Genomic DNA, 57671 nt, shown 5'->3' on the forward strand with positions numbered 1-57671 from the left:
CCGGTGACCGGATCGCCAGTCGTCTTGGCCACGGGCACCGGTTCGCCCGTAATCATGCTTTCATCGACGCGCGCGCTGCCGTCGGTCACTTCGCCGTCCACGGCAATCCGCTCGCCTGGGCGCACGACAAGGATATCGCCCGTGCGGATACGTTCGATGGCAACATCTTGTGGCTCCCCATCCACCAACACTCGCGCGGTGCGCGCCTGCAGGCCCAACAATTTCTGGATCGCCGCCCCGGTGCGGCCCTTGGCCCGTGCTTCCATCCAGCGGCCAAGAAGGATCAACACCACAATCACGGCAGCCGCTTCGAAATAGACGGCCCGCGAGGCTTCGGGCAGCAGATCCGGGGCAAACAGCGCCACCAACGAATAGAGATAGGCCGCCGAGGTGCCGACCGCGACAAGGCTGTTCATATCCGGCGCCCCTTTGAATAAGGCCGGAAAGCCCTTGGTGTAGAAGGCGCGACCCGGCCAGGCCAAAACAACCGTGGTCAGCACGAACTGAATCAGCCAGCTTGTCTGATGCCCGATGGTGCGCCCGATCAGGTCATGCGCCCCCGGCACCACATGCGCGCCCATTTCCAGCAAAAAGACCGGCATGGCAAAGGCGGCGGCCAGCGCGGTTTTTCGCGCCATCGCCCTGGCCTCGATGTCTTTGCGGGCGCTGCGATCCTCGGCAACGGTCTCTTCTGCCGGTTCCGCCGGATAGCCCGCCTCCTCGGCCGCCTTCAGCAGATCGGCCAGCGCCACGACACCTTCGGCGTAGCTGACGGTCGCGGTTTCCGAGGCGAGGTTGACGTTGACATCCAGGACGCCCGGCACCGCCGCCAACGCCTTGTCCACCCGCCCTACACAAGAGGCGCAGGACATTGAGGCCACATTCAGACGCACACTTTCGGTCCGCGCAGGATAGCCCACCTCGTCGAGCGCCAACATGATGTCGGATAACCGCTCAGGTGCATCGACCGTCGCCTGCACGGTCTCGCTGGCGAGATTCACATGGACGTCATTAACACCCGGAAGCGCTGACAGGGTTCGCTCGACCCGTCCGACGCAGGAGGCGCAGGTCATGTTTTGCACGGAAAGCCGAAGGGTTTGAGAGGTTGACATGGACGACTCCTGAGTATGTTTAACCCATAGATAGGGGTTCCACTTACTGGAAGGTCAATAGGGTTGCGGGTATTTCCTCGGCCCTTGACCTTCCCACGGTGGAAGACCTCACTTAAAGGAACATTCAGAGGAGACAGACATGACCAGATTGAGCATTCCGGATATGAACTGCGGGCACTGCACCGCTGCCATCGAAAAGGCAATCAAGACAATCGACCCAACCGCCAGGGTTTCCTGTGACCTTAGGGCGCATATTGTGGAGGTGGAGAGCTTCTTGAGCGAGCGAGCCGTTTCCGAAGCAATTCGCGATGCCGGATATGACGTAAAGGCACCGGCCGCGACCTGATACGGAAATTGGCGCCGATGAGTTCGGCGCCATTTCATCACGTGACTGAGGCGCGAGATCAGTCGCTTTCCCGTGTCTTGTCGACCAGAGCCTCAAGTTGCTCCTGCTCGACAAAGCCGGGCACGAGGTCTTCGCCAATCACGAAAGATGGCGTTCCGTTGAAGCCAAGCGCTTGTGTCAGACGCATTGACACGTCGATATGCTCCTGCACCTCGGGTGCTTCCATATCGACACGAAGCTGCTCGACATCAAGCCCGATTTCCTCGGCCAAGCGCATGACTGACGCTTCTTCGGCGCGTTCTTTCATGCCCATCAACGCCCAGTGAAGCTCATCGTATTTGCCCTGCTCTCTTGCGGCCAGTGCGGCTTTGGCTGCAAATACCGAACCATCGCTGAGAATGGGCCATTCACGATAGACGAGCCGGACATTCGGGTCGGCGTCGAGCAGTCCTTGAACTTCGGACATGGCCCGCTTGCAGTAAGGGCAGTTGTAGTCGAAGAACTCCACGACGGTTACATCGCCCTCGGGATTTCCCAGAATTGGCGCGTTCGGATCATGCTCGAGCAACTGGCGCTGGTTTTTAAGAACGTCCGCTGCCGTCTCAGCCTGGGAGGCCGCCTGCGCCTGTTCGAGCAACTGGACTGCTTCCATGATGATCTGAGGGTTTTCACGGATCGCTTCCAGCGCCAGCTCTTTGATCCGCGCATCGCTCAACTCCTGTGCGAAGCTGGCGATCGGCGCAATGGCCAAGCCAAGCGCCAAGGCGGTGCTTTTCGTTCGGTGCATTCTCAATTTCCTTGTCTCTGGCGATCGGCGGCGCTGCGCCCAGCCTGCAACTCGCGCTGCCGGTCTGGCCATGTTGATTTGATATAGGCGAGTATGTTCCAGATCTGATCGTCGGTCAGTTGATCGCCGAAGCCGGGCATGCCGCTTTCAAAATCGACGCCCTGTGCGGCAAGGGCGGCCTTGCCGCCAAGCTTGGTGTAATCGAAGAGCACGCTGTCTGGATGATGCCATGTATGGCCCGTCTCGTCATGCGGTGGAGCGGGCAACACGCCATCCGGTCCGGGTGAACGCCAATCGGGTTGACCCTCGAGGTTCGCGCCGTGGCAGGAGGCACAGTAGTCCTGATAGTATTGCTCGCCCTGCGCCAGATCAACACTCGCAGAAAGATCATTCGTTTGCGCAACAGCTTGCGTCATCAACCATGCGCCAGCCGCGATTAAGCACATGAGTCCGGCAGAAAGGATCAAGTATTTCCGCATCATGTCACCTCAAGCCAGGTCATCATACCGGAAGCAGCGTGGCTCAACATATGACAGTGGAAAAGCCATTTTCCCGGATTGTCTGCGGTGAAGGCGATGGTTCGAGTCTCGCCGCCGAACATTAGCAGGGTGTCACGGAGGTGACCAAGGCCCGCGTCCTTGGTCACCTCGCGGAAATGCATTCCGTGCAGGTGCATTGCATGGGGAAATGAGGTGTCATTGTAGATATCCAGCTTAATTGTCTCACCCTTTGAAACGCTCACGAGCGGTACATCGGTCATCCCTATCGTTCCGTTGAAGGACCAGAACTGGTTCGCCTCGATCAGTTGGCGGAAGCTCTTGCGTTCGCCGTTCAGAATGGCCGCATCCAGCGTACCCATTGCGCCGCCCTGCATGTTAAGGCGCGCCGTCACGGCCTTTTTGGTGCCGGACACATCCATTCCCGGGTTCGAAGGCAAGGGACGCGGTGGTTCACGGCGCGCCGATGCCGCGCGGCCCGACACTGGAAACGCCACCTGGGAGGCACCCTCTTGGTCTTCGATGCGCACGAGGTGGGCGGTTTTGCCAGACTCAGCTGTCACATCGACGATCAGATCGGCACGCTGGCCTGGTCCGAGGATCAGAGCGTCGGTCAAGGGCTTTGGTTGGGTTAGCGGCATGCCGTCCAACGCCATCGTCCAGCCTTCCATACCGGAAAGCGCCAGAACGAATATTCGGGCATTTGCCGCATTGATGAGCCGCAGGCGCAGACGTTCGTGCTGTTTCACGTCCAGCGTCAGGTCGTGGCGTCCGTTGGTGGCGATGAAGTTGCCACGCCGTCCCGCATGGCTACGATCATGACGGGAATCAAAATCGGGATCGATCTGCGCCGTTTCGGGATTGAGAAGCCAATCGTCAAGGATCAATACCTCCTCGCGGTCGATATCCTGTGCTTCGGCCTCTTCCACAATTATCGCCCCGTATAGCCCTCGCGCGACCTGTTCGGCCGACCGATTGTGTGCGTGGTACCAATAGGTGCCAGCATCAGGTACCACGAAATCATAGTCAAAGCCTTGTCCTGGTTCGACGGCTGGTTGTGTCAGACCGGCGACCCCGTCCATCACATTATCGATGCGGACCCCATGCCAATGGATTGAACTCGCTTGAGGCAGTTCATTCAGGAACGTTTTCTGAATCCGCGCTCCTTGTGCCAGCCGCAGTTCGGGCCCTGGCATCTCGCCGTTATACCCCCATATTTTCGTCTCCGGGAATGACCGTGGAGCCAGCTGGACGGTTGCGGGCCGCGCCGTGAGTTGGCTAAATCGTGGCGTTGCAGCTCGTCCCAAAGTCGGTACAGTCGCGGCCGCGATCATCGCCGCACCCTGCCCAAGAAATTTTCGCCGTGTTGCCATTTTTCTGCATGTCCTTGTAGTAGTCGGGGCGGCGAGCCGCCCCGCCGTGTTAATCAATGTTTTTATAGTTTCTTGGCGTGCCGGCCAACGTCCTGCCTCCAGGCACATCGCTGTCGAGAAGATAAATCGCCATCGCTTTCAGATCCGCCTCCGAGAGAAACCGCGTACCGTTCTGGACGACCTCACCCATGCTGCCGCCGAAGATATCTCCTGACGGGGTAACCCCACTTTGCAGAGCGAAGGACAGATTGGAGACTGTCCACCCGCGTTCTAGCAGATCATCGGACAGGATCGACGGGGCTTTATTTCCACCTGGCAGATCGTCGTTGCCTGCAAAAACGGCATCGGGCATGCGCCCGCCTACAAGGTTTCGGCCAGTGTGACAGGCACCGCAATGGGCGGCACCACGCACCAGTTCACGACCCCGGTTCCAATCGTCACTCTTCCCCCTCACGGGTTCGGTTTGCGGATCGCCAATGAACGCCGCGCGCCAGAGCTTTAACCCCCAGCGCTGGTTGAACGGAAAACCAACGTCGTGCGGTGGCGCGGCGGCTGCCACCGGTGCGACCGTCTGGAACGCCGCCCACATATCGGCGATGTCCTGATCGGAAAAATCCGCGTAGAACGGATATGTGAACGCGGGGAAAAATGGCTCACCTTCGGGCGAAACCCCTTGCCTGACGGCCATCGCAAATTCCGACACGCTCCAGTTTCCGACGCCATTCTCAGGATCGGTGGTTATATTCGGGGGATAAAAGACGCCAAACGGGGTTTCGAGCGGCGCGCCTCCGGCCAGCGGAGCCCCCCCACCCTCGAAATTCGTGTGACAGGCGATGCATCCGCTCGCGCGCGCCAGATAGGCGCCGCGTTGGACATCACCGGTCAACTCGATCTCGGCGGGCGGATGGCCGATCGGCCAGGCCACCAGTGCCGCGACGGCCGCCGTGCCCACAAGGGCAAAGACGGCAGTACCTGCAAGAACCCGCCTCATCTCACTTCGCCTCGGCGCGGAAGCGGCTGTGGCAGGACGAACAGGTGTTGCTGACCATTGCGAAAACCGCAACGACCGGCATTTCAGCCAGTTCTTCACGACTCATGGCGTTATCGGCCTTCATGCCACCGCCGCCCATCATCGTGTCAGCTCCCATCATGTCGGTTTCACCCATCATGGCGCCCGCACTCGGCATCGCGCCCGGTTGAGTTGCGGTTGAGTTGTCAGCGGCAAGGGCCAAGCCCTCGGAGTATGTGTGCAATTCTTCCGCAAGCCTCGCGAAGCTCTCCCAATCCTGCCAGATCGCATCTTTGGCGACCGAAGGCATGCCGCCGCTGCCTTCCGGGAACAGGCGGGTCATGGTGTCGCCAGCATGCTTGCCGATGGTTTCTGCGGCGTGTCGCACCGTGTCGGCATCATAGGCGGTTTCGCCGCTCATCATGGGCGCGACCTGCTTCACGGCTTTGCCCATCGCCGACATCGCGTCCATGCGCTCCTTCACGATACCGGTCGCGCCGCCATGGGCAAGTGCCGCCGATGCCACGCCGACAAGCACGGCTGAAGTAAAAATCTCTGTATATCTCATGTCGTGATCCTTCAAATCCTGATTTCGAGGTGTCTCCGATCAGGTAAGGGATCGCGGCGGCGGCGGTTCGTAGGTGGGTCCGATGCCATCACGCGTTGTAGGGAGAAGCCGAAACCTGTTGGTCACCGTACGTCCGAGTTGGTTTGTATGCATTGGATCCACCTCGATCGCGGCAAGCGCACAATCAGTTCCAGGATGGCAATGCCCGAACACCTCTTGGGTAACCGAGTGATTTTTGCCATGACCCTCATCAACTACTGCGTGGGTTTCGGTTGTCGCAGCGGGGGTGGAAGAATGCGCCTCAGCACCTTGAGGGGCCAAGCCGAATGCGAAGAGCGCGCATAAAAGAATCGCGCGCATCAAGGCGAAAGGCCCGACTATGACTTTTTCGTCGCTCAAAAGATGCCGTTCTCCTTCTGGAGTTCACGAATGTAACGCGCGATCATTTTGACGTCTCCGTCGGTCAGACCCTCAACCGCAGGCATGTTGCCGAAACGCCAGTGATGCGCCCGCACACCGTTCTTCGCTGCAAGAATAAACGCCATGTCGGAATGATGGCTGGGTTCATAGATCTTGTGGACAAGCGGCGGTGCGACGCCATTTTGACCCGCGGCATTCGCTGCGTGACACTCTATACATTTCGCTTCGAACGCCCGTTTCCCCATTTGTGCTTCTGCCGACAGTTCCGCGGGAAGCGCCACATCCACGATCGCAGCACCCTCGACCAGGTTGCTGGTATCGGGTGGAACCATCGAATGACTCGCGCCCTGCGGCGCAGGTTGCATTGCGTTCCAAAAGATCGCCCCCCCACCAACGAGGAAGAAGGCAATTATCGCCATCAATGTCTTGTTCATACTGCTTTTTCCTCTGCAACCTGATGACGCGATTAAATGAGTTTGACCTGTGTTCCAACGGGCGTTCTGTTGAACACCTCGACGATATGCTCGTTATAAAGGCCTATGCAGCCGTTCGATGATTTACGACCGATCTTGCGCGTATCGTTGGTGCCGTGAATGCGATAATACTGCCAGCTCAGATGCATCGCGCGGATGCCCAGCGGGTTGTCCGGCCCCGGCGACACATAACGCGGCAAGCTGGGGTCGCGTTCAATCATCGCTGGGGTCGGCGCCCAGTCGGGGGCGTTATCCTTAAAAACGATCTCGGTATAGCCACGGCGTGTCAGTTCGTCCGACATTGGTACCGATGTCGGGTAGATGCGCATCTCACCATCGGCGGTCCAGTGCTGAAGAACCTTTGTGATCGTATCTGACAGCAAGATGCCTTTGCCGAGAGTGTCGAAATGATCCTGCCAATCGTGCAACCGAAAAGAGGAAATGTTGCGCGTCGCTGGTGCAGCTTGCTGAGCCCAAAGCACGGATGGAGCCGCTAATGAAGCCATGCCACTGGCACTCGTCATTAGAAATCGACGTCGATCGAAGGTCTTTTCAGTCTGCCTCATATTGGCCTGCTCTCATATCTGAAATGTGGCTATTTAAGTAGGATAAACCACCTTCCAGCACGGGAAGGTCAAGCGAGAGCGCTCTGACAAAACAGTGATTTTTGTATCCTTTTGTAACATTGACCTTCCGGTGCAGGAAGCCTTTAGCCCATCACCTGTATTGAAGAGGTAATGAAATGAATGAACGCGAAACTCTTCCTGAGCAATCGAGCGAAATGCGGCTGATGAAATACGCCATGTGGACCTGCTGCGCAGTGATGCTAATTCCCGTTGCGGCTTTCGCAGTCGCAGGTAGGCATTCAAGTGATCTGTCCTTCGGACTCTCCGCATTCGCGCCCGTTCTTGTTTGTGTCGGCGCTCATGTGATCGCTCATCGGATGATGGGGATAGCATGCCATGGGGCAGCTGGCGAAAAGGGCAGGCAGACCGGCAATGGGCGGATCCAGACGGATCAAAGTGTAGCCGTCGAATAGATGGTGGCGAGGTTAAGTATCTTTCGCTGGTTTTTACTGCTCCTGATCACACTCTTGCTCGGCGCGTGTGCTCAGACAATAAGCCAATGCAATCCCAGCGGTGATACCCAAATCACCTCAAAGCGCCAAGTGGCCGACCTCCCCGAAGGTTGTATGGTAAAGCGGGTTACCGACAGTGGGTTGGCGGTGCTTGAGTGCCAAGAAGGCAGGAGGGGATTCGCCGTTGATCTGGAGTGAAGGAGAAAGTGACAAGATATGATTGAGAAGCGGCGACATACTCTGGGGGTTCTCGCGGCTCTTGTGGCTGCCTATGTTGGTTTCAGGTATTTTCCAGATATTCGTCCGACCGAGCTTAACTTCGACGAAGTTCACAATCCACTGGGATTTCGTAGGCTATCTGTTGGGGAAAGTTCGGGTGGATTCGATCCATTCTTCGGATTGATTGCTCCGAACACCGATATTTTAGCGGAAGCTGAGGCGCGTGTCAGGGCAGATATTTGCGGCGCGTTGTACGGCGATTTTCTGTCTGAAACACAACTCGTTCCGGCCGCGTCCTTTTCGGATTATTACTGCCCTTTCTGTCGTGTCCAGACAAAAACCCTTGCCGCACTCGACGCGCGTACCGACAGCAACTTACACGTCAATTGGCATGAATTGCCGCTTCTCGGGCAGCCTTCGGATATTGCGGCAAAGGCTGCTCTGGCGGCGAAGCGCCAGGGCGCCTATGTCGCCTTTCATGAGCGGCTTATGAAATCCCCCTTTGTGGCGACGCCGGAATACTTACAAGCTTTGGCACAGGACATCGGTATCGATCACAGGCGTCTGGTTGCCGACATGCAGGGCGCCGCAGTTGTCAGAGAATTGGAGAACAGTGCGGCTCTGGCGAAGGTTTTCGGATTCATTGGCACGCCCGCGCTGGTGATTGGTCGAACGGTTATCCAAGGCCAGGTCGATGAGGCTACTATCCTGCGTATTGCAGAGATGGAGATCGAGGAAAATTGGACGTCCCAATGTTAGAATACGTGTTGGAAAAATTCTTCCGGGTTTTCGCTTCAAGGCTGATCTTGCTGATCTGCGCCAGCGCGGGACTGGCTAACGTTTCGAATGCGGCCGAGTCCGAGAGTTTTTCCAACACGGCCGTCCAGGCGCGTCTGATCGTTGCCGAGAACGGTGTTGGCCCGAACGCGATGTCACTGTCAGCCGGGCTTCATTTGAATCTGGGCGAGGGCTGGAAAGCCTATTGGCGGTCGCCCGGCGAGGTCGGCACTCCCCCATCGATCGACTGGACCGGGTCGGAGAATGTAGCGGAGGTCAATTTGTTGTGGCCCGCGCCGCAACGGTTCACCGCTTTCGGGATCGAGAATTTCGGATATCACGATGACGTGGTGCTTCCGCTGCGCATCACATTGGCCGAGCCTGGCGCGCCAGTACATTTGAATGCCAATGTCACGCTCTTGACCTGTTCGATTGTTTGCGTCCCGCAGGAGTTCACGCTAACGCTCGCATTGCCACGAGCCAGCGGCGTTGACGCCGCTGCGGCCGCGCTCATTTCTTCCTATGTGAAAAAGGTTCCGGACGACGGCGCTGAGAGTGGTATCTCGATTCAGTCGGCCTATTTCGATCCCGATATGACGGCGCTGACTTTGGCCGCGCGAAGCGAGCAACCGTTTGACAGCCCGGATGTCTTTCCTGAACTGGGCGCGGGAACGGCATTTGGCAAGCCCGATATCCGCTTGGGCGAAGGTAGTCATCTGCTCTGGGCCCGTCTGCCCGTTTTGAATGTGGAGACGGACTTGCCCGATTTATGGCTCACAGTGACAGATGGCGAGCGCTCGGCCAGCTTGTTCGCGGAGTTGACCGATGAAGCGCCGAAGCCACCCTTCACGCTTGATCGCGTGCTGCCGGGCGTGGCAGAACTGGCTTGGGTTGCCGCAATCGCCTTCCTTGGCGGGCTTATTTTGAATGTCATGCCGTGCGTGCTGCCGGTACTCTCTATCAAACTTTCATCGACTATGAAGATGCGAGATCAAGGCAGGGGTCGCATCCGCATGGGGTTTGCGGTCTCCGCGCTCGGCGTATTAGCGTTCATGTGGACGCTTGCGGCTTTGACGATCGCGGCGCGCGGTCTTGGGATGACTGTGGGCTGGGGCCTGCAATTCCAGAACCCCTTATTTCTGGCGGTGATGTTCCTAATACTCGCAGTGTTTTCTGCCAACCTTTTCGGGGCGTTTGAAATCTCCGTCCCGTCGTCGTTGCAGACGCGACTCGCGCGCGCTGGTCGCGGAAAAGGCTATACTGGCGACTTTGCCACGGGCGCATTTGCAGCCGTCCTCGCGACGCCATGTTCGGCGCCCTTCCTCGGCACCGCCGTGGCTTTTGCTTTGGCCGGGGGGGCACTCGACATCACGGTGATATTCACCGCTCTGGGCTTGGGTCTGGCCTTTCCCTATCTTCTTGTTGCCGCGTTTCCAGCGGCGATCTCGCACCTGCCGAAGCCGGGCCGCTGGATGCTGTGGCTAAAGATTCTGCTCGGGCTGGCATTGGTGGGAACGGCCGGCTGGCTGTTCTGGGTGCTCATCGGTGTTGGCGGGGTTCGCTCGGCTCTTGCGGTTCTGGCACTCAGTGCGATCCTGGTCACGATCCTTTCCTTCAATCGGCTGTCTACGGGCATCCGCTTGTCTGGAGCTGCAGTCATGGCTGCTCTGGCCATTGTCTCGGCGGGATATCTGTCCGAGGCCAGCACACCGAACGTCACCTTGGCGACAGAATGGACCGCATTCGACCGTGGAGAGATTGCAAAGCTCGTGTCGCGAGGAGAAGTCGTCTTCGTCGATGTGACCGCCGATTGGTGCCTCACCTGCAAGGCCAACAAAGCGCTTGTGCTCGACCGTGAGCCGGTCCTAAGCGCCATCCGCACGTCGGGTGTGACGGCAATGCAGGCCGATTGGACCCGTCCTGACGACTCAATCTCACGCTATTTGGAAAGCTTCGACCGCTACGGTATCCCGTTCAACGCGGTCTATGGGCCGGGCGCGCCGGAGGGGATCGTCTTGCCTGAGCTTTTGTCGTCCGAGGCTGTGCTCTCCGCGTTCGAGAAAGCGGCGGAGAGATCAGTCGCTTCGGGCGATTAAGATGTGGTTGTTCTGCCTATGCTGGATAGGAATTGTTAAATGTCTCAGGAGGGATGTTCAATGAGTGCAGAAAAAGAAACCCATATCGGCGGGCACGGATTACACATGCCGACAAGTGGTCGGGGCATGGTCATCTCGGCCTGGCTGACTGGCGTTTACTTCATCGTGGAACTGGGTATCGGACTGTGGACCGGATCGATCGCGGTCCTGTCGGATGCATTCCACACGTTTTCCGCAGTGGGCGGAATCCTCGTAGCCCTAGGCGCGGCCCGACTGTCCCGCCGGCCTGCCGATGCGGATTTCAGCTTTGGCTGGTACAGATCTGAGATTCTCGGCGCCCTGGTCAATGGCGGGTTTCTGGCCGGCATGGCGCTGGTCGTGATTTACATGGCGGCGATGCGCCTGAATGCACCGATCGATTTACCGACAGGGCCGATGTTGCTTGCCGCGGCCGGGGGCCTTGTGACAGAGTTCATTTCGCTTGGCCTCATCTGGAAACAGAGCCAGAGCGACATGAACGTGCGCGGCGCGCTCTGGCATATCATCCAGACCTTCGTGGGCAGCCTGCTAATCATCGTCACGGCGTTGGTGATCCGCTTTACCGGTTTCCTGATGATCGACCCGCTTTTGGGAATGGCATTCGGCTTCGTGTTGCTCTGGGCCAGCTGGGGCATCCTGCGAGATGCGGCGCGGCTGTTGATGGAGGCAACGCCGAGCGAGATCGATTTGGAGTCGGTGATCGCGGATCTGGAAACGCTCGACGGGGTGCGCGATGTGCATCACGTCCACGCATGGACATTGACCAGCGGGCGCAACGTGTTTTCGGCCCATCTCCGCGTCGGTGACGGCGCGGATCCCCAGGCGGTGCAACGACGGGCACATCGCGTGCTGCGCGAAGATCACGACTTCTTCTTCGTAACGCTCCAGACCGAAACCGAGTGTCTCGACGAGCGCGGCGCCGAAATGATCGATATTACCTCGGACCGTCAGGCCGGCAATGGCTGACGGTTCGCTCCGCCTGTGGTTGGCACGCAAGCTGATCCGACGCCTCGTCGCCCGGGCGGCGCGGCGCGGTCTTGTCATACGCGGCCTGCGCGACACGGAGGGGCGCGAGACCCGCTGGCTGGCGCCGGAAATCGAGGCATTCGTAGTGGCGATGACCACGGAGGCAGACCACCTGCGCTCCCATGCAGGGCAGGCAAAGCTTCCGACTTTCGGTAGCCAGATGATGGTGGAAATGGCGATTTGGACGATGGCTGCCGACCGCAGCCTGCGCGCTTGCGCCATCGCGCCCGATTCCGCACGGCAGGTGGTTGCTGATCTCGGCTGGGACATCTACCGGCGGATGCTGGCGTTCAGCGCACTGCCCGTGCGCCTGCTCACCCGCGATTCCGGTCGCCGGCTGCGCTGGACCATCCGCGCGCTGCTGGTGTTCCCCTTCACACCCTCCGGCGCGCCAGGCTATGCCGTTCTGGTCAGCCGCGACGGCGACGACCTGTTGACCCATTTCACCCATTGCCCGCCGCAGAGCTTTGTGCGCCGCATGGCCCGGGCGGAGGACGACCCCGACTCCTTGGAAGCGTTCCGGCAGAGCTGGTGCCGCTACGACTGGCCCGGTGCCGACGTCATCGCAGGGGATGGTCGACGGGGCCACTATTTCCGCAAGCGTACTCTGTCCAATGGCGACCCGGTCTGCGACATGTGCTGGATCGCACACGCGGGCCGCAGCGCAGAATGCGGCCAGGAGAAACACGACGAGCCAGCGACGTCCTGAGAACGTGAACGAAAGAGGATCAGGATCGCCCCATGCGCACCATCCTGCTGCTTCTCACTACACTGACCAGACCTACGACGCGCAATGATCCGCATCGCGCAGTGCATCCCTGTCAATTCGTCCGAATCCCGCCAGCAAGGTTTCGCATCCTCGGTTGCGTGCCGAAGCGCGGCGCGCCGTCAGCTGCGAAGTTCTGTTAGTGCCTGCCTGATCCGCTGCACTCGCGGGTCGCCGGATGGCAGGCTTTCGGTCAACCTCTCGGCCGCCGCATAGGCCGCACGCGCCTTCTCCATCTCGCCCAGCACTCGATAGGCGTTGCCAAGCCGCATCCAGCCGTCCAGATCATTAGGTTCGTCCTGCAACCGCTCGGCCAGCCGCGTGACCATCGAGCGGACGAAGGTGCTCCTGTCTTGCTCGCTCATATCTGCCGACGCAGCCAAGTCGGCTGCGGTAGGGCCAGGCGTGTCTCTGTTAACCGTCGGAGCGAATGTTGCCAGGCTAACGAGGTCGCGGCCAAGTGTCTCTCCGATGCGGTTGGCCTGGGCGATGAACGCTTCCATCCAGGGGGCAGGGCCAGTGGCCGTGCCCAGACGGCCAGTCAGCAGATCGTGGGCCGCCTCGCTGTCGCCGGCCTGGTTGAGCGCAATGGCCTCGTAATAGGTGGCTGCCGGATTGGATGGGTCCATGTCGCGTGCCGCTGCGATGGCTTTGCGGGCAGCGGGTGTCACGATCCCATCATCTACAGCGATCATCGCCTCGGCGTATTGCGAAAGAATGGCCGAGGTTGCATCGGGGCGCTCGGTCACGTTCTCCATGGCGGAAACCGCATCCCTGTAGCGGCCCATGCGCATATAGGTTTGACCGAGCAACATCCAACCTTCGGTCGGGCCGCCGCCCGGATCGCTTTGCAAGCGGGCCAACAAACGCTCAGTCAACCCGGTGATTTCAACCTGTTGGTTTTGCTCCGCCTCACGCTCGGCGAACGCCAGGCTCGGCAGGTCGGGCGATCCCAGTTGCATGTAGAGTGCGCCTGCCGCCAAAGGTACCATCAAGGCAGTCGCCCAGACGACGATGCCTGAAGAGCGAGCAGATCTGGCTGGTTCCGCGTGCTGGCTCTTCCGTTCCAGCGACAGTATGCGCCGTTTGATCTCGATTAGGGCAGCGCGGGCTTCCTCCTTCGTGATCAGGCCGCGCTCCGCATCGGCGCGCACCTCATGCAACTGATCGGACAGGATGGAAACGGACCCTTCGGTGCGGCCGGAGATGTCCGAGCGGAGCGATCGCAGGGGGAGCAGCAGGCAAATTGCTGCAAGCAGCGCCAGGGACGCAAAGATAATCCATAGCATTACGATTCATTCCTTCCAGTCTGTGCCAGCAGTTTGGAAACCCGGCGCTCCTCTTCGTCGCTCAGGTCTGCATTCGCCATTCGCCGACCGGATCTGGCAAGGACCGCGACCGCGCCGCCGGAGCCGATCAGAAAGAGAATGAGGGGCGTCAACCAAAGAACGTAGGTTTCCGGTTTGAAGGGCGGTTTCAGCAGAACATAGTCGCCATAGCGGGCTTGGATATAGCCCAACACTTGCTGATCGGTGTCGCCAGCCATTAGCCTCTCGCGAACCAGCAGCCGCAGGTCACGCGCAACGCCTGCGTTGGAACTGTCGATGTCCTGATTCTGGCAGACCACGCAGCGCAGATCTTTCGAAATCGCGCGCGCACGCACCTCCAGGACCGGGTTGGCCAGCATTTCGTCGGGTTCGACGGCATGTGAGGCAAGCGGCAAGGCGATCAAGATCAGAGCCGTGAGGACAACGATTCGGATCATGTTCCCGCACCATTTATGGCGCGTGCCTGCGTGAGCGCGGTCGCAAACTTTTCTTCCGCGTCAGGACCTACGACCGGACCGACATAGCGGTAGAGAACTGTGCCATCGCCCGAAACGATGAAGGTTTCGGGGACGCCGGAAATACCCCATTCAATTCCGGCGCGGCCGTTTAGATCGGACCCGATCCGTTCGTAGGGATTGCCCAGATCTTCGAGCCAAGCGCGCGCGTCCTCGGGCTTGTCCTTGTAGTTGATCCCCATGAGCCGCACGCCGTCGCGTTCGACCATCTGCGTCAGGACAGCATGTTCGGCACGGCAGGGGACGCACCAAGAGGCGAAGACGTTGACCACAACCGGCGCGGGATTGTCCGTCAAGTATGCCTGTGACAGACCCGGTACGCCGACGCCGTCCAAGGCGTCTAAATCGAATTCCGGCACGGGTTGAGATATTAGGACCGACGGGATCGCGTTTGGATCTCGTTCGGGATTGAGGCCCCACAGGAAGAAGGCGCCCAAGACAAGGGCAATCAGGATCGGCGTGGCTGCGAGAAATCGTTTCATGGTTTTACTCCGCCGGCGTTGCTTGTGGTTTGAGTGTGGCGGAACGACGCGGTGCGCCAACGCGCAGGCGCCGATCCGATAGCGACAAGCCGCCGCCCAGCACCAGTAGCGCCGATCCGATCCAGATGAAGTTGACCAGCGGCTCGTAAAGAATGCGCAAAGTCCAAGCGCCCGATTGCGCCGCACCTTCCGCTGCTGGTTCGGCCAGCGAGGCGTAGAGATCGCCCGCCAGCGTCGAGCGGATGGCCGATTCGGTGGTCGTGCTCTGAGCCACCGGGTAGGAACGGCGCTCAGGATAGAGAATCGTGATAAATGCACCGTCGCGCATGACGACCAGCGTGCCCCGGTCGGCGGTATAGTTCGGACCTTGCAGTTGTTCGACACCGTCAAAGCGCACGTCGAACCCTGCAATCGCAATCTCGGCACCAGGCTGGACGAATACGATTTCCTCGGATTTCCAGGCGCTGGACCCGACGAAGCCAAAGACCGCGACGGCAAGGCCTGCATGTGCCAGCGTCATGCCGTGGGCTGCACGAGGCAGGTTGCGCGCCCTTCGAAAGGCCTGCGCGAACGGCACATCGAATAGCCTGATCCGGGTCGCCCATTCGCGCAGTGTCGCCAGAAGGAGCCAGGTGGCAATCGCGATTGAAAGATAGGCCAGAGCGGGCCCACCCTCGGTCAGGTACCAGACCGCAAGCGCGGCCAGCCCTGATAACAGAGCGACAAAACGGAGGCGTTGGAATACCCCCTTCAGGTCGGCACGCTTCCACGACAGGAACGGACCAACGGCCATAATCATCAATAGAGGCAGCATGATCGGTATGAAGGACGCATTGAAGAATGGGGGGCCGACAGAAATTTTCTGATCGGCCAACGCCTCAGTAAACAACGGATAGAGTGTACCGACCAGCACCGTTCCTGTGGCGACTACCAGCAGCAGGTTGTTGATCAGTAGGCCGCCCTCGCGGCTGATCGGTGCGAAGAGACCGCCGCCTTCCATCGACGGGGCGCGCCAGGCATATAGCGTAAGAGAGCCGCCGATAGAGAGACCCAGCAAGCCGAGGATATAGAGTCCGCGTTCGGGGTCGACCGCGAACGCGTGAACCGAGGTCAATAGGCCGGAGCGAACAATGAATGTGCCCAGCAGAGACAGTGAGAATGTCAGGATTGCCAGCAGGATCGTCCAGCTTTTGAAAGCATCGCGCTTTTCGGTGACGATTGCCGAATGCAACAGCGCAGTGCCCAGAAGCCATGGCATGAAGCTGACGTTCTCAACCGGATCCCAGAACCACCACCCACCCCAACCAAGCTCGTAATATGCCCACCAAGATCCCAGCGCGATGCCCGCTGTCAGGCTCATCCAGGCTGCCAGCGTCCACGGTCTCACCCAGCGGGCCCAAGCCGCGTCCACACGGCCCTCAATCAGCGCAGCGACTGCGAAGGAGAACACGATCGAGAACCCGACATAACCGAAGTAAAGGAGCGGTGGATGCATCGCCAACCCGACATCCTGAAGCAGTGGATTGAGGTCGTTGCCATCCGGTGGTGGCGGAAACACACGCTCGAACGGATTGGAGGTCAGCAGCAGGAAAGATAGGAAACCAGTGCTGATCCAAGCCTGCACCGACAGGGTGCGCGCCTTCAGTGCATCGGGAATGTTGGTCCCGAGCAGGGCGACACCTGCCCCGAAGGCAGCAAGTATCAGCACCCAGAGCAGTAGAGAACCTTCATGGCTCCCCCAAGTACCTGCGATCTTGAACAACATCGGCTTGAGGGAATGCGAATTCTCGACGACATTCCTGACGGTGAAATCGCTGACTGTGAACGATCGCATGAGGGCGGCGAAAGCGATGCCGATGAACACAAGTTGGGCGAGCGCCGATGCCCGCGCACTTCGCATCCAAACGAGATCACCACGGGAGGCGCCGAGGATGGGCAGGACGCTCTGCACCAATGCAATCGCCAGCGCCAGTGCCAGTGCGAATTGTCCAATTTCAGGTATCATATGGATACTCCGGTAAGTTGCTCGTTGTCTCGGTCATGCGGCATTCCCGACCTGGAAGGTCAAGCTCGGCTGCAGACCCCGCCTTCACATTGCCGTTAGTGGAGTCATCTCTGTATGCCGGGTTCCAGCTTTGCCAGCCGACGCTCGAATTCGTCGTCGTCGATTTCGCCGCGGGCAAATCGTTCACGTAGGAGATCGATTGCTTTCTGCCTATTGTCAGAGACTTGGTGGTTGGAAAACCCGCGAACCGCGAGCACGATCAAGCCGATGATAAGCGCCCAGAAAATCAACATTATCAGGCCACCGAAAATTCCGTGGTCGCCACCCCACATCATGTGGCCGAATCCCTCATAGGTATCGGCCACTCCCGGTGCCGCGACGAAAATGAGAGGTCCTGCGGCAATGATTGGGTTGTGAAATTTCATGTCATTGTCCTTTTGTTTTCCAAGGATTGCGATTCCAGCGGGAGCGTCACGGTCGCGACGAGGCCGTCTTCCACTCGGTTTGCGAGGCTGACGTCGCCGCCATGTGCCCGGATGATGGTCCGGGCGATAGACAGCCCAAGCCCGGTTCCTCCAGTCTCTCTCGAACGAGATTTCTCAAGCCTGAAATAGGGCTCGAAGACCTGTTCGAGGTCAGCATTCGGTATGCCGGGTCCATTGTCGCCAATTAAGATGAAGGCGTGATCGTCCTCACGTCCAAAGCTGACATCGACCTTTCCGCCATAGCGTTCCGCATTGTCTATGACGTTTCGAAGCGCGCGCCTGACCGATTGCGGCCGCAGTCGCAGGCGAATGGTCTCGCCTTCCTGCAATGCAAAGCTTTCCAGCATATCGGCGCGAAGCTGTTTGAGAAATGCGCCCAGCTCGACCGTTTCGTAGTCTTCTGAGCCCGCGATCCCTCGCGCGAAGGAAAGAGTCGATTCCACCATCTCTTGCATCTCTTCGATCGAGGCAATGAGGCTGTCGCGCGTCTCCCGCTCGTCGACCATCTCCGAGCGGACGCGGAGTGCCGTGAGAGGTGACCGAAGGTCATGTCCGAGCGCAGCGAGAAGCCGGGTCCGGTCGGCGAGGAAACGGGTCAACCTGTCCTGCATTCTGTTGAACGCCCGTGTTAGTTCGCGCACCTCTGCGGGTCCCATCAATGGCAGCGGCCTGACATTTTCGCCACGCCCGAGCCTGTCAGCGGCACCAGACACTCGCAGAAGCGGACCGGTCAGACGGCTCAGAAGAAACCAGAAAGCGGTAACAAGAATGATGGCAGCCGTGATGCCAAAGCTCACCAAAGACATCCAAGGCCATTGTAGCGGCGGGCGCTCGAACCTTGTGCCGACATTGAGCCACTGTCCGCCCGTCAGGGCAATAGATAGCTGCATTTCGATTGCCGACAGGTCGCCCCGCATCATCGCAAGGTGCATTTCGGCCATCTCGGGAGCCAGATGCGGCATCGGCAGGATCTCGTGGTCGACCTCGTGCAATTCCACGCGTATCTCGCGGTCGTCGGGGGGGCCAAGAAGACGGCGGACCCTTGCCTCGACTGCACCGCTGTCCGCGTGGGTCTCGTGATCGACGGCAGGCGCTTCCGACACCTCGAAGCGCACCAGTGGTGAATTGGCCGCCCGCAGAATAGCTGGTTCCAGCGTAGCAGGCGCTTCCTCGATCAACCGTGTCACATTCGCAGCCCGCCCGGCCGCTTCGAACCCGAGCGCGGCGCGAACTGCGAGACTCCGCTCGTCCACGAACAACCAGAGACTGACCACTTGGGCTGTCACGAGTGCAGCGATGATCAACAGAACCAGTTGGCCGCGCAGGCTGTCAAAGAGACGCGTCATCAGCCCAACTCCGTCACATCGGTTGCCAGGCAGTATCCACCACCGCGTACGGTCGTGATTAAGCGAGGACGGGATGGATCAGCCTCGATTTTTCGGCGCAGGCGGCTGATCTGATTGTCGATCGTCCGATCAAGGGGGGAAGCCGCGCGCCCGGCGGTGAGATCGAGAAGCTGATCACGGTTCAGAACGAGACGCGGCCGTTCGAGCAAAACGACCAGAAGCTTGAGATCCGAGCCTGTAAGATCCACACGCGCGCCGTTCTCATCGGTCAACAAGCGGCTGTCGGTATCCAAGGTCCACTGTGCGAAGGCGATGCGTCGTCCTGATAACTTACCAGCATAGGTCTCGGGCAGCGACGAACGCCGCAGGATGGCCTTTATCCGCGCAAGCAGTTCTCTGGGATTGAACGGTTTGGAAAGGTAATCGTCCGCTCCGATTTCCAGCCCGACGATGCGATCCGTCTCTTCGCCGAGTGCCGTCAACATCAGGATCGGCACGTCGCCTGTGGATGACAGGCGGCGGCAGACCGATAACCCGTCTTCGCCGGGCATCATGACGTCCAGGACGATGAGATCGAACTGTCCTTTTGCCAGCTTGGCGTCCATCTCGACAGCATCTCGTGCAGATGTCGCGCGCAGGCCGTTCTTCTCCAGGTACCGCGTAACGGAATCGCGGATTTCGCGATGATCGTCCACGACAAGGATATGAGGCTGTTCGTTCATGTTTCTCCTTTTAGCGATTGCCGCCTGGGTTTCCCGATGAGAATTGTCACGAAATGTAACAAGGGTGGCGTTTGCTACGAGGTGTTACAAAACCGTTGTTTCTCGGCATTCCACCACGACTTATCGCTACCATATGAAGTCCATCGAAACCAAAGCACGAGGAAATCACAATGACCCGCAGAATCTTGCTCACAGCGGCTGTCTTGGCTGCAACTGCAATCGGAAGTACCGCAATCGCAGAATCCAATCACGGACACGGCGGACAACCCGGCTCGAACGACCGCGCCGACATGATGATGATAGACGGCTCTGGAATGATGGGCAGTATGGGAGACATGTCCAACATGATGGGCATGATGCAGCGTATGCACGGCCAGATGATGGGCATGATGCAGCGTATGCACGGCCAGATGATGGGCGGCGGCATGATGGGCGGAATGCACCCGATGGTGGGTGGCATGATGCAGATGTTCGACGCCGACGGTGACGGCACGGTGACGCCCGAGGAAATGCGCGCCGGACTACAGGCCAAGCTCACCGAATATGACAGCGACGGCGACGGCGCCTTGTCTATCGAAGAATTCGAGATGCTGCACAGCGCGATGCTCCGTGAGATGATGGTGGATCGGTTCCAGCACTTGGACGCCGATGGCGACGGCGCCGTTACAGCTGAAGAAATGATGGCTCCGGCAGACAAGTTGGAGCGCATGCAGCAAATGCGCGAAGGAATGGGGCAGATGCAGCCTGGTGATGGCCAAAGCATGGGCAATGGCGACATGATGAACGACAACTGAGCAATCTTTTGGGCGTCGGCCCACGGGCCAGTGCCCATATTTGGTGCTGAACCATGGTGGTGGATCGATGCAGAATTTGACCAGCTTCAACGGAGGTAAATCTGATGAGTCTTAGAATTATTACCGATTGGCTGTTTTTCGCAACGACTGCGATCATGTTGGGACATCCTGCACCGAAAAAGCAGCTGCGAAAGTGACCCCAAGGAGAAAGAAATGACTTATACTTACGACCGCTCGCTTACAGGCGTCAGCATTGACGACGCGGAAATGCGCGTTCGAGACGCCTTGGCCGAAAGAGGCTTCGGCGTCCTCACCGAAATTGACGTCAAAACGACGATGAAGGAGAAGATTGACGTGGATATGAATGGCTATCGTATCCTTGGCGCTTGCAATCCGCAGATGGCCCACAAAGCGATCGGGATAGAACCGCGCGTCGGCGCGATGCTGCCCTGCAACGTTATCCTGCGCGAAGTAAGCGGCAGCACAGAGATCAGCGCCATCGACCCAGTGGCGTCAATGCAGGCTATCGACAACGACCAACTCCACAGTGTTGCGGGAGAGGTCCGCGAGATGCTGCGCGAAGCTGTCGACGCGGCCTGATTGGCAGCTACATAACCTTCCCATCGCCGGAGCGCGAATGCGTCAGGGTACTGGTTTCGAACGTCAATAGTTGGGAGACAAGGCGGTATGGTAGCCGACAGTATCCAAGAAACAGAGACATGTAGCTGTGCCGGACCATTCAGCGTCGGCATCGACCTGTTGGGGGTAACCCTTATGTTTGCGCTCCATGTTCTGTGAAGCTCGAATAAGCCGGTTTCTTTCCCGGCGAACCGCACGAATGGTGGCCGGCGCGCTGCTGGTCCTCAGCATTCCCGCCTTGGCCTTAGGGCCGCTCGCCAACGTCATAGAAAGCTTCGATGGCGAGAGAGTCTCCAGCTGGGTCGAGGCCGCGGGGATATGGGGGCCGGTCCTTATCGTCTCCCTCATGACAATCGCGATCGTCGCGACACCCATTCCAAGCGCGCCGATCGCATTGGCAGCCGGGGCCGCTTATGGGCATGCCCTGGGGACCGTTTACATCGTTGTCGGGGCCGAACTCGGGGCACTTATCGCCTTCGCCCTGGCCAGGTTCCTTGGGCGCGATGCGCTTGTTGGATGGCTCGGTCGCAAGGTGGATGCGGGCTGGCTCGGCTCTCAGAACGCGTTGACCTTCACCGTTTTCGCCAGCCGGTTGATGCCTTTCATTTCATTCGACATTGTCAGTTACGCTGCCGGGTTGAGCCGTCTTCACTTCTGGCGTTTCGCCGTCGCTACGCTTGTGGGGATCATTCCGGCCAGTTTCGTGCTTGCCCATTTCGGAGGCGAGGCGACCAGTGGAAACCTGGTCCGGGCAACCTGGGCAGTGCTTGGCCTCGGGCTTGTGACCGGGTTGCCACTCCTCTGGATGGCCATGCGGAGACGGTCTGAAAAGGGTGCTCCCGACCACGGTTGAAACTGGCTTGACATTCCAGCTGCTGGAGGCCGCAAGCTGAAACGCGACATAGAAAGGTTGGCAGAACATGGAGCACGATCATCATCACACGGCGCCCGACATTCCGGCGGGGACCGAGACAGCAAAGGACCCGGTCTGTGGGATGATGGTCGCGGTCAAACCCGACGGGCGTCACGCGGAGTTCCAAAGCAAGGCCTTCCAGTTTTGCTCTGAGAGCTGCCAAACGAAGTTCGAGGCGGATCCGTGGTTCTATGCCTCGGGGCGCGCCGCCGGGCAAAAGAGGGCGGCCCCTGCGGACGCCCAGTTTACCTGCCCGATGCACCCGGAAATCGTCCGCGATGAACCCGGAGACTGCCCGATCTGTGGCATGGCACTGGAACCGATGCTGCCCTCGGACGAACCGAGCGAGGAGTTGACCGACTTCACTCGCCGGATGTGGATCTCGTCGGTGGCGGCGGTGCCGCTGATTATTCTGGCGATGGGTGAAATGGTCGCTTTGCCGGTGCGCGACTGGATCGGACACCAGACGGCCAGCTACCTGGAATTCGTGTTGGCAACGCCCATCGTCCTCTGGGCGGCATGGCCCTTCTTCAAGCGCGGCTGGGAGTCGGTGTTGAACCGCGCACCCAACATGTGGACCCTGATCAGCCTCGGCGTCGGGGCGGCCTATCTCTATTCGCTGGTCGCCACATTCCTGCCCGGCGTGTTTCCGGAACAATACCGGACGGGCGATGCGGTCGGCAACTATTTCGAAGCGGCGGTGGTGATCGTGACGCTGGTCTTTGTCGGACAGGTGTTGGAGTTGCGCGCCCGCGAGCGCACCGGCGATGCCATCCGGGCGTTGCTGGATCTCGCGCCCAAGATCGCCCGGCGTATCCTGCCCGACGGCACGGAATATGATGCGCCCTTGGAAAATATAATGGAGGGGGACAGGTTGCGGGTGCGCCCCGGTGACGCGGTGCCGGTGGACGGGGTGGTGATTGACGGCCGCTCCAGTTTGGACGAGAGCATGCTGACCGGCGAGTCGATGCCAGTAGAAAAGGGCCCGGGTGATGCGGTGACCGGGGCCACGATCAACCATAACGGCAGCCTCGTGATCGAAGCGGGCAAGGTCGGGGCCGATACTGTGCTGGCGCAGATTGTGGCGATGGTCTCAAACGCTCGCCGTTCGCGCGCCCCGATTCAGGGGATGGCCGACAGGGTCTCGGCAATCTTCGTCCCAACCGTGGTGGCCGTCGCTATTTTCGCGTTCGTCGTTTGGCTGATCTTTGGCCCGGAACCCGCGCTGGTCTTCGCCATCGCCTCGGCGGTGTCGGTGCTGATCATCGCTTGCCCCTGCGCGCTTGGCTTGGCAACACCGATTTCGATCACCACGGCGGCGGGGCGCGGTGCGCAGGCGGGCGTATTGATCAAAGACGCAGAGGCGCTGGAAAGGATGGCGGCGGTCGATACGCTGATCGTCGACAAGACCGGCACGCTGACTATGGGCAAGCCAAAGTTGACCGATACAGTTGTGTTGGCCGACCTGCCTGAAATTGACCTGTTGTCGCTTGCCGCAGCGCTTGAGCGTGGCTCAGAACACCCGCTCGCCGAAGCGATTGTCGAGGGGGCGGAGGCACAAAACGCGACCCGACATGAAGCGACCGATTTCGAGGCGGTCACCGGCAAAGGTGTGCGCGGCAAGGTCAAAGGGCGCTCAGTCGCGCTTGGCAATGCCGCGATGATGCTGAAAATGGGGCTGGACACGGCAAAGGCGGAAACCCAGGCGGACGCTTTGCGCAGCCTAGGTAAGACGGCCATGTTTATCGCTGTCGACGGCGCGCTTGTGGGCATCGTTGCGGTTGCCGACCCGATCAAGGATTCGACCGCGGAGGCGATCGATGAACTTCACGCTCAGGGGCTGCGCATCATCATGGCGACCGGCGACAACGAGCGCACGGCGCAGGCGGTGGCAAGCGAGCTGGGTATCGACGAGGTGCGCGCGGGAGTGTTGCCTGAAGCCAAGAAGGACCTGATTGACCAGTTGGGCCGCGACGGCCACAAGATCGCCATGGCGGGCGACGGGGTGAATGACGCTCCTGCCCTCGCCGCGGCCGATGTCGGGATCGCCATGGGCACCGGGGCTGATGTGGCGATGGAAAGTGCCGGCATCACCCTGTTGGGCGGCGACCTGATGGGCATCGTGCGGGCGCGCAAACTGGCGCGCGCCACGCTGCGCAACATCAAGCAAAACCTGTTCTTCGCTTTCGCCTACAACGCGCTTGGCGTGCCGATTGCCGCCGGGTTGCTCTATCCTGTTACCGGTTTACTGCTCTCACCAATGATTGCGGCAGCAGCGATGAGCCTGTCTTCGGTTTCGGTCATTAGCAATGCCCTGCGATTGCGTCGGGTTGATCTATAGGCAGTTTCAATAGGAGATGCGTATGGTGCCCTTCCACATTCCCGGCATGAGTTACAGAGACTGCAAGTCAGCGTCCGAAAAAATTATCAAAGCCCTCGACTGCCAGGGCGCGGATCGATCTCTATACGAAAGCGCGTCAGATCGCCCTGGACACGCGGGTTGAACAGAAAAATGCTCAGGCAGCGCTGGCCACAGTTGGCGGCCCTCAACAACAGTCTGACGCCGCGTCCAAACGCGATCCGACTTGGTGCGTCCGAGTTGAAACGGTGGATGAAACCGGTAAGTCAACGGAAGTCCATGTGTTCAGGCTTTCCAATGATGTTACCATGGTCAGCACCGCCGAAGATGCCCTTAGTCTTGATTGTTGCAACCGGTTTACCATCCTTTGTTGAGGGCTCGAACTCTGCCGCTGTCATGGCTCTCTCGCCCAGCCTAATCAACGCTGTACCTCGGCGTACCCGGAGCGGCGTCGCCATTGGCTTCGATTTCGCTGATGTAGTGCTTCATCTCGGCAATCTCACCGCGCTGAGCCTCGATAATTGCATCCGCGAGAGCACGCACACGCGGATCAGAAATATCAGCCCGCTCACTGGTCAGGATGGCAATGGAATGGTGCGGAATCATCGCGCGCATCCAGGCGAGGTCTTCCACGGTCTCCTGGCTACGCACGAGCCATAGTGAGACGCCAAAGGCGACGATGGCCCCGATGAAGATTGCGATATTGAGGTTACGATTGGAGTACATCCCCAACATGAAAGAAAGCATGATAACTGCCATCGCCGCACCCATGTAAAGGGCCATCCACATCCGGGTTTGCGAGAAAAAGACGTGATCGAGCGCGTAAGTATTGAGATACATTAACGCAAACATCACGACTGTTGATGTGGCGATCATAGCTGAAAAAAGGCCGTATCCCATTCCGCGCTCTCCATTCTGCTTCTGATGATCCATGACATCCTCCTACTGTTGCTTGCAATTGAGTCGATAGCCACTGCACTTACATAACGAGCCAGATGGTATTTCGTTCCGCCGACTGTATTCTCGGCAGGCAAAAGCGAAATAATGTGCCGAACCTGCGATCAGCACCTCGCGTTGCATCCCGACTATCGCCTTTCGTCAATCCTGTCATGGAGGTCGCGAATGTCCGGCGACCAAGGGATTTGATGCAACTGACGATGGCGAGGATAGCTTCGTCCGTCAGGGCTGCCCCAAGACCAACGTTGGTAGTGTCTGACGCTCTCAGAGGCTGCACCGGGCACTCGGTTTCAATTTGGCCACCGCAACAGATTTTGGCAGAAAAATGCAGCTGTCAAATTTTCGAGTTTTTCAATAAAAGTACATCAAGCAGACTTTGCATAGTCGTTAGATGGCCTAAGCTGAAGTTTAGGTAGAGCTCAGGGGATTGTTCCTTCGCAATACCGGTTGTCAATAGAAATCTAGTGACGAACGCATCCAAGACCTTTGGCAACCTCGCCTTGACCTACCATCCCTGCAAAATGAGTGTATCGACCCGTCATCGCACGTACTTGGCCCGCAATGACCGACTCATGAACATCCGCCTTACGAGCGTAAGACTGTACCTTCGCTTTGGAAATATTCCCTGCTACTCTACTTAGCTCGTCGTGAATATCGTCTGGCACCAAAGCACTTCGGGCCAATGTGTTTGCTTCGTCTTCCATAATTGGATCGTTACCGAATGCTCCGGTTGAACCCTCTGTCTCGTCAATGATTATACCTTCGTCGGACAAGTGCCGCTCTACGTGCGCACATTCATGCAGCAGGGTGAACCAGAAGTTGTCGAGCCTGTGGTGGCGTAGGCTAACAGCGATTGCAGGTTTGCCACTTGGAAGGCTGAAACATGCGCCGTCGATATGCGTCTTCTTCAAGCAAGGGACATAAACGGCGGTGATGCCCGCTTCGTCGAGCTTGCGAAATGCACGCTTTGGTCCATCGGAATACAGGCTCAGCTTGGCGATCTCTCGTCTAAAGCAATGCCCCACGCCATCTGTAATGAAATCATTCTCGCTCTCGCAGTTTATTGCCTCACCCATGGCTTTCATGAGCCAGGCGTTCACAGAATAAGGATTGGGCTCTTTGTTCTCAGCGCCACGGAAGCGAACTCCCGCAAACTGCGGGGTAGAAACTCGTGCCGCCGACATTAGGTTTCGAATGCAAACTTCGATCTCATCAGCTTTCGGCTTAACGCTCCCAAGCCATCCTAGATTGAACATTTCCGTGATTGGAAAAGACTTCCAGTCTACGTTAGGGCAGGGCTCAGGCAGCGTTGCTTCGGCTTTGCCCAGAAGCACATCTGTTGGAATTCTTAGCTTCTCATGGAGTGCTCGCATCATGTCTAGTGACGGTTTGCGTTTTCCATTTAGCACTTCCGAGACACGCGACTTCGGGAAGTCGATAACGGTGGCAAGTTGAGTGCGGTTGATACCGAGTTGATCAATGCGAAACTCAATCGCTTCTACCGGTGTCGGAAGCTGAACCGGGAAATGCTCGCTCTCGTATTTCTCGACCAAGATTGCCAGCACTTCGAGGTTGCGAACGTCTTCTTCAGGAAGCTCATCCTGCAACATCAGCGCATCAATCTGCTCCATGGCCCATGCATGGTCAGTTACGGTCTTGATTGGTCTGATATCTAGCTTTTCCATGTGACTGTTCCTACGTCGACTTCATCGTATTCATTATGGGTTCCGATGAACTCGATCTTGATGACTCCAGCTTGGTAGTTGATCCGAACTACTAGTCTGAAATGGTTCCCCTTGATTTTGAAGATCGTTACCCCGTTTCCTTTCCCGACCGGTCTTGCATTAGGGTACTGAGCCTTTAGTTCGCCTGGGTTCTTCCACTTTGCCGCAACCGCTTCTTGGTACCATGCCCGGAGTGCGCCCGCAGTTTCGTTCCCTCGCTTGTGCGTTTTGATGAAGTGTTCGATCCTTTGTATAGATATAACCTTCATCTCTTAGTTACCCATTTGGTTATCATTATCAGATTACCGCTTTGGTAACTCTTCACTAGATAGCGGCTAAAACTTACATTGGCAATCGGAATTTAGTCACTTCTCCTTGAGGAGCCGATACCCAGTTCACCCGCCAACGTCGCCATATTGGGTAAGTAACACTGACTGTGGGTTGGTTTGCATTACGAGTTTGCAACTGCAGCGAACGACTGCTTCAACGGGTCGCATCGCAGCAGCAGATCGGCTGGTCAATGACCGCAAAGGGCCGTCCTTTGCGTGGCCGCAATGCACTCATGCCTAATCGCGTGTTTCTATTTGTAAAACTCTTTTGCTCCTGGATGATCCATAAGTTGCACAGGCCGATAAGGCTTCATTTCTCCCACATGAGATACTTTTGTGGCACCCAATCTCTCAAGCACGGAAGGATGCAGCGGAAAACCCGGGTGGATTTCTCGAGGCTTCGATGGCCAACGACGTTTGAAAGGTCCGTAGCTGAACATAAATTTTTCTTCATGCTGCATGGCCAAAGCGTCCGGGTACACGAACAGCATATCATCGTTGATTCGGATATCCGGCACGCATTCCTTGAGCTCTTCGAGCATCCACTGGAGCGCAATATCGCTCAATCGTGACTCGGGCTCGGGGTAGCTGCCCCCGACATCGCTGTGACATCCTGCAAACCAGAGTTGCATTAGCCACGGTGGGTTGCGGCCCTCGGTCTTCTTGGCCTCGGCAGGCATAGCCCATTTCACACGGGGGAAGCTCTTGCGGTTCTCGTCGATGGCCAACGCGTGGCGCGCATGGCCGACGTCAGAATCGAGCCACTTGTCGTAATTCTCGAGGTTCCAGACAGCCCGGTGGCCAAACTTCCAGATCTTCGGCCAGTCCCAGATGTTGGTGATCCGGAGAGGGTTGCTCTCGTCTGGAGAGAAATACTTCCACTGCGACCAGCGCAGCTTTCCATACCAGTACATGATCAGACCAAAGAGCAGTACGAGAGGTGCCCAGAAAATCCAGCTAACGGAGTTCCAGATCATTAAAGCGATGAGGCCCACAAGAACCGCAAGAATTGACCAAGCGACAACCGTTACTTGAGCGTTCCCAAGTGCGGCGACTGTGTCAAAGACGCCGATGAATGTTGGTTGCACGTTGCCCTGCACGTCCTCTTCCGCGTCAGGCACGTAGCTCTCGTATTTTTGGCGGAAGCGCCGTCCGAGTTCTTCGCGACGTTCGTAATGGGGCTGCAATCCTCGCGGACGACCGTTGCCGTGGTTGTACACGAAATTCACGGCATCGCTGGCGATCTTGCGGAGACGTGGTCCAAACTTGGGCACGTCTGTGCCATCCGGCATTCGTGTCGGGACACCGCAGAGGTTCATCACGTTAGCTACGGCTCGGACAGTGTATGCACCGCGGGAAAATCCAATGAGGATGATGCGATCGCCAGACTCATAGTTGGCGATGATGTTCTCGTAGCAGTCGATGACATTTTCATCGATACCGGTCCCGACCGCTGCGGAGAGAATGTTCCTTATGCGCTTGAGTGTGAAGCCTCCGACTTCCCCCGCACCCAGACCCGGGTCGTAATAGCAGACTTGGTTGGCGGGACTGATTGGGGAGGAAGGTCCAGGCCGCATCGCGCGGAACATCTTGTAGACGTTTGAGAGGCGTTGGTCTGGGCGCAGTCCACCAACTTGGCCAGTCCCGTCTGAAAAGATAATGATGTTCTTTGACATGCTCAGTCGCCTCGCGTTTATAGTTTGTTCCTGTATCGTTGAGCGGGCAAGTGGCGTCAACCAAACTCCAAATGTCACGCCTTTTCGGACGCTTAGCGGATCAAGCGCGGCCATGACGCCGATAAGGATAGTCGCTTCCCTATCATCGATACTAACTCACATGGACCTGTTGTCAGCGTCCGTTTTCGGGAAGCTGCATCATAGATACAGTATGGTCGCTGAAAGTCGGTAAAGAGCCGTCCGGGCGGCCCAGAACTCCCTCTTGTTACAGACGTCATCTGCCTGAAACCGCCGACGGAAGTCACTGGGAGAACCAGTGGGCGCTCCGGCTTGAGAGAGTAGGCGAATAATATCCACATCGTGCTGGATGTTCCGAGCGGCTATGCCGACATCTCTGAACTTTACCCTCGCGATGGGATCCTGTCGGGCCGGAGGGCTTAATTGTTGACACATCGAAGATTTTGCCGGTTTGTGTCTGGAGCATTCCAGATCCGGCATGCCGACATTGATCTCTGCATCACACTGAGAAGCCAGCCTCCGCACGGTGCATCAGATTTACCACAGCATCTGCGCCAGCTGAACTTCTGCAAGCAAGCTCCAAGGGTGCTCGGCCACCAAGAAACGGGTGGCTGCGCGATAAGAAGGCCGCAGCCGCATTCTCATCTCCGTCGTAACTGCGACAAACTAAATCCCAGACCCTACCGACCTCATAAAGGCGATCGCTCATCTCACGCGATAACGGCTTGCGCGCTTTGTACGCGCGTTTGAATGTAGCTTCAGGGATGATATGCCCGACGACATTGATCGTCGGTCCTAAGGCGGCTTCCATAGCGATGGCTGCCTGTGCTTCAAGGCCCTCAGCGATCTTGTCCGCGAGCGCGACATCGTCCATTTTGGCGGCATTCTTGAGACCGAGAAGAGCCGCGATACGGCCAGACTGGGTAGCAGATGATGTGACGTGGGTCATAGTGCCGCCTTTTCTATTTGATCAATATCTACGCGTCACTTGGTACGCTATCAAATTTGATTCACCTTCCAGCAAGATCCCCTCCTCAGCTACTCGACGCATTATAGGGTGCTTTGTGTTGTCAACAATGCCTGCTTCCGGATGCTACCCAGCGGTGCTTTGTTAGACGATCAATGACCGGAATGGGCCGTTGGTGCCATCCGTACGATTTTTCGCAAATGACTATACTTGCGAATAACGCAGGGAAAAGATGCGTCCGGCCTTGCCTTACAGGGCATCGCCATATCCCAAGATGCGCGAAAAAAGTGAGGGCTTCACTATTCGCAAATAATCTTTTAAAAACAGTTATTTAATGAGTTGACACGCATCTTGCTCCGCTGTCAGGTAACGGCAAAGCTCTGCCGACCGATCGAGGGAAATTAACGTGGATCACACAATACCGTACGAGAGCGGCCGGATCGCAATCCTGGCGGATTTTCATATCGACAGCTATGAACGGGCTGGTGAAAATGTCGTGACTGCGAGCGGGCTTGAACGTCTCTTCGACGGCTCACTCGATGCGCTTCTCATTGCTGGAGATTTGACAAACGGGCCGCCGACACGGTGGATCAGAGGCCTCTCCTATCTGACACACCATATTGCGCCAGAGCGCATCTACGTCATTCCGGGAAACCATGATTATTATGGCGCGGCATTGACCGACGAACATCTTCTCGCCGAACACGCACGGTCGATTGGAGCGCATTTCGTTCAGCAGGCGGAGTTGCGCCATGGCGATACACGGCTCCTGTGCTGCACACTCTGGACCGATTTCGATCTGGTCGGGGACGCGGAGAAAGCCATGGGTGTCGCTGGTCGTATCATGCGGGATTACTCACAGATTTGGAAGGAGATCCCTGTTAAACCGCTGGCCACCGGGGACGGGATTGGTTGGCAGCCGTCGGTCAGTGAAATAGAACCCGAAGATATTCTGGCACTTCACCGTGACCATCGAGATTGGCTTGAGCGCGGGTTGATGACACCTCATCCTGCCGGCGATGCTGGCCGCACTGTTGTTGTGACCCATCACGGACCGCATTTGTCCGTCGCCGGACCGATCGACGATCTCACGCCAGCTTTTCACTCTGACATGACGGACCTGATCGAAAGGTTTGAACCCGACGCTTGGTTCTTCGGTCACTCCCACAGAAGGTTGCGCGCAATAGTCGGCAAGACGGATGTGCGCAACGTGAGCGTCGGTTACGCGCGCGAGTTTCACCGGTCGGAAAGCGATTATCTAATCGACGCATGCGTGTGGGAGAGCTGAGTTGGACCCGAATGCTTATGACCTCATTCTTCTGGAAACTCTGAAGCAAGCAGACCCCGTTATTTCTGTGGCTTCGGGCGGTGATTCTTATGTGGTGACGGGTTCGATTCCGCTTGAGGTTCTTAAGGCATTCGAGGCCCTGACCCCATCGGTACGATACGTTAAGGTGGGTCCAGCGCGGTGTGTTCCAATAGGTGATTGGTTGTCTTGCAGGGAGCGGTTGATTTCGAAGTTGATGAGACGCATGACAAGTCGTTCATTTGAACTCGGTATCAGTGGCCCCACATCTGATGATCTAAAAAATGCGCCGACTATATCACCCTGGATAGCAATCCGTGATCCTGAATATGGTGGGGCGATACTTGTGGGAATGCAGACCGGTCACCCTACCTTGAGAGGACCTTTGATAAGTACTTCGCGGCTTTGCGGGATCGATGCCAGCAGAACATGGGCGCGAACAGTGTCGCGGTGGTACCGGCTGAACGACCCAGCGACGGCGGACAATCTGACCGAACGATTGGGCCGGAAAGCGGCGGGGTTGAGAGCCCGCGCGCTGGAATTCTCGGAGCTTCAAGCCCTCATTGCGGAAGACTTGGTCCGCGAGGGGCTCAAGGATGTCTGAAAGCGCCGCAGCTTTCCGGGGGCTGTTTGAATTCTACAATCAGTTCCGGCCGCTATATTGTATGTGGAGACCATTATGACAACGCATCGCAGCAGACCGCGCGCTATTTGCATTGATCTTGTCAGATCACTTTTGACTGAACACCAGGCCCTGCCTGAAAACGTTCGGATTGCACGAGAACTCAACGCCAATCTAGGATTTCATATTTCGCGAAGGGGGGCCGAAATCTGGCAGGCCGCACACGACGCGGGTTTGCCTATCGTGGTCCTAACCGAGCTTCCAAAGGCTCAAGTAAGATCTGCAATCGACGCCTTACCCTCTGATGCCGATCTGGTCATCGTATCGGAAGCTACCGAAACGCGTGGTGGCAGGTCCGTCCTGCTCGAAAGCGCGGCAAGGGGCTTTGGCATGAAGGCGAACGACATTCTGTACATAGGTGATGCGGAAGGCTGCGACATTGAAGCCCCAGCCTCATTTGGGATGCGCGTCTGTTTTGGCGATGACGCAGTGCAACAGGTGCAATCGCTTGATAACCGACGGCGCGGCACTCTGGCTTCTGGCAGACATGGAGACGACGCTGAGCTTGCACATACGGTCCTTTTGCCGCTCGATCTGAACATCTATGACATGGGGGACACCGAGCTTTTCAGGAAGCGGTGTCACTTCGTCTTCGATACAGTCTTGATTATAGAAGGTCTTGTCGCGACCTCAGGTTTTGGCCTTAAAGCCATAGAAAAAAATGTCGCAGGTCACGCCGTGATTGTCTTCGGCGCGGCTGGCATTGGTGAAGCGTCTGATGTCAGCGAGATCGTGCATGAAAGACTGCACCGCATTAAGTATGGGGGAGGCGAAAAACTCATCCTTGTTCACACTGAAAACCCCAAAGCGGTCGATCGACTTAACATCGCAGGGATCGCGGAAGACCTTGGTTATGACGTCGAATTAAGGACTTGGAAAACTCTGATGTCGCAGTTCGATCAGAATCCCATATTGGACGTTTGAAACGCGCTGACGGCAAATTGCCAAGCCGCTCACCAGCATCTCAGTAACGAATGGCGCAGCGCTGATTTTGCCCAATGTCGCCACGCAAACCCAACCTGAACAGATTGGAGAGCCATGCCTGATGACCCGCAGCCCTATGCTTCTTATAGCTTGCCATGGCGAGGCCTGCCCAGCGACCTGCCAGAAGAGATGGAAGTATTCGCGATCGGTGACGTCCACGGGCAGGCTGACCTGCTTGTACAAGTGTTGGACGAGATCAAAATCACGCCAAGACAGGCGCGCACGCGGCATCTGGTCTTTCTCGGAGACCTGATTGATCGCGGACCTGAATCGGTCCGCGCCGTTGATATAGCGATGGGGGCAAGCCAGTTCGCCAGTGCGGACGAATTGCACGTCCTGCCCGGCAACCATGATCTGTCTCTGATCTTCGCGCTGTCTTCACCCAGACTGCTCTCTCGCTGGGTCTCAGATGGTGGTGGTAGCGTCTTGGCTGAGATCGGTATGTCAGAAAGCAAGCACTCCTCGGGCGAGATCACCGAAGAACTCAAGCGGGTGTTGCATCCTGAATATCTGCATAGGATGGCCGAAGGACCAACCCATAAGTACCTCGGAGAAATACTCTTTGTTCATGCCGGCGTTCATCCTTACGGTGATATCGCCGAGTTTCTGGCGCAGGATCGGTTCTTTGTCGCGATCGAGGACCACTGGGCGACAATGCGTTACCCTTTTCTGTCACATCGGGAGGGTTGGGATTTGCGAGATCCAAACCCAAAACGGCGTTACCATAAACCGACCGTTATCGTTCATGGTCACACGCCCGCTCTTCGGCGCGATATTGTCACGCCCGACGATCTGAAGGTTTGCGACGGAATCGAAGACTATCGCACCATCGCGCTCGATATCGGTGCCGCATATCGGCCGCAATTGGCCTTTGCACACTTCCGGTCTCAACACGGCGCGGCCCAAGTTCAGATTTCTGCGGTTAAGAAATTCTTAGTCTGAAACAAGTCACCGGACGATAAAGTCAAAGTGCATCTTTGTTGTCCTGACGAGCCGGTTAGATATTGCACGACGAGATATCGCTCAAAGGCCGCAACGATGCGCGCCGCAAAGGGGATGCGCGTCTTGGGAGGCGTCGGACTCGACTAAATTCTTTCACTGGTGACCCGGGGCGGGTCGGCTCACAAACGATCAAGCTGCAAGAAGCGTAGAGCTTCCCCATTATCCGCTGGCCATCCCGATGCACCAAACTGTCTGCACGCGATAGTCCCCGATCTGCAGGTTACGCGAAACAACCTACGCGCGCCGAGAGAAACACGCTCCTCGTTTAATGGTGCCTTGTCGCCGCCCTCGCCCCTCTCCGTTCCTCGAAACATTCGCTGCGAATGATGGATCGTGTGAGACCGATCAGAATAGCTTTCTGTTCAACACAAACAAAGAAGGCGACCTGGTCGGTCGCCCATGACTCTAAATGTTGTGTGCGCTTCGGTCACGAGACCAACCTATTGATCCGGGCGGTGGTTCGCGGGATCCTTACCCCGATTTCGAGACAACTTTGCCCCGATTTACAGGGGTCTTAGTGGGTCCAGGGACCGCGGCGGTTGGTTGCGAAATTATCGCCATATCCACCGGGTCGGATATTCGGTTTGCGTTTGTGTGGGTCCTGCACAGTCGCCATGATCCCATGTTCTTTCGCATAGGCCAGCGCCGCGTCCTTGCTGTCGAACTTCAGCCGAACCTGACTTTGTGTGTCCGACGACCCTGTCCACCCCATCAAAGGATCGATATCGCGCGGCTCGTTTGCCGCAAATTCCAGCACCCAGGTTTTGGTCTTTCCCATACCAGAGGACATGGCGTTGCGAGCGGGTTGATAGATACGGGCAGGCATCCTGCTTCTCCTTCAAAGACTGCGCAGTTTATCCGGCATGGCGCTTAGCTTTTCAAGCTCAATTCAACAGCAAAGCAACATTGCTGCACAGAATTGAAGCCTAGGCACGCCGTGTCGGGTGCAGAAAGATGCGTTGGCTGGGGGGAAGTGCAGAAAGACTGCCGGTAACCGGCGAGGGAGCGAGGGGTGGGGTGGGTGTTTCGCCGCCACCGACAGTCCATTCTGCTGCTTGCTTGATGAACCTAGCGAGAATGATCAGCCGTCGCAATACCTAAAAACACTTTTAGTTGCATTTTTTCAAATGCAGCGCGAACTTCTTTCCATTATTTTTATTTATTAATAGATGCTTACCAAAAAGCAGTGATAGCGACGTAAATTTGTCGCTTCATCCGCCAACAACTCTTGGTTGTTATTTGGTTCGCCTGACACTGTCTGTCATTTGCGGCGTTGAGAGTCAGTGTCCTAGAAAGGGCCTGTGCGCTCAACTCGCCAATTATGGGGAGAAAAGGGTAAAGTATTCCTTACCCCTTGAAGAAGAACAAAATGTGACCATTCTTAAGCGCGGAAGGATTCGCATGACCCACAGCCCGTTGACCAGCCCGACCCTCGCCCCGACGGCCCGCCCCAAGCTTGAGGGCGGCAAGCGATTTGTCATGCACACACCCTTCCAGCCCGCAGGCGACCAACCCACGGCAATCGCAGAACTTGTCGGCGGGCTGGAAACTGGTGAACGTGATCAGGTGCTTTTGGGGGCGACCGGCACGGGCAAGACCTTCACCATGGCCAAGATCATCGAAGAAACGCAGCGCCCTGCGATCATTCTGGCCCCGAACAAAACGCTCGCAGCCCAGCTTTATGGTGAAATGAAGGGGTATTTCCCTGACAACGCGGTCGAATACTTCGTCAGCTATTACGACTATTATCAGCCAGAAGCCTATGTGGCGCGGTCCGATACCTTCATTGAGAAGGAAAGCCAGATCAACGAACAGATCGACCGGATGCGCCACTCGGCCACCCGCGCCCTTCTGGAGCGGGACGATGTGATCATTGTGGCCTCGGTGTCCTGTATCTACGGCATCGGCTCGCCGGAAACCTATACCGCCATGACGCAGGACATCACAGTCGGCAAGGAATACGACCAGCGATCCATCATGCGCGATTTGGTGGCACAGCAATACAAGCGCAATGACAACGCCTTCCAGCGCGGGTCATTCCGGGTGCGCGGCGACAGTCTGGAAATCTGGCCCAGCCACCTTGAGGATCGCGGCTGGCGCCTGTCTTTCTTTGGCGAAGAGCTGGAAGGCATCACCGAGTTTGACACACTGACCGGGGCCAAGACAGACACGCTGGAAAAGGTGCGCGTCTATGCAAACTCGCATTATGTGACGCCGACGCCGACCCTGAAACAGGCGATCCAAAGCATCAAACAAGAGCTTGCCGTGCGCCTGATCCAGTTCGAAGAAGAGGGCAAGCTGCTAGAAGCGCAGCGGCTTGAACAACGCACCAAGTTTGACCTCGAGATGTTGGAGGCCGCCGGGTTCTGCAGCGGCATTGAAAATTATTCACGCTACTTGACCGGTCGCGCGCCGGGCGAACCGCCGCCCACCCTGTTTGAATACATCCCCGACAATGCGATCGTATTTGCGGATGAAAGCCACGTATCCGTGCCGCAAATCGGCGGCATGTATCGTGGCGACTACCGGCGCAAGTTCACTTTGGCCGAACACGGGTTCCGCTTGCCCAGTTGCATGGACAACCGACCGCTCAAGTTTGAGGAATGGGACGCAATGCGCCCGCAATCGGTGTTCGTGTCCGCCACGCCCAGCAGTTGGGAGCTTGAGCAGACCGGCGGCGTGTTTGCCGAGCAGGTGATCCGCCCCACCGGCCTTATTGACCCAGAGGTCGAAATCCGCCCGGTCGACATGCAGGTTGACGATTTGCTGGACGAAGTGCGCAAAGTCGCCGCACGCGGCATGCGCACGCTGGTCACAACGCTGACCAAGCGCATGGCCGAAGACCTGACCGAATACCTGCACGAACAGGGTATCCGCGTGCGCTACATGCACTCGGACATCGACACGCTTGAACGGATCGAAATCCTGCGTGACCTGCGCCTTGGGGCGTTTGACGTGCTGGTCGGCATCAACTTGCTGCGCGAAGGGCTGGACATCCCCGAATGTGGTCTGGTCGCCATTCTGGATGCCGACAAAGAAGGGTTCCTGCGGTCCGAGACCTCACTGGTTCAGACCATCGGCCGCGCTGCCCGAAATGCCGAGGGCCGCGTCATCATGTATGCCGACCGGATCACCGGCTCGATGGAGCGCGCGTTGAAGGAAACCGAACGGCGGCGCGAAAAGCAAAAGGCTTATAACCTTGAACACGGGATCACCCCTGAGACGGTGAAGAAGAACGTCGATGACGTGCTGTCGGGTCTCTATTCAGGTGACACCGATATGTCGCGCGTCACGGCGACCATCGAAAAACCGCTGATCGGCGACAATCTGGCCGCGCATCTGGACAGCCTGAAGGCCGATATGCGCAAAGCCGCCGAGAACCTCGAATTCGAAGAGGCCGCCCGCCTGCGTGACGAGGTGCACCGGCTGGAAGCGGTGGAACTCGCGATCGCCGACGACCCTTTGGCGCGGCAATCCGCGATCGAGGCGGCCGGGGAAGCGGCGACCAAGACAAAGGGGCGTTCGACGGCTGGCAAACCGGGACAGCGGGCGGGTCGCAAAGGGCGTGGCGGATAAAAAACGCGCCCGCCATTTCTGACGGGCGCGCTGGGTCTGACCTCGTGAGTGGTGGCTAGGCGGTCAGACGAAAGTGAAACTATTGGCAAATGGCATCTCGGTCGGGCGGGTGCCGGTGGCTTGAAAAATCGCCTCGGCCAAGGCGGGCGCGGCTGGTGGCACGGGCGGTTCGCCCACCCCTGTGACGTGGTCACGGTTCTCCAAGCCACGCACCATAATTTCGGGGGTTTGATAAATGCGCAAACCTTCGAAATCGTAGTAGTTGTCTTGCTCGGCCATGCCGTCGGAATAGGTGATCTGACTGTTGATCGCGTGGCCAAGCCCCCAGATCACGCCGCCCTGCACCAAGTTCTCGAAATTCACCGGATCAATGACGCGGCCGACTTCGGCGGCGACCCAGACTTTGTCCAGCTTGATGCCATCCTCGCCATTGGTGATCTCGATAATCTGCGCGCAGGGGGTGCCGAAGGACAGGCAGAAGGCTACGCCGCGGGCTTTGTTTGCGCCCAGCGCGCCGCCCCAACCTGACATCTCGGCTACGGCCTCAAGTGTTTTGCGCGACGGCTCATCCGTCATAAGGCGGAGGCGCTCCTCGACCGGGTCGGCCCCAGCCTCGTGGATCAAAGCGTTCAGGAAATTCTCGTGAAAGAACCCGTTTTGCGACGCCCCGACTGACCGCCACGAACTGACCGGGCCCAACTTTGGCGACCGGTAGCCCGTCACGCGATAGTGCGGAATCGCGTAGGGCTGATCCCAAAGCGCCTGTGTGATGGTCGCATCCGGCCCCGGCAAACCCATGCCCTGCCGCTCGCCCATCTGGCTGTCCAAGATCGACGGAGACGCGACGCGAATATCCATCGACGTTACGTGCCCCGCCTCAACTGACCCGCGGCCCCGCATCAGCGCAATGGGGCGGGTGAAGTCCTGGGCGGTGTCCTCTTCGCGCTTGAATGTCAGCTTGACCGGCGTGCCCGGCAAGGCCATCGCCAGTTCTGCACAGCGTTTCACAACGTCATCTTCAAGCCGGTGCCCAAAACTGCCGCCCATCATCAGGATATGCACATGCACATTATCGACCGGCACACCTGTGATCTTGGCAACATTTGCTTGTGTCATGCGTGGGATCTGGTTTCCGGTCCAGACATCAACGCGGGTGCTTGTGACCCGAACCGTGGCATTCAGCGGCTCCAGCGGTGCATGCGCCAAATAGGGCGCGCGGTATTCAGCCTTGATCGTCACGGGCATGCTGTCCACATCACCATCGTCGCGTGGCCGGGCATCTTGATCGCCGCTGTCAAGCGTGTCTGCAAGAACCTGCCAATGCTGGTCCTGTTCGGCAGGATATGGCGCGTCACCCCATTCCACGTCGATCGCATCCACAGCCTGAAAGGCGCGCCATGTGTTGTCGGCAATCACGCCCACCCCTCCGGTGACGGGGATAACCTTTTGCACACCGCGCATCCCTTCAGTTTCGCTGGCGTCAAAGCTGATGACCTCGCCACCCTTGCGCGGGTTTAGCCGGATGGCGGCATGAACCATGCCCTCCATCCGCATATCGATCCCATAGCTTTGCGTGCCGGTGGTTTTCGCCGCCATATCAACGCGCTGCATGGGCTTGCCCACCAGCCGCCATTGGGTTGACGGGCGCAGCACAACATCTGTAACGGGCTTGATCTCGGCGGCCTTGGCAGCCAGCGCCTGATAGGGAATGCGCTTGCCGTTCGGCAGCACGACCGCGCCGCGTTCGGTTTTCAGTTGAGTGGTGGCCAGACCCGTTTGTTCGGCGGCAGCGGCTTTCAATGTCTCGCGCGCAACGGCCCCTGCGACGCGCAGCTTCTCATACCCATCAGGCACGGTGGTCGAACCACCGGTGAGCTGGACGCCCATCAGCTTCATCACCAAATCGACGGTCCCGCGCATGGTGTTGGCCGCAGCACTTTGGTTGGTCGATGGGAACGGGACGGCATCGTTCGCAAGGGCGGTATTATAATAGGCCTTTGAGGGCGGGCCGGGATCAACCTTGATCTGGTTCAGATCGACATCCAGTTCCTCGGCGATCAAAGCCGCCTGAACGGAATACGCCCCCTGCCCCATATCCGCGCGCGGTGTGATCAGGGTGATCCCTTCCGCGTCGATCAAGACATAAGGCGTCAGCGCCGCCTCACCCTCGGCCAGCGTGTCAAGAAGCGGGTTTTCCAACGGTTGTTTGTATTTATAGAATCCAAATGCCACCCCACCCAAAATCGCGGTCGACCCGACAAGGAAAGAGCGACGGGCGATGGTTCCAGCACGTCCCACGATCACGCCCCCTTCAGGTTTTGCGCCGCCGTTTTGACGGCCGCGCGGATACGTGGATAGGTGCCGCAGCGACACAGATTTCCGGACATGGCTTCGTCAATATCGGCATCCGTTGGTGACGTTGTATTTGCCAGAAGCTCTGCCGCCTGTATCATCTGCCCGCTTTGGCAATACCCACACTGCGCGACCTGATGTTCAAGCCATGCAGCTTGAACAGCTTGCATTTCGGCAAGATCGCCCAACCCTTCGATTGTCGTAACCGAACCTTCCACGTCAGCGGCAAGAACTTGGCATGACAGGACCGCGACGCCATCTAAATGCACCGCGCAGGCGCCACAGACTGCGACACCGCAGCCATATTTTGGCCCATCCAAGCCCAGCTCGTCGCGTAAAACCCAAAGAAGTGGCATGTCATCTTCGACTGCCAGTTCATGAATTGTGCCGTTCACTGAAAGCTTCATTGCGTGCTTCTTTGATCTGCTTCAGGGGGACGCGTGATGTCAGGTTGCGCCACTAACTGACCGCCAGTCATAAATAGTGACCACATAAACTTCTCTCACGCAACCATGATTTCGGTGCGCCAGTCTTTGCACCTGCGCTTGAGCGTTCCGGGCAGGTCGGTGTCCGTCACAACCAGATCCAGATCGCTCAGCGACGCGATCCGCGCAGGGGCCGCGCGCGCCAGTTTGGTGTGGTCGCACACAACGATCGCTTGCTGCGCCTGACACAGCGCCGCCTGACTGACCACGACCTCTTGCAAGTCGTAGTCGAGCACATCCCCGTCGGCATCCAGCGCCGAACACCCGATCACCGCATAATCAAACTTGAAATCGCGCACCAGTCGCGCCGCCAGTTCGCCGACCAATCCACCATCGGCAGGCCGCCTTACCCCCCCTGTCACGACCACCTGGCAGTCTGGGTTGGCGGACAGAATCTGCGCGACATTGGTGTTGTTGGTGACCACAAACAGCTTTTGGTGATGGATCAGCGCGGCCGCAACGGCCTCGGTTGTGGTGCCGATATTCAGAAAAAGGGCGCAGTCATTCGGGATGAGCCGCGCCACCGCACGGGCGATGCGCGACTTGCCAGTCTGGTTCAGCGCGCGCCTCTCTTCGTAGGCGATATTAGCGACGCCTGAGGGCAAGATCGCACCACCATGCACACGCTTCAGTCGCCCGTCCAAAGCAAGGTCGCTCAGATCGCGCCGGATGGTTTGCAAGGTGACGCCAAAATGCGCAGCCAACCCAACAACAGAGACCTTCCCGTCGCGCCGGGCCAATTCAAGAATCTCAGGAATGCGCAGCGTTTGGGACATGGTCGCTCCTTACAGACGGTTGCAGGTTGCGCCAAAACGAACAGTAACGAAAGTCTTTTCCTTTCTTTCTTGTGGGAATCGGCGCATAACTCAGATGACGTTTTCCGAGCGGGGCGACCCATGCCTGACATGGCCAAAAAGACGATCAGCGATATCTTCATCATCGGTGGTGGCATCAACGGCTGCGGAATTGCGCGCGATGCCGCGGGACGTGGGTTGAGCGTCACGCTGGCCGAGATGAACGACCTCGGCTGGGCCACGTCGTCATCTTCGACAAAGCTCTTTCACGGCGGACTTCGGTATCTTGAGTATCTTGAAGTCCGGCTGGTGCGCGAAGCGCTGACCGAACGTGAAACGCTTCTGCGTGCCATGCCGCACATCAGTTGGCCGATGAGGTTTGTTCTTCCATATCATAAAGATATGCGGTTTGAGTCTGACACACCCGTCTCGAAACTTCTGTCATTTGCGCTGCCTTGGATGAAAGGCCGCCGGCCAGCGTGGCTGATCCGACTGGGATTGTTCATGTATGATCATCTGGGGGGTCGCAAGATCCTGCCGGGCACCACCACTCTGTCTCTTCGCGACACACCTGAAGGCGCGCCCCTGAAGACGAAGTTTGAACGCGCCTATGAATACTCTGATTGCTGGGTCGAGGACGCGCGTCTTGTCGTGCTCAACGCCCGCGATGCTGTGGCACGCGGCGCATGCATTTTACCCCGCACGCAGGTCATACGCACCACCCGCCGGGCTGACCACTGGGACATAGAAACGAAAGATACCGAAAACGGAAGAACCACGCATCACAAGGCAAGGATCTTAATCAACGCCGCTGGGCCTTGGGTTGGCGACATGATCGAAGACGTTCTGGATATCACCTCTCAGGATCGTGTCATGTTGGTGCGCGGATCGCATATCGTGACGCCCAAGCTGTTTGATCATGGCAAGGCCTATTTCTTTCAGGGCGAAGATGGTCGGATCATTTTCGCGATCCCGTATGAGACTGATTTCACCCTGATCGGCACCACCGATGCGCCGCATGAAAACCCTGACACGCGACCCGTCTGCACCGAGGACGAACAGCAATACCTGATCGACTTCGCCAACCAGTATTTCCGCGACCCGATCACCCGGCAAGATGTGGTTTGGTCCTATTCTGGCGTGCGCCCACTGTTTGACGACGGGGCAAGTTCAGCAACAGCCGCGACGCGGGAATATGTGCTGAAGATCAATGCAGAGGGCGGGGCACCCGTGCTCAACATCTTTGGCGGAAAAATCACCACCTACAGGCGGCTTGCAGAAAACGTTCTTGCCAAACTTGCGCCCAATCTGGCGAAGCCTACAGCGACCTGGACCTCTGGTGTCGCACTTCCCGGTGGTGATTTCCCAGTTGACGGGGTCGAAGCGCTCCTCCAGCGGCTCAAGTCCGACTATCCATTCCTGACAGACCGCTGGGCTGCACGGCTGATCCGGGCCTATGGAACCGAAGCCTGGACCGTGCTTGGCCGCGCCCAATCCAAGGAAGAGCTTGGCATAGATTTCGGGGCAACCCTGACGGAGCGGGAAGTTAAGTGGCTGAAGGCAGAGGAGTTCGCGCAGACCGCTGAAGACATCCTGTGGCGCCGTAGCAAACTGGGCCTTCGCATGTCCGCCGCCGAAGTGACTGCGTTGGAGCGCTGGATGGCGGCGCCATCCGCCAGCACATAGACAGATCAGGTCGCCGTTGGCCGGTTGCGTTTCAGCGCTTTCAACACAACATTCGTTTGCGCACTTGAAACTGCAGGCAGGCGAAACAGGAAATCGTCCAGAAATTCATTATAGGCCGCAAGATCGCGACACAGCACGCGCAGATGAAAATCGGCGCTGCCGGTGGTCGCATAGCATTCCTGAACATCCTGACTGTCCGCGATCGCACGTTCGAATTCAGTGATCTTTTCGGGATCGTGGCGAACAAGCTGGACATGCACGATCGCCTCGAAGCTCAACCCCATTGCCAGAGGGTTCACCATCGCCCCATAGCGCTCGATCACGCCTGCGTCTTCCAAGGCGCGCACCCGCCGCCACAGGGCCGATGCCGACATCCCGACCGACGCTGCAAGGTCTGCGTTTGATATCCGGCAATCCGCCTGCAAAAACGAAAGGAGTTGGCGATCTCTTTTGTCTATTTCCATTGTTGAACAATTCATCCGAATTTTGCCGCCCTAGTGGATCAGATCACCGATTTTAGCCCAATATCGACCGGATATGGAAATTTTTTTCAGACCAAAGGGCTTACAATTTCACCTGTTCATCACCCAATCGGAGCCTTGACCATGCCATCCCCCCATCAGGCGCTTAAGCCCTATCAACTAGAGGATCGCTATCTGGCGGACCATGGCAGTGTCTTTTTGACAGGCACGCAGGCTTTGGTGCGCATCCTTCTGGATCAGGCCCGGCGCGACCGCGCGGCAGGTCTGAACACCGCCGGGTTCGTGTCAGGCTACCGTGGGTCGCCTTTGGGGGCCTTGGATCTGGAGCTGTGGCGCGCCGGTGATCGGCTTACATCCGACCGGGTGACCTTCATGCCCGCGGTCAACGAAGACTTGGGTGCAACGGCCGTCCTTGGCGCGCAGCAGGCCTCGCTTGACCCTGACTGCGACGTCGAGGGGGTGTTTTCCATCTGGTATGGCAAGGGCCCCGGCGTCGACCGGTCAGGCGATGCGCTAAAGCACGGTAACGCCTATGGCAGCGCCCCCAAAGGCGGCGTGCTGGTTGTGGCGGGTGACGATCACGGTTGTGTCAGCTCGTCGATGCCACATCAGTCCGACGTGGCATTCATGGCGTGGTTCATGCCCACTCTGAACCCGGCCTCGGTCGCGGAGTATCTTGAGTTCGGCGAATACGGCATCGCTCTGTCACGCTTTTCAGGAACGTGGGTCGGCTTCAAGGCCATCTCGGAAACCGTCGAAAGTGCGCGCACCGTAGAGCTCGCGCCTGACCGGGTCTTCGCTCTGCCCGAGATTTCCATCCCCGAAGGCGGGCTTCATGTCCGCGCCGCCGACCTTCCCAGCCCGGAAATTGAAACTCGCATCAAACACAAGCTGCGCGCCGTTCGCGCCTTCGCCGACGCCAACCCGATCGACCGGCGCATATATGACATCGAAGACGCCCGCTTTGGCTTTGTCACCACCGGCAAGGGTCATCTGGACCTGATGGAGGCACTGCGCCTTTTAGGATTGGACGAAGCCGCCTGCCGGCGCCTTGGCATCGACATTTACAAAGTCGGCATGGTTTGGCCACTTGCCCGCCAAGACGCGTTACGGTTCGTCAGTGGCAAACAGGAAGTCATGGTCATAGAGGAAAAGCGCGGCATTATCGAAAGCCAGTTCAAGGAGTATTTCTATGATTGGCCGGGCGCCAAGCCGGCCAAAATGGTCGGCAAGCATGACAGCCAAGGCGACCCGTTGATCCCATGGACGGGTGAGCTGAGTCCCCTGACGCTTTTGCCTCTGGTCGCCGCCCGCCTTGACGGGTTGTTTCCCGGCGAAAACTTGCTTCAAAAGGCCGAAGCCCTGCGCCCTGCGCCCAAGTTGATCGCCATTCCCGGCGCAACACGCACCCCCTATTTCTGCTCGGGCTGCCCGCATAACAGCTCGACCAAAGTCCCCGAAGGCTCGACCGCCGCCAGCGGGATCGGCTGCCATGTCATGGCCAGCTGGATGGACCGTCAAACGGTCGGTTACGCCCAGATGGGCGGCGAAGGCGTGCCCCATGTGGCCGCGTCGAAATTCAACGGCGGCAAGCATATTTTCCAGAACCTTGGCGAAGGCACCTGGTATCATTCTGGCAGCCTGGCCATCCGGCAGGCGGTCGCGGCACGCGCCAATATCACCTACAAAATCCTTTACAATGATGCCGTTGCGATGACTGGCGGCCAGCCAGTCGATGGCCCCGTCAGCGTCACCGGGATCGCGCATGCGTGCCGCGCCGAAGGTGTCGGGCGCATTGCGCTTGTGTCCGACGATATCTCCAAATTCAGGCGGCGTGACTTTCCGCAGGGCACCAGTTTCCACGACCGCGCAGATCTGGACAGGGTTCAACGTGAACTGCGCGACATCAGCGGCGTGACCGTCCTGATCTATGAGCAGACCTGCGCCACTGAAAAACGGCGCCGACGCAAGCGTGGCACGCTGGAAGACCCAAAACGCTTCGCCTTTATCAACGACCTCGTGTGCGAGGGGTGCGGCGACTGTTCGGTCGAAAGCAATTGCCTGAGCGTCGAGCCGTTGCAGACCCCACTGGGGCGCAAACGCAAGATCAACCAATCGTCGTGCAACAAGGATTTTTCCTGCCTGAACGGATTTTGTCCAAGCTTCGTCACCGTCGAGGGTCGATTGCGCCGGGACAAAGGCGTCAAACTGGACGCTGAAGCCATTGAACACCATTTGCCTGACCCGACCCTGCCCACCCTTGAAGACCCGTTTGACCTGCTGGTCACTGGGGTGGGTGGCACAGGCGTTGTCACCATTGGTGCGCTGATCACGATGGCTGCGCATCTTGAAAACAAAGGCGCGTCGGTATTGGACTTCACCGGGTTCGCCCAGAAGTTCGGAACAGTGCTTAGCTTTATTCGGTTGGGGCAATCGCCTGATCAACTCCATCAGGTCCGCATTGAAGAGGCATCTGCCGACGCGGTAATTGGCTGCGATGCCGTGGTCAGCTCAGCACCAAAAGCGTCGGCACATTTCAAGCCCGGCACGCAGGTCGTTTTGAACCTCGCGGAAATGCCCACCGGCGATCTGGTGCTGCGCCGCGATGCCTCGTTGGAGATTGATCGCCGTGCCGACGCGATACGCCAGGTGGTGGGTGCCGAGAACCTGAGCGCCTTTGACGCAAATGCCACCGCAGAAAGCTTGCTGGGGGACACGGTATTTGCGAATGTCATCATGCTTGGGTTTGCATGGCAATCGGGCTTGGTGCCGGTGTCGCAAGCGGCGCTGCAACAGGCCATCCGGCTAAACGGGGTGGCCATCGACAAGAACCTTCTGGCCTTTGCCATCGGTCGTTGCATGCAAGCCAATCCCGACCATCTGCAAGCTTATCTTGAAGCCCCTCAGAGCACCGAGTCGCTTGATCAGATGATTGCGCGCCGCACCGCCTTTCTGCGCGACTATCAGGACGACGCCTATGCCCGTCGCTACGCAGATCGTATGGCTTCGTTTCGCGATGCCCATCCCGACGCGCCTGACCTGTTGCTGCAACTGATTGCGCGTAACCTGTTCAAGTTCATGGCCTATAAGGATGAGTTTGAAGTCGCGCGTCTGATGACATCCCCCCAATTCAACGACGCATTGCAGGGCACTTTCGACGACGGGGCGAAGCTTCGCTATCATCTGGCCCCGCCCCTGATCAGCTGGGCCAAAGACGCCCGCGGGCGCCCCAAGAAGTATGCGTTCGGGCCGTGGCTTGGGTCTGTGCTGGCCCCACTTGCGCGGTTCAAATCCTTACGTCGATCGGCTCTCAACCCGTTCGGATATCATGCAGAGGCCCGATTGCACCGTGACACGCTGGCATGGTTTGAAACGCTGGTTGATCGCGCGCAATCCGAGCTTTCGGTGGAAAACGCTGACAAATGGGCAAGTGTCTTGGCCGCAGCGGACGAGATCCGTGGCTACGGCCCGGTTCGACAATCCGCCTTCACCGCGGCGCAGTCCGAGGTCGCGGAAGCACTGCAAGGTTGATGCCACCTTGGTCTGACACATTCCCTTTCCAGCGGGATCACATGGCAATCCCACTGTAAGACCGCATTGGCGCGCAACAGGTCATCTGTGACGCCGCAAATCGTTTCTGGTTACGGACAAGATCTCACCTTGTTGGTCCCGCTGCGACAGGAGACCCGACAGGGACCAAATGGCTGTGAGGGCAACTTGGGCAGATCGTTGTTTTTCGGTCGGCGCAACCCGTCAGGTGACAGCCTTCGGGGCGCATCATTTCCCTTACCAGATTCCGAAGCCGCAGCGCATTTTGACGCGCAAAGAAGCGAGCCGCCACAACTGTCCAAACTTGCTCAACAATCCGCAGCAAAAGTCGAAACTGTTGCAAAAAAGGCGATCTGCGCCGACAATGACGCTATTATTTGCCACTTTTAGTTGATTCTTTTTCATACGCCGAACTGAGGAGTTTACCCATGTTACTCCGTATTTTAATTCGCTTTTTGCTCGTGTTTTTGGTGCCGCTCTCTGCATCCGCGCAGCTTTTTTCAGGCCCGCGGGACGAAGCCCTTCTGGTGGGCCGCGACGAAACCACATTCCCCCCAGCCGACGAAGATTACTTTGCCGAAATGGACAACGGGATTGCCTTGAGCCCGGATGAAATCAAGGGCCGCAACATGTGGTTGGTCTGGACCGGCGGCAATGATCTGCTCTGGGACACGCTGACGGTGGACACGTTCGGGCAGTTCGATCTGCTCAAGACATTGTCGTCACATCCCAGCCTTGAAGCCAAACGCAGCAATCGGTTTGAACAACTGGGTCTGATCAACGAACCATGCTTTGACGAGGCCACGGGTCCGGTCGCCGATCGCCACGGGCTGTGGCTGGACGTGCGCCAACCCGATTGCGCGCCCGACCCCTTCGCCAACGCCGAGAAGTATCCCGGCGTCGAAATCGGCGCGCGGGGCCGCAACATGCCCATTTGGTCCTATTACGGGGAGCCAACCGGCGTGCTGGGCTTGCGCCTGTTCCCGAACCCGGAATTCGACGAACGCGCCGAAAGCCGCTGGGACGCGGAGCGTTTCTACAATGATCCCGACTACTACAACGACGACGACCTCGTGCGTCCCTATCGCGTCGGCATGTCCTGCGCGTTTTGTCATGTCGGCCCAAGCCCGATTGATCCGCCAGAGGACCCCGAAAACCCCGCCATGAACAATCTGAACGCCACGGTCGGCGCGCAGTATTTCTGGTTTGATCGGGTCTTTGCGTGGAAGCCGGACAAGCGTCAGTACATGGTTCAACTGATCCACACCGCGCGGCCCGGCACGCTGGATACCTCGCTGGTTTCACCGGATTACATCAACAACCCGCGCACGATGAACGCGATCTATCTGCTTGAAGAACGGCTTGCCGTTGCGAGGCGCTTTGGCGAAGAGCGGCTTGAGGGCGGCGAACGCGACAACAAGCAATTTCAGGACTACATCGCGGAAGGCCCGCTGACCGAGTTTTTCGAAGAGCCTGACCTGAGCCTCAGCCCGCGTGTTCTGAAGGATGGGGCGGATTCCGTGGGTGCCCTTGGGGCGCTGAACCGCGTGTATCTGAATATCGGGCTGTTCAGCGAAGAATGGACGCGTCATTTCAACCCGATTGTGGGCGGGAAGGACATCACGCCGATCAAGATCGAGACCGCGCAGAAGAACTCGGCCTATTGGCGCGCGACCGAAGATCAGTCGCCCCTGACGGCGCTCTACTTCCTCAAGGCCGGGCGCCCCGACCGTTTGAAAGACGCCCCCGGCGGCGACGCGCATCTGACCGAGGATGACGCCCTGCTGGATCAAGGCAAGACGATCTTTGCCGAAAACTGCGCGGGCTGCCATTCGTCGAAACTGCCCGAAAGCGCCTATGAGGCGATGCCGGGCGGCTGTTCCGGCCCCGGTTATCTGGATTGTTTCCAGCGCTATGGTGAACTGACCCGGACCGACGCGTTCAAGGCCGAGATGCGCGAGATCGTGCATGCAGATGACTTCCTTGACGGCAACTACCTGTCAAACGAGCTGCGCATCCCGGTGACGGTACTCGAAACCAACGCCTGCAGCCCGCTGGCCACCAACGCGATTGAGGGCAACATTTGGGACAATTTCTCGTCCTCCACCTATAAAGCGCTGCCATCGGTCGGGACGATCAAGGTACATCACCCGAAAACGGGCGAGGAATATGACTACGTAATGCCCGCAGGCGGCCGCGGCTATACCCGTGTGCCGTCGCTGATCAGCCTGTGGTCAACCGCGCCCTATCTGCTGAACAACACGGTTGGGTACTACAATCAGGACCCGTCAGTCGATGGCAGGATGCAGGCGTTCGAGGACGGTATCACCAAAATGCTCTGGCCAGAAAAGCGCCTGCGCGACACCGTCTTGGGCGACAAGGTGCCCGGCGTGATCGACCGCACAACCGAGCAGAGCTATCTGATCGTGCCGAAAGGGTTTCAGCCCGATTTCCTTGTGAAACTTTTGACCCCGCTTCGCGACGATCTGCCGTGGCTGTTCAATTTGGATGGCGACATCGTCCTTGGTCCGATCCCTGCGGGCACGCCCATTGGACTTCTGGCAAACCTCAATATCCGGCTGGACCAAGCTGACCTGCTGGAGCGTATCGGCCACGATTTTGAGCTTGCCAAGCTGATCATCAAGATCAAACGCGACCTGAAGGAGTTGCCCGACGATGCCAGCGACGAACAGGCCCGCGCGATCTTTGCTGATCTGGTGGAACCACTTCTTGAACTCAGCAAATGTCCCGATTTCGTCGTCAATCGCGGGCATTACTTCGGCACCAAACTCGCGGACGAAGACAAGCACGCGCTTATCGCCTTTCTCAAACGCTTCTGAGGAGCGGAACGGTGGAGCCAACCTATGACTACATTGTCGTCGGCTCTGGCGCCGGCGGGGGAACCGCTGCCGCGCGGCTGGCCGAGGGCGGGATGCGCGTGCTGTTGTTGGAAGCCGGTGGCGACCCGCGATCCCTGAATGGTGGCGTGCGCGGCATGGACGAGGCCGCGAACCGCCTGCCCGACGATTATGACGTGCCCGCCTTCCATCCGTTCGCGAGCGAGAACGCGGCGATCAGGTGGGATTTCCATGTCAGCCACTATGCGGATGCTGATGCGCAGGCCCACGACCCCAAATCCGGACCCGACGGCGTGCTGTATCCGCGCGCGGGCACGTTGGGGGGCTGCACGGCCCATAATGCGATGATCTTCGTCTACCCGCATCACTCCGATTGGCAGCGTATCGCGGACCTGACCGGCGATGAAAGCTGGTCGCCCGAGGCCATGCACAAGACCTTTCAGAAGCTGGAAAACTGTCGGCACCGGCCCGTGCAGCGCATATTGAACGCGATCGGCATTGATCGGACAGGCCACGGTTTCGCTGGTTGGCTTTCGACCGAGAAGGCCATCCCGCGCGCGGCCCTCAGGGATGACGACATCATGAACGTTGTGCGCACGTCTCTGCGCGAGATGCTGGGGGTGGGAGGTGACGTCCTGCAACGCCTGCGCTGGCTTGCCAACAGCGCCGCAGACCCCAACGACCGTGACCGGATCAACGATGATGCGGACGGAATGGTTTATACACCGCTGACCACGCGCAACGGCGTGCGCATCGGGTCGCGCGAACGGGTTCTGGACGTGGCGCAGCGACACCCTGACCGGCTGACCGTCGAGCTCGACGCGCTGGCCACCAAGGTGCTTCTGGACGATGACAATCGCGCGGTCGGGGTCGAATATCTGAAAGGTGCCCGGCTTTACCGCGCCCATGCCGACCCAAGCACCGCACTGGGCGAACCCCGACATGCCCACGCAGCGCGAGAGGTCATTCTGGCCGGCGGTGCCTTCAACACGCCCCAGCTTTTGATGCTGTCTGGCATTGGCGACCCCGATGAGCTTGCCCCCCACGGGATCACGCCCAAGGTGGCGCTGCCGGGTGTCGGGCGCTCGCTCCAGGACCGTTATGAAGTCACCGTGGTGAACCGGATGAATTTCGACACGTGGGAGTGCATGGCTGACTGCCGCTATGAGGTCGGCGACCCATTGTGGAAGACGTGGAAAGACCGTGGCGACGGCCTTTATGCCACCAACGGGGCTGCTCTGGCGGTCATCCGGCGCTCGTCCGAGGCTCAGGCGGTGCCAGACCTGTTCTGCATGGCGCTTTTGGGCAAGTTCAACGGGTATTATCCCGGTTATGCGGCCGATCTGGCGCGCAGCAAGAACCACATAAGTTGGGCCGTTCTGAAGGCGCATACGTTGAACCGGGCGGGTCGTGTCCGGTTGGCGTCCAACGATCCTCGCGACAGGCCGGTGATCGACTTCAACTATTTCGCGGAAGGTGGCGAAGAAGACCTGTCCGCCGTGGTCGAGGGCGTCAAATTCGTGCGAAAGCTCTGCGCGCCGCTACACGAGGACGGACGTATCGCCGCCGAGGATACGCCCGGCCCGGAGGTGCAAACCGACGCACAAATCGCGCAATTCGTGCGCGACAATTGCTGGGGCCATCATGCGTCCTGCTCCTGCCCCATTGGCCCGGCGGATCAGGGCGGCGTTCTGGACAGCCGTTTGCAGGTGCACGGCACCAAGGGGTTGCGGATCGCCGATGCGTCCGTCTTTCCCGAAATCCCCGGATTTTTCATCGCGTCCGCCGTCTACATGATCGGCGAGAAAGCCGCCGACATGGTGCTGGAAGACGCGCAGTCCCAACCCCAAAGCGAGGATATGTTGCATGAAATATGATATTGATACCCTGATGGACATGGAGCAGGACGCGTTGGACGCGCTGTTCACCGTGTCCAATGCCGGTGAAATTCCTGATGGCGAGGCCGAGGGCACCGCGATCATCGCGCCGGGCACCCGGTTCACACCGCTGATTTCGCGCTTCATCAACGGGTTCGCGTGGCAAGGCAAGGTGTTTGACGCCGAGAAATGCGTGCTGAAAAACCGCATCCTGCCCTTCGGGCTGAACGCCATTCTGGCCAAAGTCTATAAGGATAAAAGCTGGCTGGACGGCAAGGAATGTATCGTGCTGGATTATTCCGACACCTCGATCGTCGCCCAGTGGATCCGCGATGAGATCCGCCAGATCGGGCCGGGCATGTATCTGGGCAAGGTCTATTGGGACGACACGCGGCTGATCGACTTCGCCCTTGATTTCAACGCGGAAACCTGAGGCCCCAATGACGCAGCAAGACACATTCTTCATCCTCGCCCCGGTCGCGGAAGGCCGGGCAGAAGAATTGGAGTCGCTGCTGCACAGCATGACCCTGAAGCCAGGCCTCGCTGATCCCGAAAACGCGCTTGTGCCTTTTGGCAGGTTCGACCAGCTGCATGTCGCGCGCTTCTTTCTGGTCGAGGCGAACACATGGCGCGATATCGAAGCCTATGGTCAGGAACCGCAGCCGTATCCGATGCAGCTTGCCTTTCTTGGTGATGTTGACGGGGATCGGCAAACGTTTTTGAAAGAACTGATGGTCCACTGTGCCGATGGGTTGATGGAGGTTTTCAGTCATTGCGAGGGCGTAGACCAAGGCACAGATCTTTTGCGCTGGATGGAAGACCATAACGTCAGAGAGTCTGCCAATTACATCAACACGCGCGGTCGCACGGTGCGTCAGGTCCACGAGGAAGCCGCTTTGGCCGCCGCCTTGCATGACGAACTGGCGAACGTGGTGAACGCACAAGGGTCAGCAGACCCTTTCGAAATCCACGAGCGTTTGGTCGATTATGTGCGCCGCGAGAGAGCCAGTGGCGTGCTTCACCTGACCCCGCCTGCGCGCACAACACTGCGCGAGAGGTTGGCCAACTGGATTGACCTGATCAGCTTGCCGCTGATCTTGTTGATGATCTCCCCTCTTTTGCTGCTGGCTCTGCCGTTTTTCGTGATCCGCCTGCGTATGCACGAGCGTTCGGACCCAGAGATCCTTCCCCGTCCAGCCGACGCCCGCATCGCCGATTTGGGCCGCTATGAAGACCATGATGTGACCAACCCGTTTTCCGCCTTTGGTGATGTGAAGCCCGGCCCGTACCGGCGGATGATCGCGACCGCAGCGCTGTATCTGGTCAACTATTCAGCCCGCCATATCTTTGGGCGCGGCTATCTGACCCGCGTGCAGACCATCCATTTTGCGCGCTGGGTTTTTTTGGACGGCAAACGCCGGGTGATATTTTGCAGCAATTATGACGGGGCGGTGGAAAGCTACATGGATGATTTTGTGAACAAGGTCGCGTGGGGCTTGAACCTCGTCTTTTCAAACGGCGTTGGCTACCCTTCGACGCGCTTTCTGATCAAGGGCGGCGCGGAACAAGAGGACAAGTTCAAGCGCTACTTGCGCAATCGTCAACTGCCCACACAGGTCTGGTACAAAGCCTATCCCGGCCTGACCGCGCGCGACATGGCACGCAACAGTGAAATCCGCAAAGGCCTTGAAAAGCGCCCCAATGGCGCGAAGGCCCTGCGCAACTGGTTGTCGAAGATATGAGCAAAACGCCCAACATACCCTCTGATCCCGTCGAATTTGACGACATGCAAGGGCTGATCCGGTTCGGCCATGGCGCATTGGTCGAGGCGGAGTTCATCTTGTGCACCGTCAAAGACCCCGCGGCGGCAGGCGAGTGGTTGCGCACCGCCCCGGTGACATCAGCGAAGACGCTGGACAGCCCCCCCGACACCGCCCTGCAAGTCGCTTTCACAGCCGCAGGCCTGTCGGCGTTTGGCCTGTCAGACAATGCCACTTCAGGCTTCGCCCAGCCGTTTCTGTCGGGCATGGCGGGCGAGGATAGCCGGTCACGCCGGCTTGGCGACACGGGGCAGAATGCGCCCGAAAACTGGGCCTGGGACGGGGCGAACGCGCACCTGCTGGTCATGCTCTATGCGCGCAATGGTGGTTTGGAGGATTGGAGAAAAGAGGTTCTAAGCCCTAAATTCAACGCAGCGTTCGATCTGGTCCAGAGCTTTCCCACCCGTCCAAATGAAGGGATCGAACCATTCGGCTTCCGTGACGGGATTTCCGAGCCAAAGGTCGATTGGAAAAACACACATCCGCCGTCAAAACACGGGCGTGAGGATTACAGCAACCTGATCTCACCCGGCGAGGTCATCTTGGGGCACCGCAACGAATACAACGCGCGCTCGGGCTCGCCATTGCTTGACGCACGCGTGCCGGGTCGCGACGTACTGGCTCAAGCCCCCGACGCGCCAGATCTGCGTGATCTGGGGCGCAACGGCAGCTATCTGGTGTTTCGCCAATTGGCGCAGGATGTGCCGGGGTTCTGGCGCTACATGGACGCGGCCAGCGAGGGGGACCCAACACGCCGCGACGCACTGGCCGCCAAGATGGTCGGGCGCGAACGGGATGGCACCCCCTTGATCCACGGCCGCCACGATATCGATGGGTCGCCGCGTAGCAATGACTTCACTTATGAGGACGATGTTAACGGCGTGTCATGCCCCCTTGGCGCGCATATCCGCCGCGCCAATCCCCGCACCGGCGACCACCCGCACCAGCTTGAGGGGCGCATTGGCTGGTTGCTCAGCACATTGGGGTTCCGCAGGCGGCGCGATAAACTGCCGGGGCGGCATGACCTGGTTGCCTCGACCAGATTTCACCGGTTGGTGCGGCGCGGGCGGGTCTATGGCCCGAAATTGACGCCCGGGGATGCAGTGAAAAATGACGCCAAAACCGACGATTGCGGGCTGTTGTTTATCTGCCTGTGCGCCGATCTGGTCCGGCAGTTCGAGTTTGTTCAGAACGCGTGGATCGCCTCGCCCAAGTTCAACGGACTGACCGGGGAGGCCGACCCCCTGCTTGGCGGTCGCACGCCGGTCAGCGGGGTCGCAAGCGACGGGTTCTCGATCCAGAAAGCCGACGGGATCGACGAGCGCCACACGCCCCTGCCGCAATTCGTAACCGTAAAAGGCGGCGGCTATTTTTTCCTGCCCGGTTTGCGCGCCCTGCAATTCATTGCCCGCCATGGCAGATAGGAGACCCGAATGCGCTCGATCCTGATCCCGATCCGCCGTCTGATCCACCGTGCGACGCAGGTTGGCTTACATATCGAACGGCGGTTAGAGCCGTTCTTTCGCCGCCGCCTGAACGCGCTGGTCCGCGACCCGCTGGCGCGATTGATCCAACGGCTCAAGAACCGCAAGCGCGACGACTTTGGGCTGGAATTGGCGGAAGAGAAAATCTTTGATTGGGAAGAGGAAGCGCTGCAAACCATCATCGACGAGATGCGCGAGCAGATGAACCTGCACTTCCAGCCCGGCGCGTATGAACGCGGCGGCAACACCAAGACGCACGGGTTGGTCAAAGCCACATTCACCGTGCTGCCCGACCTGCCCGACCATCTGCGCCACGGGGTGTTTGCGACCGAACGGGAATATCCCGCCTATATCCGATACGCCGGACCGGGGCCGGACGTGCCCGAGGATATTCGCGACGTGGGCTTCGGGTCGATGTCGGTCAAAGTCATGGATGTGCCCGGCCCGAAACTGATGGACGAGGAAAAATTCACGCAAGACTGGCCCGCCGTCGTGACACCCACCTTCGTCACCCCAAACGCCCGTGAAAACGCCAAGCTGCAATATTGGAGCACGATTGACGAACCACTTTGGTATTTCCTCAATCCCTTGGACAACCATGTGCTTGATATGCTGATGCAGGGGCTTTGGAACGAGACGCAATATAACCCGCTTGGCCACAGGTATTATAGCTGTGTGCCCTATCTGATGGGTGAAGGTCAGGCGATGCTCTATTCCTATGTGCCGCGCACCGACGTTCCCATGGACATCCCCGGCGTGCCGTTTGGCCGCGTGCCACCCAATTACCTGCGTGACAACATGGCCAAAACCTTGCGCGAAAAACCGGTCGAGTTCGACATGGTCGTGCAGATCCAAACCGACCCTCACCTGATGCCGATCGAGGACGCCTCGGTGCTCTGGCCCGAGGAGCTTTCGCCATGGATCCCCGTCGCGCGCATTCGCATACCAATGCAAGTATTTGAAAAACCTGCGCAAATGGCGTTTGCACGCAACATGAGGATCAACCCGTGGCATTCCCTGCCCGCGCACCGGCCCTTGGGCAATCAAAGCCGCGCGCGCAGGCGGATGTATCAGGAATTGGCGCGGTTCAGGCAGCACATGAACAAGGTCGACCATATCGAGCCGACCGGAGATGAGGTGTTTGAGTGAGCACAAAAGCGACCGTCCCGCCGGTGCGTTCACCAGCGGGAGGGTCGCTCAATGTCTTTCCCCTTAGACTGTGCCGCCCAAGCTGCCCTCCAAGGCAACCAGTTCCTGCCCGCCTGCCATCAGGTCCTGAAGCTCTTCGGGGGTGATCTGACCGCGCTGTGCGGTGCCCAGTGTCTGACCACGGTTCAGAACGGTAAAGCGGTCGCCCACGGCCATCGCATGGCGCACGTTGTGGGTGATGAACACCACGGCGATGCCTTGCTTGCGAACCTTTGCGACGGTGGCCAGAACATTCGCGGTTTGGCGCACCCCAAGGGCTGATGTCGGTTCATCCAAGATCAGCACCTTGGCGCCGAAATGGACCGCGCGGGCAATCGCCACGGTCTGACGTTCACCGCCAGACAACGTGCCCACGGCCTGATCCGGTCCGCGCAGGTTGATGCCCATCTTGCTCATCTCATCCATGGTCACTTGGTTGGCATAGTCGTGATCGAAGAAATTCAAGGGGCCAACTTTTTTCACCGGCTCGTTGCCCATGAAAAAGTTGCGACTGACCGACATCAGCGGGATCATCGCCAAGTGCTGGTGCACCGTAGCGATCCCGGCCGATATTGCATCGCGCGGGTCGGCAAAATGCATTGGGTGACCTTCGAACAGGATTTCGCCTTTGGTGGGTTGATGCACGCCGGACATGGTCTTGATGAAGGTCGATTTGCCAGCGCCGTTATCGCCCAGAAGGCAATGGCATTCACCGGGAAACACATCCAGCGAGACACCGGCAAGCGCGATGACAGACCCGAAGTGCTTTTCGATATTCTTCATCTGGATGATTGGTGCGTGTTCGGGATTCATATCAACGCTCCCCTGTGATGATGCGACGGATATAGGTGTTTAGGATCACGGCAAACAGCAAGATCACACCAAGAAATACACGGAACAGACTGCTTTCGACCCCGGCAAAGAACAGGCCCTGCTGCACCACGCCGAAGATCAGCGCGCCAAGCGCCGCCCCCAGAACCGAGCCATAGCCGCCCGTCAACAACGCGCCCCCGATGACCACAGCGATGATCGCTTCGAATTCCTTCAGAAGACCCCGATCGGACCCGGCAGAGCCAAACTCCATCACCTGACAAGTTGCGAAAACACAGGCGCAAAATGCGGTGAACATGAACATGCTGACTTTGACCTTATTGACCGGCACACCCGAGTTGCGGGCTGCCTCTGCGTCGCCGCCAGCCGCGAAAATCCAGTTTCCGAAACGCGTCTTGGTCAGCAGAACATGGCCCAGGATAACCAGAATGATGGCCCAAATGATCAGCATGGGGATGCCATCGACGACCGGTTGCCCCTTGCGGGTGCCACGCTCGAATGTGGCGATCAGACCTGCATCGCCCAGCCAGTTGAACATGCCCCCCAAAATCTTTCCGCCAAATACGGCCGCCAGCCAATCGCCTTCGGCCACATCCTTGATGCCGCCAATGATTGTCTTACGCTCGATCTGTTGCGGCAGAAAAATCGCAAAGCCGCGCAGAATGAACAGGAAGGCCAGCGTCACGATAAAGCTGGGAAGCCCTGTGCGCACGACGATAAAACCATTCAAACCCCCAATGGCGATACAGATGGCGAAGGTTACCAAGATCGCCATCCAGACCGGCCAGCCCATCGTGACCGAGAAGATCGCGATCAACATGCCCGCAAAGCCGATCATCGAACCGACCGACAGGTCGAACTCCCCCGCGA

The 57671-nt window shown here is 58.4% G+C and carries 51 protein-coding genes (2 of these 51 running past the window's edge); 24 read left to right on the top strand and 27 right to left on the bottom strand.

Annotation, left to right across the window (positions count from 1 at the left end):
• A protein-coding gene (locus ACXYMP_RS09340) for a heavy metal translocating P-type ATPase (protein WP_247034231.1) crosses the window boundary here: on the bottom strand, window positions 1-1112 show its 5' end (the start). 1396 nt of this gene lie to the left of the window's left edge; the window shows 1112 of its 2508 coding nt (coding positions 1-1112); it begins with the start codon at window positions 1110-1112; its stop codon lies off the left edge, out of view.
• A gap of 139 nt (window positions 1113-1251) precedes the next feature.
• On the opposite strand from ACXYMP_RS09340, the gene ACXYMP_RS09345 reads away from it, so the two are divergent.
• On the top strand, window positions 1252-1458 hold the full coding sequence (locus ACXYMP_RS09345; RefSeq protein WP_247034223.1) for a heavy-metal-associated domain-containing protein: 207 nt from the start codon (window positions 1252-1254) through the stop codon (window positions 1456-1458).
• Window positions 1459-1516: 58 nt separating this feature from the next.
• On the opposite strand, the gene ACXYMP_RS09350 is transcribed toward ACXYMP_RS09345, so the two are convergent.
• The 7 genes from ACXYMP_RS09350 to ACXYMP_RS09380 form a co-directional block, all read right to left on the bottom strand.
• The gene (locus ACXYMP_RS09350; RefSeq protein ID WP_247034221.1) at window positions 1517-2245 is read right to left on the bottom strand and encodes a DsbA family protein; all 729 of its coding nucleotides are present in this window, start codon (window positions 2243-2245) and stop codon (window positions 1517-1519) included.
• A gap of 2 nt (window positions 2246-2247) precedes the next feature.
• The gene (locus tag ACXYMP_RS09355) at window positions 2248-2661 is read right to left on the bottom strand and encodes a c-type cytochrome (protein ID WP_247034213.1); all 414 of its coding nucleotides are present in this window, start codon (window positions 2659-2661) and stop codon (window positions 2248-2250) included.
• Between the two features lie 62 nt (window positions 2662-2723).
• The gene (locus ACXYMP_RS09360) at window positions 2724-4076 is read right to left on the bottom strand and encodes a multicopper oxidase family protein (RefSeq protein ID WP_458905861.1); all 1353 of its coding nucleotides are present in this window, start codon (window positions 4074-4076) and stop codon (window positions 2724-2726) included.
• Between the two features lie 88 nt (window positions 4077-4164).
• Complete coding sequence (locus ACXYMP_RS09365; RefSeq protein ID WP_247034202.1) at window positions 4165-5106, bottom strand: cytochrome c; 942 nt, start codon at window positions 5104-5106, stop codon at window positions 4165-4167.
• Between the two features lies 1 nt (window position 5107).
• Window positions 5108-5692: a c-type cytochrome gene (locus tag ACXYMP_RS09370; RefSeq protein ID WP_247034194.1), complete on the bottom strand. Its 585-nt coding sequence runs from the start codon at window positions 5690-5692 to the stop codon at window positions 5108-5110.
• Between the two features lie 395 nt (window positions 5693-6087).
• On the bottom strand, window positions 6088-6546 hold the full coding sequence (locus ACXYMP_RS09375) for a c-type cytochrome (protein ID WP_247034193.1): 459 nt from the start codon (window positions 6544-6546) through the stop codon (window positions 6088-6090).
• A 32-nt stretch (window positions 6547-6578) separates the two neighbouring features.
• Window positions 6579-7091 (bottom strand): L,D-transpeptidase, encoded by a 513-nt coding sequence (locus ACXYMP_RS09380; RefSeq protein WP_247034191.1) that lies wholly within the window; start codon window positions 7089-7091, stop codon window positions 6579-6581.
• A 317-nt stretch (window positions 7092-7408) separates the two neighbouring features.
• On the opposite strand from ACXYMP_RS09380, the gene ACXYMP_RS09385 reads away from it, so the two are divergent.
• The 5 genes from ACXYMP_RS09385 (at window position 7409) to ACXYMP_RS09405 (ending at window position 12529) form a co-directional block, all read left to right on the top strand.
• Window positions 7409-7624 (top strand): DUF2933 domain-containing protein, encoded by a 216-nt coding sequence (locus tag ACXYMP_RS09385; protein WP_458906502.1) that lies wholly within the window; start codon window positions 7409-7411, stop codon window positions 7622-7624.
• Between the two features lie 255 nt (window positions 7625-7879).
• Window positions 7880-8641: a DsbA family protein gene (locus tag ACXYMP_RS09390; protein ID WP_247034189.1), complete on the top strand. Its 762-nt coding sequence runs from the start codon at window positions 7880-7882 to the stop codon at window positions 8639-8641.
• Entirely contained in the window at window positions 8635-10755 is a 2121-nt protein-coding gene (locus ACXYMP_RS09395) for a protein-disulfide reductase DsbD family protein (protein WP_247034187.1), read from the top strand. Before ACXYMP_RS09390 ends, ACXYMP_RS09395 begins: the two co-directional genes overlap by 7 nt.
• A 60-nt stretch (window positions 10756-10815) precedes the next feature.
• Complete coding sequence (locus ACXYMP_RS09400; RefSeq protein ID WP_247034185.1) at window positions 10816-11760, top strand: cation diffusion facilitator family transporter; 945 nt, start codon at window positions 10816-10818, stop codon at window positions 11758-11760.
• Window positions 11753-12529, top strand: coding sequence for a hypothetical protein (locus ACXYMP_RS09405; protein ID WP_247034182.1), 777 nt, complete (start codon window positions 11753-11755; stop codon window positions 12527-12529). The genes ACXYMP_RS09400 and ACXYMP_RS09405 overlap by 8 nt, the downstream gene beginning before the upstream one ends.
• 179 nt (window positions 12530-12708) lie before the next feature.
• Here the strand turns inward: ACXYMP_RS09405 and ccmI are convergent, their stop codons facing one another.
• The 7 genes from ccmI to ACXYMP_RS09440 form a co-directional block, all read right to left on the bottom strand.
• Window positions 12709-13875 carry a c-type cytochrome biogenesis protein CcmI gene (gene ccmI / locus ACXYMP_RS09410; RefSeq protein ID WP_247034180.1) on the bottom strand — a complete coding sequence of 389 codons (1167 nt, stop codon included), beginning with the start codon at window positions 13873-13875 and terminating at the stop codon, window positions 12709-12711.
• On the bottom strand, window positions 13875-14351 hold the full coding sequence (locus tag ACXYMP_RS09415; RefSeq protein WP_247034178.1) for a cytochrome c-type biogenesis protein: 477 nt from the start codon (window positions 14349-14351) through the stop codon (window positions 13875-13877). The genes ccmI and ACXYMP_RS09415 overlap by 1 nt, the downstream gene beginning before the upstream one ends.
• Complete coding sequence (locus tag ACXYMP_RS09420) at window positions 14348-14911, bottom strand: DsbE family thiol:disulfide interchange protein (RefSeq protein ID WP_247034176.1); 564 nt, start codon at window positions 14909-14911, stop codon at window positions 14348-14350. Before ACXYMP_RS09420 ends, ACXYMP_RS09415 begins: the two co-directional genes overlap by 4 nt.
• Window positions 14912-14915: 4 nt before the next feature.
• Entirely contained in the window at window positions 14916-16916 is a 2001-nt protein-coding gene (locus tag ACXYMP_RS09425; protein WP_247034174.1) for a heme lyase CcmF/NrfE family subunit, read from the bottom strand.
• 104 nt (window positions 16917-17020) lie between these two features.
• Window positions 17021-17341, bottom strand: coding sequence for an SHOCT domain-containing protein (locus tag ACXYMP_RS09430; RefSeq protein ID WP_247034170.1), 321 nt, complete (start codon window positions 17339-17341; stop codon window positions 17021-17023).
• The gene (locus ACXYMP_RS09435; RefSeq protein WP_247034167.1) at window positions 17338-18747 is read right to left on the bottom strand and encodes an ATP-binding protein; all 1410 of its coding nucleotides are present in this window, start codon (window positions 18745-18747) and stop codon (window positions 17338-17340) included. Before ACXYMP_RS09435 ends, ACXYMP_RS09430 begins: the two co-directional genes overlap by 4 nt.
• On the bottom strand, window positions 18747-19469 hold the full coding sequence (locus ACXYMP_RS09440) for a response regulator (RefSeq protein ID WP_247034165.1): 723 nt from the start codon (window positions 19467-19469) through the stop codon (window positions 18747-18749). The genes ACXYMP_RS09435 and ACXYMP_RS09440 overlap by 1 nt, the downstream gene beginning before the upstream one ends.
• A 170-nt stretch (window positions 19470-19639) precedes the next feature.
• Between ACXYMP_RS09440 and ACXYMP_RS09445 the strand changes: the two genes are divergently transcribed.
• From ACXYMP_RS09445 to ACXYMP_RS09460, 4 genes are all read left to right on the top strand, one after another.
• Window positions 19640-20263 carry an EF-hand domain-containing protein gene (locus tag ACXYMP_RS09445; protein ID WP_458905869.1) on the top strand — a complete coding sequence of 208 codons (624 nt, stop codon included), beginning with the start codon at window positions 19640-19642 and terminating at the stop codon, window positions 20261-20263.
• 213 nt (window positions 20264-20476) lie between these two features.
• Window positions 20477-20863 (top strand): DUF302 domain-containing protein, encoded by a 387-nt coding sequence (locus tag ACXYMP_RS09450; protein ID WP_247034155.1) that lies wholly within the window; start codon window positions 20477-20479, stop codon window positions 20861-20863.
• 385 nt (window positions 20864-21248) lie between these two features.
• The gene (locus tag ACXYMP_RS09455) at window positions 21249-21755 is read left to right on the top strand and encodes a TVP38/TMEM64 family protein (protein WP_458905871.1); all 507 of its coding nucleotides are present in this window, start codon (window positions 21249-21251) and stop codon (window positions 21753-21755) included.
• 67 nt (window positions 21756-21822) lie between these two features.
• Window positions 21823-24156, top strand: a complete 2334-nt coding sequence (locus ACXYMP_RS09460; protein WP_247034151.1) for a heavy metal translocating P-type ATPase — start codon at window positions 21823-21825, stop codon at window positions 24154-24156.
• Between the two features lie 432 nt (window positions 24157-24588).
• Here ACXYMP_RS09460 and ACXYMP_RS09465 read toward each other — a convergent pair whose 3' ends face one another.
• The 5 genes from ACXYMP_RS09465 to ACXYMP_RS09485 form a co-directional block, all read right to left on the bottom strand.
• Window positions 24589-25107, bottom strand: a complete 519-nt coding sequence (locus tag ACXYMP_RS09465; protein WP_247034149.1) for a DUF305 domain-containing protein — start codon at window positions 25105-25107, stop codon at window positions 24589-24591.
• A 485-nt stretch (window positions 25108-25592) separates the two neighbouring features.
• Window positions 25593-26816, bottom strand: a complete 1224-nt coding sequence (locus ACXYMP_RS09470; protein WP_247034138.1) for a helix-turn-helix domain-containing protein — start codon at window positions 26814-26816, stop codon at window positions 25593-25595.
• Window positions 26804-27124: a type II toxin-antitoxin system HigB family toxin gene (locus ACXYMP_RS09475; RefSeq protein ID WP_458905875.1), complete on the bottom strand. Its 321-nt coding sequence runs from the start codon at window positions 27122-27124 to the stop codon at window positions 26804-26806. Before ACXYMP_RS09475 ends, ACXYMP_RS09470 begins: the two co-directional genes overlap by 13 nt.
• A gap of 311 nt (window positions 27125-27435) precedes the next feature.
• Window positions 27436-28860: a phospholipase effector Tle1 domain-containing protein gene (locus ACXYMP_RS09480; RefSeq protein ID WP_247034131.1), complete on the bottom strand. Its 1425-nt coding sequence runs from the start codon at window positions 28858-28860 to the stop codon at window positions 27436-27438.
• Between the two features lie 517 nt (window positions 28861-29377).
• On the bottom strand, window positions 29378-29827 hold the full coding sequence (locus tag ACXYMP_RS09485; protein WP_247034129.1) for an antitoxin Xre-like helix-turn-helix domain-containing protein: 450 nt from the start codon (window positions 29825-29827) through the stop codon (window positions 29378-29380).
• A gap of 424 nt (window positions 29828-30251) precedes the next feature.
• Between ACXYMP_RS09485 and ACXYMP_RS09490 the strand changes: the two genes are divergently transcribed.
• The 4 genes from ACXYMP_RS09490 (at window position 30252) to ACXYMP_RS09505 (ending at window position 33759) form a co-directional block, all read left to right on the top strand.
• On the top strand, window positions 30252-31133 hold the full coding sequence (locus tag ACXYMP_RS09490) for a metallophosphoesterase (protein WP_247034127.1): 882 nt from the start codon (window positions 30252-30254) through the stop codon (window positions 31131-31133).
• A gap of 244 nt (window positions 31134-31377) precedes the next feature.
• Window positions 31378-31755: a DUF6634 family protein gene (locus ACXYMP_RS09495; protein ID WP_348984496.1), complete on the top strand. Its 378-nt coding sequence runs from the start codon at window positions 31378-31380 to the stop codon at window positions 31753-31755.
• Between the two features lie 75 nt (window positions 31756-31830).
• Window positions 31831-32757 carry an HAD family hydrolase gene (locus ACXYMP_RS09500; RefSeq protein WP_458905878.1) on the top strand — a complete coding sequence of 309 codons (927 nt, stop codon included), beginning with the start codon at window positions 31831-31833 and terminating at the stop codon, window positions 32755-32757.
• A gap of 114 nt (window positions 32758-32871) precedes the next feature.
• Complete coding sequence (locus ACXYMP_RS09505) at window positions 32872-33759, top strand: metallophosphoesterase (RefSeq protein WP_247034123.1); 888 nt, start codon at window positions 32872-32874, stop codon at window positions 33757-33759.
• A 574-nt stretch (window positions 33760-34333) separates the two neighbouring features.
• Here the strand turns inward: ACXYMP_RS09505 and ACXYMP_RS09510 are convergent.
• Window positions 34334-34645, bottom strand: coding sequence for an ETC complex I subunit (locus tag ACXYMP_RS09510; protein ID WP_298565307.1), 312 nt, complete (start codon window positions 34643-34645; stop codon window positions 34334-34336).
• A gap of 575 nt (window positions 34646-35220) precedes the next feature.
• Here ACXYMP_RS09510 and uvrB point away from each other — a divergent pair.
• Window positions 35221-37395 carry an excinuclease ABC subunit UvrB gene (gene uvrB / locus ACXYMP_RS09515; RefSeq protein ID WP_458905881.1) on the top strand — a complete coding sequence of 725 codons (2175 nt, stop codon included), beginning with the start codon at window positions 35221-35223 and terminating at the stop codon, window positions 37393-37395.
• A 63-nt stretch (window positions 37396-37458) separates the two neighbouring features.
• Here the strand turns inward: uvrB and ACXYMP_RS09520 are convergent, their stop codons facing one another.
• From ACXYMP_RS09520 to ACXYMP_RS09530, 3 genes are all read right to left on the bottom strand, one after another.
• Window positions 37459-39693, bottom strand: a complete 2235-nt coding sequence (locus ACXYMP_RS09520; protein WP_458905883.1) for a xanthine dehydrogenase family protein molybdopterin-binding subunit — start codon at window positions 39691-39693, stop codon at window positions 37459-37461.
• A gap of 2 nt (window positions 39694-39695) precedes the next feature.
• Entirely contained in the window at window positions 39696-40154 is a 459-nt protein-coding gene (locus tag ACXYMP_RS09525; protein WP_458905885.1) for a (2Fe-2S)-binding protein, read from the bottom strand.
• Between the two features lie 95 nt (window positions 40155-40249).
• Complete coding sequence (locus tag ACXYMP_RS09530; protein WP_458905887.1) at window positions 40250-41008, bottom strand: DeoR/GlpR family DNA-binding transcription regulator; 759 nt, start codon at window positions 41006-41008, stop codon at window positions 40250-40252.
• Between the two features lie 120 nt (window positions 41009-41128).
• Here ACXYMP_RS09530 and glpD point away from each other — a divergent pair, with 120 nt between their 5' ends.
• The gene (glpD, locus tag ACXYMP_RS09535) at window positions 41129-42712 is read left to right on the top strand and encodes a glycerol-3-phosphate dehydrogenase (RefSeq protein ID WP_458905889.1); all 1584 of its coding nucleotides are present in this window, start codon (window positions 41129-41131) and stop codon (window positions 42710-42712) included.
• Window positions 42713-42717: 5 nt separating this feature from the next.
• Here glpD and ACXYMP_RS09540 read toward each other — a convergent pair whose 3' ends face one another.
• Window positions 42718-43176 carry an Lrp/AsnC family transcriptional regulator gene (locus ACXYMP_RS09540; protein WP_298565295.1) on the bottom strand — a complete coding sequence of 153 codons (459 nt, stop codon included), beginning with the start codon at window positions 43174-43176 and terminating at the stop codon, window positions 42718-42720.
• A gap of 141 nt (window positions 43177-43317) precedes the next feature.
• Between ACXYMP_RS09540 and ACXYMP_RS09545 the strand changes: the two genes are divergently transcribed.
• The 8 genes from ACXYMP_RS09545 to ACXYMP_RS09580 all read left to right on the top strand — a co-directional run bounded on the left by ACXYMP_RS09545 (window position 43318) and on the right by ACXYMP_RS09580 (window position 55931).
• Window positions 43318-46725, top strand: a complete 3408-nt coding sequence (locus ACXYMP_RS09545) for an indolepyruvate ferredoxin oxidoreductase family protein (protein ID WP_458905892.1) — start codon at window positions 43318-43320, stop codon at window positions 46723-46725.
• Window positions 46726-46812: 87 nt separating this feature from the next.
• On the top strand, window positions 46813-47133 hold the full coding sequence (locus ACXYMP_RS09550) for a hypothetical protein (protein WP_458905894.1): 321 nt from the start codon (window positions 46813-46815) through the stop codon (window positions 47131-47133).
• Between the two features lie 38 nt (window positions 47134-47171).
• Window positions 47172-49583: a c-type cytochrome gene (locus tag ACXYMP_RS09555; RefSeq protein WP_458905896.1), complete on the top strand. Its 2412-nt coding sequence runs from the start codon at window positions 47172-47174 to the stop codon at window positions 49581-49583.
• Window positions 49584-49594: 11 nt separating this feature from the next.
• Entirely contained in the window at window positions 49595-51478 is a 1884-nt protein-coding gene (locus tag ACXYMP_RS09560; protein WP_458905898.1) for a GMC family oxidoreductase, read from the top strand.
• Window positions 51468-51911, top strand: a complete 444-nt coding sequence (locus ACXYMP_RS09565; protein ID WP_458905900.1) for a hypothetical protein — start codon at window positions 51468-51470, stop codon at window positions 51909-51911. Before ACXYMP_RS09560 ends, ACXYMP_RS09565 begins: the two co-directional genes overlap by 11 nt.
• Window positions 51912-51918: 7 nt before the next feature.
• Window positions 51919-53220 (top strand): hypothetical protein, encoded by a 1302-nt coding sequence (locus ACXYMP_RS09570; protein WP_458905902.1) that lies wholly within the window; start codon window positions 51919-51921, stop codon window positions 53218-53220.
• On the top strand, window positions 53217-54722 hold the full coding sequence (locus tag ACXYMP_RS09575; RefSeq protein WP_458905904.1) for a Dyp-type peroxidase: 1506 nt from the start codon (window positions 53217-53219) through the stop codon (window positions 54720-54722). The genes ACXYMP_RS09570 and ACXYMP_RS09575 overlap by 4 nt, the downstream gene beginning before the upstream one ends.
• A 9-nt stretch (window positions 54723-54731) precedes the next feature.
• On the top strand, window positions 54732-55931 hold the full coding sequence (locus ACXYMP_RS09580) for a catalase family protein (RefSeq protein ID WP_458905906.1): 1200 nt from the start codon (window positions 54732-54734) through the stop codon (window positions 55929-55931).
• 63 nt (window positions 55932-55994) lie between these two features.
• Here the strand turns inward: ACXYMP_RS09580 and ACXYMP_RS09585 are convergent, their stop codons facing one another.
• Together ACXYMP_RS09585 and ACXYMP_RS09590 are read right to left on the bottom strand one after the other, a co-directional pair.
• The gene (locus ACXYMP_RS09585; RefSeq protein ID WP_298565273.1) at window positions 55995-56783 is read right to left on the bottom strand and encodes an ATP-binding cassette domain-containing protein; all 789 of its coding nucleotides are present in this window, start codon (window positions 56781-56783) and stop codon (window positions 55995-55997) included.
• Window position 56784: 1 nt separating this feature from the next.
• Window positions 56785-57671: the 3' portion of an ABC transporter permease gene (locus tag ACXYMP_RS09590; protein WP_298565271.1), read on the bottom strand. The gene runs 235 nt beyond the window's last position; the window shows 887 of its 1122 coding nt (coding positions 236-1122); its start codon lies off the right edge, out of view — the gene reads right to left on this strand; it ends in the stop codon at window positions 56785-56787.

The sequence above is a fragment of the Aliiroseovarius sp. CAU 1755 genome (assembly GCF_054482655.1).

Bases quoted from the DNA above. Each gene is read 5' to 3' on its own strand.
- ACXYMP_RS09345 (WP_247034223.1), top strand. From the start codon at position 1,252: ATGACCAGATTGAGCATTCCGGATATGAACTGCGGGCACTGCACCGCT.
- ACXYMP_RS09350 (WP_247034221.1), bottom strand. From the start codon at position 2,245: ATGCACCGAACGAAAAGCACCGCCTTGGCGCTTGGCTTGGCCATTGCG.
- ACXYMP_RS09355 (WP_247034213.1), bottom strand. From the start codon at position 2,661: ATGACGCAAGCTGTTGCGCAAACGAATGATCTTTCTGCGAGTGTTGAT.
- ACXYMP_RS09360 (WP_458905861.1), bottom strand. From the start codon at position 4,076: ATGATCGCGGCCGCGACTGTACCGACTTTGGGACGAGCTGCAACGCCA.
- ACXYMP_RS09365 (WP_247034202.1), bottom strand. From the start codon at position 5,106: ATGAGGCGGGTTCTTGCAGGTACTGCCGTCTTTGCCCTTGTGGGCACG.
- ACXYMP_RS09370 (WP_247034194.1), bottom strand. From the start codon at position 5,692: ATGAGATATACAGAGATTTTTACTTCAGCCGTGCTTGTCGGCGTGGCA.
- ACXYMP_RS09375 (WP_247034193.1), bottom strand. From the start codon at position 6,546: ATGAACAAGACATTGATGGCGATAATTGCCTTCTTCCTCGTTGGTGGG.
- ACXYMP_RS09380 (WP_247034191.1), bottom strand. From the start codon at position 7,091: ATGGCTTCATTAGCGGCTCCATCCGTGCTTTGGGCTCAGCAAGCTGCA.
- ACXYMP_RS09385 (WP_458906502.1), top strand. From the start codon at position 7,409: ATGCTAATTCCCGTTGCGGCTTTCGCAGTCGCAGGTAGGCATTCAAGT.
- ACXYMP_RS09390 (WP_247034189.1), top strand. From the start codon at position 7,880: ATGATTGAGAAGCGGCGACATACTCTGGGGGTTCTCGCGGCTCTTGTG.
- ACXYMP_RS09395 (WP_247034187.1), top strand. From the start codon at position 8,635: ATGTTAGAATACGTGTTGGAAAAATTCTTCCGGGTTTTCGCTTCAAGG.
- ACXYMP_RS09400 (WP_247034185.1), top strand. From the start codon at position 10,816: ATGAGTGCAGAAAAAGAAACCCATATCGGCGGGCACGGATTACACATG.
- ACXYMP_RS09405 (WP_247034182.1), top strand. From the start codon at position 11,753: ATGGCTGACGGTTCGCTCCGCCTGTGGTTGGCACGCAAGCTGATCCGA.
- ccmI (WP_247034180.1), bottom strand. From the start codon at position 13,875: ATGCTATGGATTATCTTTGCGTCCCTGGCGCTGCTTGCAGCAATTTGC.
- ACXYMP_RS09415 (WP_247034178.1), bottom strand. From the start codon at position 14,351: ATGATCCGAATCGTTGTCCTCACGGCTCTGATCTTGATCGCCTTGCCG.
- ACXYMP_RS09420 (WP_247034176.1), bottom strand. From the start codon at position 14,911: ATGAAACGATTTCTCGCAGCCACGCCGATCCTGATTGCCCTTGTCTTG.
- ACXYMP_RS09425 (WP_247034174.1), bottom strand. From the start codon at position 16,916: ATGATACCTGAAATTGGACAATTCGCACTGGCACTGGCGCTGGCGATT.
- ACXYMP_RS09430 (WP_247034170.1), bottom strand. From the start codon at position 17,341: ATGAAATTTCACAACCCAATCATTGCCGCAGGACCTCTCATTTTCGTC.
- ACXYMP_RS09435 (WP_247034167.1), bottom strand. From the start codon at position 18,747: ATGACGCGTCTCTTTGACAGCCTGCGCGGCCAACTGGTTCTGTTGATC.
- ACXYMP_RS09440 (WP_247034165.1), bottom strand. From the start codon at position 19,469: ATGAACGAACAGCCTCATATCCTTGTCGTGGACGATCATCGCGAAATC.
- ACXYMP_RS09445 (WP_458905869.1), top strand. From the start codon at position 19,640: ATGACCCGCAGAATCTTGCTCACAGCGGCTGTCTTGGCTGCAACTGCA.
- ACXYMP_RS09450 (WP_247034155.1), top strand. From the start codon at position 20,477: ATGACTTATACTTACGACCGCTCGCTTACAGGCGTCAGCATTGACGAC.
- ACXYMP_RS09455 (WP_458905871.1), top strand. From the start codon at position 21,249: ATGACAATCGCGATCGTCGCGACACCCATTCCAAGCGCGCCGATCGCA.
- ACXYMP_RS09460 (WP_247034151.1), top strand. From the start codon at position 21,823: ATGGAGCACGATCATCATCACACGGCGCCCGACATTCCGGCGGGGACC.
- ACXYMP_RS09465 (WP_247034149.1), bottom strand. From the start codon at position 25,107: ATGGATCATCAGAAGCAGAATGGAGAGCGCGGAATGGGATACGGCCTT.
- ACXYMP_RS09470 (WP_247034138.1), bottom strand. From the start codon at position 26,816: ATGGAAAAGCTAGATATCAGACCAATCAAGACCGTAACTGACCATGCA.
- ACXYMP_RS09475 (WP_458905875.1), bottom strand. From the start codon at position 27,124: ATGAAGGTTATATCTATACAAAGGATCGAACACTTCATCAAAACGCAC.
- ACXYMP_RS09480 (WP_247034131.1), bottom strand. From the start codon at position 28,860: ATGTCAAAGAACATCATTATCTTTTCAGACGGGACTGGCCAAGTTGGT.
- ACXYMP_RS09485 (WP_247034129.1), bottom strand. From the start codon at position 29,827: ATGACCCACGTCACATCATCTGCTACCCAGTCTGGCCGTATCGCGGCT.
- ACXYMP_RS09495 (WP_348984496.1), top strand. From the start codon at position 31,378: ATGACAAGTCGTTCATTTGAACTCGGTATCAGTGGCCCCACATCTGAT.
- ACXYMP_RS09500 (WP_458905878.1), top strand. From the start codon at position 31,831: ATGACAACGCATCGCAGCAGACCGCGCGCTATTTGCATTGATCTTGTC.
- ACXYMP_RS09505 (WP_247034123.1), top strand. From the start codon at position 32,872: ATGCCTGATGACCCGCAGCCCTATGCTTCTTATAGCTTGCCATGGCGA.
- ACXYMP_RS09510 (WP_298565307.1), bottom strand. From the start codon at position 34,645: ATGCCTGCCCGTATCTATCAACCCGCTCGCAACGCCATGTCCTCTGGT.
- uvrB (WP_458905881.1), top strand. From the start codon at position 35,221: ATGACCCACAGCCCGTTGACCAGCCCGACCCTCGCCCCGACGGCCCGC.
- ACXYMP_RS09525 (WP_458905885.1), bottom strand. From the start codon at position 40,154: ATGAAGCTTTCAGTGAACGGCACAATTCATGAACTGGCAGTCGAAGAT.
- ACXYMP_RS09530 (WP_458905887.1), bottom strand. From the start codon at position 41,008: ATGTCCCAAACGCTGCGCATTCCTGAGATTCTTGAATTGGCCCGGCGC.
- glpD (WP_458905889.1), top strand. From the start codon at position 41,129: ATGCCTGACATGGCCAAAAAGACGATCAGCGATATCTTCATCATCGGT.
- ACXYMP_RS09540 (WP_298565295.1), bottom strand. From the start codon at position 43,176: ATGGAAATAGACAAAAGAGATCGCCAACTCCTTTCGTTTTTGCAGGCG.
- ACXYMP_RS09545 (WP_458905892.1), top strand. From the start codon at position 43,318: ATGCCATCCCCCCATCAGGCGCTTAAGCCCTATCAACTAGAGGATCGC.
- ACXYMP_RS09555 (WP_458905896.1), top strand. From the start codon at position 47,172: ATGTTACTCCGTATTTTAATTCGCTTTTTGCTCGTGTTTTTGGTGCCG.
- ACXYMP_RS09565 (WP_458905900.1), top strand. From the start codon at position 51,468: ATGAAATATGATATTGATACCCTGATGGACATGGAGCAGGACGCGTTG.
- ACXYMP_RS09570 (WP_458905902.1), top strand. From the start codon at position 51,919: ATGACGCAGCAAGACACATTCTTCATCCTCGCCCCGGTCGCGGAAGGC.
- ACXYMP_RS09575 (WP_458905904.1), top strand. From the start codon at position 53,217: ATGAGCAAAACGCCCAACATACCCTCTGATCCCGTCGAATTTGACGAC.
- ACXYMP_RS09580 (WP_458905906.1), top strand. From the start codon at position 54,732: ATGCGCTCGATCCTGATCCCGATCCGCCGTCTGATCCACCGTGCGACG.
- ACXYMP_RS09585 (WP_298565273.1), bottom strand. From the start codon at position 56,783: ATGAATCCCGAACACGCACCAATCATCCAGATGAAGAATATCGAAAAG.